The sequence below is a fragment of the Streptomyces sp. NPDC050743 genome (genome assembly GCF_044456925.1).
Taxonomy (GTDB): Bacteria; Actinomycetota; Actinomycetes; order Streptomycetales; family Streptomycetaceae; genus Streptomyces.
Window position 1 is genome coordinate 56,080 of record NZ_JBITGJ010000024.1, and the last position, 55,692, is coordinate 111,771.

The 55,692-nt window shown below is 70.7% G+C and carries 52 protein-coding genes and 2 pseudogenes (1 of these 54 only partly in view); 25 read left to right on the plus strand and 29 right to left on the minus strand.

Features of this window, described 5'->3' with window-relative positions:
* Positions 1-226: 226 nt before the first annotated feature.
* The 4 genes from ACIBJF_RS23310 to ACIBJF_RS23325 form a co-directional block, all read right to left on the minus strand.
* On the minus strand, positions 227-1,450 hold the full coding sequence (locus tag ACIBJF_RS23310; protein WP_399176301.1) for an MFS transporter: 1,224 nt from the start codon (positions 1,448-1,450) through the stop codon (positions 227-229).
* A gap of 107 nt (positions 1,451-1,557) precedes the next feature.
* Positions 1,558-2,607: an endonuclease/exonuclease/phosphatase family protein gene (locus ACIBJF_RS23315; protein ID WP_399176303.1), complete on the minus strand. Its 1,050-nt coding sequence runs from the start codon at positions 2,605-2,607 to the stop codon at positions 1,558-1,560.
* 187 nt (positions 2,608-2,794) lie between these two features.
* Positions 2,795-3,424, minus strand: a complete 630-nt coding sequence (locus ACIBJF_RS23320; RefSeq protein ID WP_399176305.1) for a TetR/AcrR family transcriptional regulator — start codon at positions 3,422-3,424, stop codon at positions 2,795-2,797.
* 95 nt (positions 3,425-3,519) lie between these two features.
* A complete protein-coding gene (locus tag ACIBJF_RS23325) occupies positions 3,520-5,106 on the minus strand; it encodes an MFS transporter (protein WP_399176306.1) in 1,587 nt (528 codons plus the stop codon).
* Between the two features lie 197 nt (positions 5,107-5,303).
* Here ACIBJF_RS23325 and panB point away from each other — a divergent pair, with 197 nt between their 5' ends.
* From panB to ACIBJF_RS23340, 3 genes are all read left to right on the plus strand, one after another.
* A complete protein-coding gene (gene panB, locus ACIBJF_RS23330; protein WP_351798344.1) occupies positions 5,304-6,170 on the plus strand; it encodes a 3-methyl-2-oxobutanoate hydroxymethyltransferase in 867 nt (288 codons plus the stop codon).
* Positions 6,171-6,717: 547 nt separating this feature from the next.
* A complete protein-coding gene (locus ACIBJF_RS23335; protein ID WP_399176307.1) occupies positions 6,718-7,743 on the plus strand; it encodes an ATP-binding cassette domain-containing protein in 1,026 nt (341 codons plus the stop codon).
* On the plus strand, positions 7,740-8,612 hold the full coding sequence (locus ACIBJF_RS23340; RefSeq protein ID WP_399176309.1) for an ABC transporter permease: 873 nt from the start codon (positions 7,740-7,742) through the stop codon (positions 8,610-8,612). Before ACIBJF_RS23335 ends, ACIBJF_RS23340 begins: the two co-directional genes overlap by 4 nt.
* Positions 8,613-8,638: 26 nt before the next feature.
* Here ACIBJF_RS23340 and ACIBJF_RS23345 read toward each other — a convergent pair whose 3' ends face one another.
* The gene (locus ACIBJF_RS23345; protein WP_399176405.1) at positions 8,639-11,902 is read right to left on the minus strand and encodes a BTAD domain-containing putative transcriptional regulator; all 3,264 of its coding nucleotides are present in this window, start codon (positions 11,900-11,902) and stop codon (positions 8,639-8,641) included.
* A 14-nt stretch (positions 11,903-11,916) separates the two neighbouring features.
* Positions 11,917-12,402: a DUF6578 domain-containing protein gene (locus ACIBJF_RS23350; protein ID WP_399176311.1), complete on the minus strand. Its 486-nt coding sequence runs from the start codon at positions 12,400-12,402 to the stop codon at positions 11,917-11,919.
* 116 nt (positions 12,403-12,518) lie between these two features.
* Between ACIBJF_RS23350 and ACIBJF_RS23355 the strand changes: the two genes are divergently transcribed.
* A complete protein-coding gene (locus tag ACIBJF_RS23355) occupies positions 12,519-13,289 on the plus strand; it encodes a site-2 protease family protein (protein WP_399176312.1) in 771 nt (256 codons plus the stop codon).
* Here the strand turns inward: ACIBJF_RS23355 and ACIBJF_RS23360 are convergent.
* Genes ACIBJF_RS23360 through ACIBJF_RS23370 form a run of 3 tightly spaced genes read right to left on the minus strand, consistent with a single transcriptional unit; the run spans position 13,286 to position 15,355 of the window.
* Positions 13,286-13,528 (minus strand): hypothetical protein, encoded by a 243-nt coding sequence (locus ACIBJF_RS23360; protein WP_399176315.1) that lies wholly within the window; start codon positions 13,526-13,528, stop codon positions 13,286-13,288. The two genes, ACIBJF_RS23355 and ACIBJF_RS23360, sit on opposite strands and share 4 nt — an antisense overlap.
* A 4-nt stretch (positions 13,529-13,532) precedes the next feature.
* Positions 13,533-14,246, minus strand: a complete 714-nt coding sequence (npdG, locus tag ACIBJF_RS23365; RefSeq protein ID WP_399176316.1) for an NADPH-dependent F420 reductase — start codon at positions 14,244-14,246, stop codon at positions 13,533-13,535.
* Positions 14,247-14,281: 35 nt separating this feature from the next.
* Positions 14,282-15,355, minus strand: coding sequence for an exo-alpha-sialidase (locus ACIBJF_RS23370; RefSeq protein WP_399176317.1), 1,074 nt, complete (start codon positions 15,353-15,355; stop codon positions 14,282-14,284).
* 145 nt (positions 15,356-15,500) lie between these two features.
* Between ACIBJF_RS23370 and ACIBJF_RS23375 the strand changes: the two genes are divergently transcribed.
* Positions 15,501-16,100 (plus strand): hypothetical protein, encoded by a 600-nt coding sequence (locus ACIBJF_RS23375; protein WP_399176319.1) that lies wholly within the window; start codon positions 15,501-15,503, stop codon positions 16,098-16,100.
* A gap of 541 nt (positions 16,101-16,641) precedes the next feature.
* On the plus strand, positions 16,642-17,919 hold the full coding sequence (locus ACIBJF_RS23380) for an MFS transporter (RefSeq protein ID WP_399176321.1): 1,278 nt from the start codon (positions 16,642-16,644) through the stop codon (positions 17,917-17,919).
* Here the strand turns inward: ACIBJF_RS23380 and ACIBJF_RS23385 are convergent, their stop codons facing one another.
* Positions 17,920-18,153 (minus strand): hypothetical protein, encoded by a 234-nt coding sequence (locus tag ACIBJF_RS23385; protein WP_351798326.1) that lies wholly within the window; start codon positions 18,151-18,153, stop codon positions 17,920-17,922.
* A gap of 58 nt (positions 18,154-18,211) precedes the next feature.
* On the opposite strand from ACIBJF_RS23385, the gene map reads away from it, so the two are divergent.
* Positions 18,212-19,069 (plus strand): type I methionyl aminopeptidase, encoded by an 858-nt coding sequence (gene map / locus ACIBJF_RS23390; protein ID WP_399176323.1) that lies wholly within the window; start codon positions 18,212-18,214, stop codon positions 19,067-19,069.
* Between the two features lie 107 nt (positions 19,070-19,176).
* Positions 19,177-19,824: a heme oxygenase (biliverdin-producing) gene (locus tag ACIBJF_RS23395; RefSeq protein ID WP_399176325.1), complete on the plus strand. Its 648-nt coding sequence runs from the start codon at positions 19,177-19,179 to the stop codon at positions 19,822-19,824.
* 7 nt (positions 19,825-19,831) lie between these two features.
* Here ACIBJF_RS23395 and ACIBJF_RS23400 read toward each other — a convergent pair whose 3' ends face one another.
* Genes ACIBJF_RS23400 through ACIBJF_RS23415 form a run of 4 tightly spaced genes read right to left on the minus strand, consistent with a single transcriptional unit; the run spans position 19,832 to position 21,881 of the window.
* Entirely contained in the window at positions 19,832-20,476 is a 645-nt protein-coding gene (locus tag ACIBJF_RS23400) for a PhzF family phenazine biosynthesis protein (protein WP_399176326.1), read from the minus strand.
* Positions 20,469-21,350 carry a hypothetical protein gene (locus tag ACIBJF_RS23405; RefSeq protein WP_399176328.1) on the minus strand — a complete coding sequence of 294 codons (882 nt, stop codon included), beginning with the start codon at positions 21,348-21,350 and terminating at the stop codon, positions 20,469-20,471. Before ACIBJF_RS23405 ends, ACIBJF_RS23400 begins: the two co-directional genes overlap by 8 nt.
* Before the next feature lie 28 nt (positions 21,351-21,378).
* Complete coding sequence (locus ACIBJF_RS23410; RefSeq protein WP_399176330.1) at positions 21,379-21,624, minus strand: type II toxin-antitoxin system RelE/ParE family toxin; 246 nt, start codon at positions 21,622-21,624, stop codon at positions 21,379-21,381.
* Positions 21,621-21,881, minus strand: a complete 261-nt coding sequence (locus tag ACIBJF_RS23415; protein ID WP_399176331.1) for a type II toxin-antitoxin system Phd/YefM family antitoxin — start codon at positions 21,879-21,881, stop codon at positions 21,621-21,623. Before ACIBJF_RS23415 ends, ACIBJF_RS23410 begins: the two co-directional genes overlap by 4 nt.
* Before the next feature lie 177 nt (positions 21,882-22,058).
* Between ACIBJF_RS23415 and efeO the strand changes: the two genes are divergently transcribed.
* The 4 genes from efeO to ACIBJF_RS23435 are packed head-to-tail and all read left to right on the plus strand — an operon-like array spanning position 22,059 to position 26,288.
* Positions 22,059-23,195: an iron uptake system protein EfeO gene (gene efeO, locus ACIBJF_RS23420; RefSeq protein ID WP_399176333.1), complete on the plus strand. Its 1,137-nt coding sequence runs from the start codon at positions 22,059-22,061 to the stop codon at positions 23,193-23,195.
* A 2-nt stretch (positions 23,196-23,197) separates the two neighbouring features.
* Positions 23,198-24,460, plus strand: a complete 1,263-nt coding sequence (gene efeB, locus ACIBJF_RS23425) for an iron uptake transporter deferrochelatase/peroxidase subunit (protein WP_399176334.1) — start codon at positions 23,198-23,200, stop codon at positions 24,458-24,460.
* Between the two features lie 3 nt (positions 24,461-24,463).
* Entirely contained in the window at positions 24,464-25,336 is an 873-nt protein-coding gene (gene efeU, locus ACIBJF_RS23430; RefSeq protein WP_399176336.1) for an iron uptake transporter permease EfeU, read from the plus strand.
* Positions 25,296-26,288: a hypothetical protein gene (locus ACIBJF_RS23435; protein ID WP_399176338.1), complete on the plus strand. Its 993-nt coding sequence runs from the start codon at positions 25,296-25,298 to the stop codon at positions 26,286-26,288. The genes efeU and ACIBJF_RS23435 overlap by 41 nt, the downstream gene beginning before the upstream one ends.
* Positions 26,289-26,317: 29 nt before the next feature.
* On the opposite strand, the gene ACIBJF_RS23440 is transcribed toward ACIBJF_RS23435, so the two are convergent.
* The 5 genes from ACIBJF_RS23440 to ACIBJF_RS23460 form a co-directional block, all read right to left on the minus strand.
* Positions 26,318-27,043: a bifunctional DNA primase/polymerase gene (locus ACIBJF_RS23440; protein ID WP_399176339.1), complete on the minus strand. Its 726-nt coding sequence runs from the start codon at positions 27,041-27,043 to the stop codon at positions 26,318-26,320.
* A gap of 114 nt (positions 27,044-27,157) precedes the next feature.
* On the minus strand, positions 27,158-27,772 hold the full coding sequence (locus ACIBJF_RS23445) for a TetR/AcrR family transcriptional regulator (RefSeq protein ID WP_399176341.1): 615 nt from the start codon (positions 27,770-27,772) through the stop codon (positions 27,158-27,160).
* 26 nt (positions 27,773-27,798) lie between these two features.
* Complete coding sequence (locus ACIBJF_RS23450) at positions 27,799-28,806, minus strand: small ribosomal subunit Rsm22 family protein (protein WP_399176343.1); 1,008 nt, start codon at positions 28,804-28,806, stop codon at positions 27,799-27,801.
* Between the two features lie 73 nt (positions 28,807-28,879).
* Positions 28,880-30,061: a serine hydrolase domain-containing protein gene (locus tag ACIBJF_RS23455; protein ID WP_399176344.1), complete on the minus strand. Its 1,182-nt coding sequence runs from the start codon at positions 30,059-30,061 to the stop codon at positions 28,880-28,882.
* The gene (locus tag ACIBJF_RS23460) at positions 30,001-31,305 is read right to left on the minus strand and encodes a multidrug effflux MFS transporter (RefSeq protein ID WP_399176346.1); all 1,305 of its coding nucleotides are present in this window, start codon (positions 31,303-31,305) and stop codon (positions 30,001-30,003) included. Before ACIBJF_RS23460 ends, ACIBJF_RS23455 begins: the two co-directional genes overlap by 61 nt.
* 133 nt (positions 31,306-31,438) lie before the next feature.
* Here ACIBJF_RS23460 and ACIBJF_RS23465 point away from each other — a divergent pair, with 133 nt between their 5' ends.
* A complete protein-coding gene (locus tag ACIBJF_RS23465; protein ID WP_399176348.1) occupies positions 31,439-32,452 on the plus strand; it encodes a Gfo/Idh/MocA family protein in 1,014 nt (337 codons plus the stop codon).
* A gap of 96 nt (positions 32,453-32,548) precedes the next feature.
* Complete coding sequence (locus tag ACIBJF_RS23470) at positions 32,549-33,307, plus strand: SDR family oxidoreductase (RefSeq protein WP_399176350.1); 759 nt, start codon at positions 32,549-32,551, stop codon at positions 33,305-33,307.
* A gap of 219 nt (positions 33,308-33,526) precedes the next feature.
* Here the strand turns inward: ACIBJF_RS23470 and ACIBJF_RS23475 are convergent, their stop codons facing one another.
* A complete protein-coding gene (locus tag ACIBJF_RS23475) occupies positions 33,527-34,825 on the minus strand; it encodes a D-alanyl-D-alanine carboxypeptidase family protein (RefSeq protein ID WP_399176352.1) in 1,299 nt (432 codons plus the stop codon).
* A 161-nt stretch (positions 34,826-34,986) separates the two neighbouring features.
* On the opposite strand from ACIBJF_RS23475, the gene ACIBJF_RS23480 reads away from it, so the two are divergent.
* Together ACIBJF_RS23480 and ACIBJF_RS23485 are read left to right on the plus strand one after the other, a co-directional pair.
* Positions 34,987-36,438 carry an ABC transporter permease gene (locus tag ACIBJF_RS23480; RefSeq protein ID WP_399176354.1) on the plus strand — a complete coding sequence of 484 codons (1,452 nt, stop codon included), beginning with the start codon at positions 34,987-34,989 and terminating at the stop codon, positions 36,436-36,438.
* Between the two features lie 99 nt (positions 36,439-36,537).
* Positions 36,538-37,281, plus strand: coding sequence for an ABC transporter ATP-binding protein (locus ACIBJF_RS23485; protein ID WP_399176356.1), 744 nt, complete (start codon positions 36,538-36,540; stop codon positions 37,279-37,281).
* A 22-nt stretch (positions 37,282-37,303) separates the two neighbouring features.
* Here ACIBJF_RS23485 and ACIBJF_RS23490 read toward each other — a convergent pair whose 3' ends face one another.
* The gene (locus ACIBJF_RS23490) at positions 37,304-38,287 is read right to left on the minus strand and encodes an aldo/keto reductase (protein ID WP_399176358.1); all 984 of its coding nucleotides are present in this window, start codon (positions 38,285-38,287) and stop codon (positions 37,304-37,306) included.
* 53 nt (positions 38,288-38,340) lie between these two features.
* Complete coding sequence (locus tag ACIBJF_RS23495; RefSeq protein WP_365716204.1) at positions 38,341-38,667, minus strand: nuclear transport factor 2 family protein; 327 nt, start codon at positions 38,665-38,667, stop codon at positions 38,341-38,343.
* A gap of 148 nt (positions 38,668-38,815) precedes the next feature.
* Here ACIBJF_RS23495 and ACIBJF_RS23500 point away from each other — a divergent pair, with 148 nt between their 5' ends.
* Both ACIBJF_RS23500 and ACIBJF_RS23505 read left to right on the plus strand, forming a co-directional pair.
* The gene (locus ACIBJF_RS23500; RefSeq protein ID WP_399176360.1) at positions 38,816-39,361 is read left to right on the plus strand and encodes a DoxX family protein; all 546 of its coding nucleotides are present in this window, start codon (positions 38,816-38,818) and stop codon (positions 39,359-39,361) included.
* A gap of 41 nt (positions 39,362-39,402) precedes the next feature.
* Positions 39,403-39,756, plus strand: coding sequence for a MazG-like family protein (locus ACIBJF_RS23505; protein ID WP_399176362.1), 354 nt, complete (start codon positions 39,403-39,405; stop codon positions 39,754-39,756).
* A 58-nt stretch (positions 39,757-39,814) separates the two neighbouring features.
* On the opposite strand, the pseudogene ACIBJF_RS23510 reads toward ACIBJF_RS23505, so the two are convergent.
* A pseudogene (locus ACIBJF_RS23510) lies at positions 39,815-40,048 on the minus strand (response regulator transcription factor); the annotation flags it as partial.
* Positions 40,049-40,397: 349 nt separating this feature from the next.
* Positions 40,398-41,198 (minus strand): recombinase family protein, encoded by an 801-nt coding sequence (locus ACIBJF_RS23515; RefSeq protein WP_399176364.1) that lies wholly within the window; start codon positions 41,196-41,198, stop codon positions 40,398-40,400.
* Positions 41,199-41,873: 675 nt separating this feature from the next.
* Here ACIBJF_RS23515 and ACIBJF_RS23520 point away from each other — a divergent pair.
* On the plus strand, positions 41,874-42,446 hold the full coding sequence (locus ACIBJF_RS23520; RefSeq protein ID WP_399176365.1) for a TetR/AcrR family transcriptional regulator: 573 nt from the start codon (positions 41,874-41,876) through the stop codon (positions 42,444-42,446).
* A gap of 231 nt (positions 42,447-42,677) precedes the next feature.
* Here ACIBJF_RS23520 and ACIBJF_RS23525 read toward each other — a convergent pair.
* The 3 genes and pseudogenes from ACIBJF_RS23525 to ACIBJF_RS23535 form a co-directional block, all read right to left on the minus strand.
* Positions 42,678-43,232: pseudogene (locus ACIBJF_RS23525) on the minus strand (4'-phosphopantetheinyl transferase family protein); the annotation flags it as partial.
* 3 nt (positions 43,233-43,235) lie between these two features.
* Positions 43,236-43,961 (minus strand): hypothetical protein, encoded by a 726-nt coding sequence (locus ACIBJF_RS23530; protein ID WP_399176366.1) that lies wholly within the window; start codon positions 43,959-43,961, stop codon positions 43,236-43,238.
* Between the two features lie 455 nt (positions 43,962-44,416).
* Positions 44,417-44,890 carry a DUF2867 domain-containing protein gene (locus ACIBJF_RS23535; RefSeq protein ID WP_399176368.1) on the minus strand — a complete coding sequence of 158 codons (474 nt, stop codon included), beginning with the start codon at positions 44,888-44,890 and terminating at the stop codon, positions 44,417-44,419.
* A 915-nt stretch (positions 44,891-45,805) separates the two neighbouring features.
* On the opposite strand from ACIBJF_RS23535, the gene ACIBJF_RS23540 reads away from it, so the two are divergent.
* From ACIBJF_RS23540 to ACIBJF_RS23560, 5 genes are all read left to right on the plus strand, one after another.
* Positions 45,806-47,134 (plus strand): MarR family transcriptional regulator, encoded by a 1,329-nt coding sequence (locus ACIBJF_RS23540; RefSeq protein ID WP_399176370.1) that lies wholly within the window; start codon positions 45,806-45,808, stop codon positions 47,132-47,134.
* Positions 47,131-47,700 (plus strand): helix-turn-helix domain-containing protein, encoded by a 570-nt coding sequence (locus ACIBJF_RS23545; protein WP_399176372.1) that lies wholly within the window; start codon positions 47,131-47,133, stop codon positions 47,698-47,700. Before ACIBJF_RS23540 ends, ACIBJF_RS23545 begins: the two co-directional genes overlap by 4 nt.
* Positions 47,701-47,894: 194 nt before the next feature.
* On the plus strand, positions 47,895-48,608 hold the full coding sequence (locus ACIBJF_RS23550) for a ParA family protein (protein ID WP_399176374.1): 714 nt from the start codon (positions 47,895-47,897) through the stop codon (positions 48,606-48,608).
* A gap of 8 nt (positions 48,609-48,616) precedes the next feature.
* Positions 48,617-49,465 (plus strand): hypothetical protein, encoded by an 849-nt coding sequence (locus tag ACIBJF_RS23555; RefSeq protein WP_399176375.1) that lies wholly within the window; start codon positions 48,617-48,619, stop codon positions 49,463-49,465.
* Positions 49,466-49,590: 125 nt separating this feature from the next.
* Entirely contained in the window at positions 49,591-49,902 is a 312-nt protein-coding gene (locus ACIBJF_RS23560; RefSeq protein WP_399176377.1) for a hypothetical protein, read from the plus strand.
* A gap of 63 nt (positions 49,903-49,965) precedes the next feature.
* On the opposite strand, the gene ACIBJF_RS23565 is transcribed toward ACIBJF_RS23560, so the two are convergent.
* Both ACIBJF_RS23565 and ACIBJF_RS23570 read right to left on the minus strand, forming a co-directional pair.
* Entirely contained in the window at positions 49,966-51,306 is a 1,341-nt protein-coding gene (locus tag ACIBJF_RS23565; protein WP_399176379.1) for a hypothetical protein, read from the minus strand.
* 87 nt (positions 51,307-51,393) lie between these two features.
* Complete coding sequence (locus ACIBJF_RS23570) at positions 51,394-54,486, minus strand: hypothetical protein (RefSeq protein WP_399176381.1); 3,093 nt, start codon at positions 54,484-54,486, stop codon at positions 51,394-51,396.
* Positions 54,487-54,825: 339 nt separating this feature from the next.
* On the opposite strand from ACIBJF_RS23570, the gene ACIBJF_RS23575 reads away from it, so the two are divergent.
* A protein-coding gene (locus tag ACIBJF_RS23575; RefSeq protein WP_399176382.1) for an ImmA/IrrE family metallo-endopeptidase crosses the window boundary here: on the plus strand, positions 54,826-55,692 show its 5' portion. The gene runs 252 nt beyond the window's last position; only the first 867 of its 1,119 coding nucleotides appear in the window; its start codon is at positions 54,826-54,828; its stop codon lies off the right edge, out of view.

Consider the following 55,692-nt stretch of genomic DNA (forward strand, 5'->3'; position numbering starts at 1 on the left):
GCTGAGCAGTGGGGGCGTGGGGTCCTGGTGACCTCACGCCCCCTTTGCGTTGCGCCCACCTCGCCGCGGGGCCGCCCCCTTCTTCGGACGGGCCTCATCCGTTCGCAGGAGGGGAGTGACTGGCGGATTTGTTCCACCCCCGACCGCCTCTCGGCCGACCGAGTCGGGTGCACGGGTGGGCCGGTGGGCAAAGGACCCGGGGATCCAGGGGGCAGCGCCCCCTGGTTCAGTGGTGCAGCACCCCCGGCTCCTCCGGCATGTGGGAGGCGACCAGCCTCTCCCGCCCCACCGACGGAGTCCCCCGGCGGCGGTCCACCCCGTACGCCACGCCGGCCACGCCCAGACCCAGCACCGCCAGCATCGCGCCGGCCAGCGCCGGGGACGTCGTACCGAAGCCCGCCGCCAGTGCCAGGCCGCCGATCCAGGCGCCGCCGGCGTTGGCCAGGTTGAAGGCCGCCTGGTTGGCGGAGGAGGCCAGGGAGGGGGCCGCCGATGCCTTCTCCATCACCATCAGCTGCAGCGGCGAACCCGTGATGAAGGCCGCCATGCCCAGCAGGGTCACCGCGAGCGCCGCGCTCCACTCCGCCCGCATCAGCACCGGGAACAGCAGCAGCACGGCACCCAGTGACGCCAGGCCGCCGAACAGGGTGCCCCGCAGCGAGTGGTCCGCCAGGCGGCCGCCCCACAGGTTGCCCGCCGTGGCGCCCACGCCGAACAGGGCCAGGAGCAGCGTCACGTTGCCCTCCGCGAACCCGGCCGACCGCGTCAGCATCGGGGTCACGTAGCTGTAGGCCGCGAAGAGCGCGCCGAAGCCCGCCACCGTCGTACCCAGAGCCAGCCAGACCGGCAGGGACCTCAGCGCGGCCAACTCGCCGCGCAGGCCCGCCGACGAGGCGGCCTGCCCCCGGTCGTGCGGGATCAGCAGCGCCAGCGAGGCGATCGCCGCGAGGCCGATCGCGCTCACGCCCAGGAAGGTGGCCCGCCAGCCCAGGTGCTGGCCCATCAGCGTGGCCGCCGGTACGCCCGCGATGTTGGCGACGGTCAGGCCGAGGAACATCAGCGAGACCGAGCGCGCCTTGCGCTCCGGCGGGACCATCGTCGTGGCGACGACCGCTCCCACGCCGAAGAAGGCGCCGTGCGGCAGACCGCTGAGGAAGCGGGCGGCCAGCAGGGAGTCGTTGCCGGGGGCGAGCGCCGAGAGCGCGTTGCCCGCGACGAACAGCGCCATCAGGGCGATCAGCACCGTGCGGCGGGACATGCGGGCCGTGAGCGCGGCCAGCAGCGGGGCGCCGATCACCACGCCCAGCGCGTACGCCGAGACCAGGTGCCCGGCGGCGGGGATCGAGATGTGCAGGTCGTCCGCGACGTCGGGCAGCAGGCCCATCATCACGAACTCGGTCGTACCTATACCGAAAGCGCCGACGGCCAGAGCGAGCAGGGCCAGGGGCATGAAGGGCCTGTGCCTTTCGAAGTCAGAGAGGAGAAAGGGAGAGCGGTTCCGTCACAGCATATGTTCAGCTGCGGAACAAAGCCTCTCAGGCCCAGTATTCCAAGGGGTTACGACGACGTGTCCGGCTTCACACGGGCAGCCACCGGCAGGTGGTCGCTGCCGGTGCGCGGCAGCGTCCAGGAGCTCTCCGGCTCCACGCCCCTGACCATGATCTGGTCGATCCGTGCCATCGGGAACGCCGCCGGCCAGCTGAACCCGAAGCCGCTGCCCGCCGCACCCTGCGTGGAACGCATCTGGGAGGTGACGGCGTTGAGGGAACGGTCGTTCATCGTGCCGTTCAGGTCGCCGAGCAGCACCACCCGCTTCAGCGGCTCGTCGGCGATGGCCTCGCCGAGCGCGTTGGCGCTCTTGTCGCGCTCCCGGGCGGTGAACCCGGCCTTCACCTTCACCCGCACCGAGGGCATGTGGGCGACGTACACCGCGACGGGGCCGTGCGGGGTGGTGACGGTGGCCCGCATCGCGCGCTTCCAGCCGAGCTTGATGTCCACCGCCCGCACATCGCTCATCGGGTACTTGCTCCACAGGCCGACCGTGCCCTCGACGCCGTGGTACCGGTACGTCGGCGCGAGCGCCTTCTCGTAGGTCGACACGGCCGCCTGCGGGACCTCCTCCAGGGCGAGGATGTCGGCGCCGGAGGCGGCCACCTCGCGGGCGGTCGCGGCGGGGTCGGGGTTCTCGGCGTTGACGTTGTGGGTCGCCACCATCAGGTCGCCGCCCGGGCCCGTCTTGTCGGTGAGCAGCCCGCCGAAGAGGTTCAGCCACACGATCGCCGGGAGGAGTACGGCGATCAGCGCGGTCGCCGACCTCCGCAGCAGCCCGAGGCCCAGCAGCACCGGGATGGCGAGCCCCAGCCACGGCAGAAACGTCTCGGTGAGGCTGCCGAGGTTGCCCACCCGGTTCGGGATGTGCGAATGCAGCAGCATCACCAGGGCGAGCAGGAGGGCGAGGACCGCGAGGACGACGCCCCGGCGCCAGACGCCCGGATCGCCGCGCCAGCCGGCAAGGAGGCGGTGCACCAGGCGCCGAAGCCGGGATCCCGGTCGCTCGGGCCCCGAGCCGCCGTTGTCCGTCTCCGTCATGTACGCCTGCTGCGCCATACCGTCTGCCTCACTGCCTGCCGTGCACACCGTCGTTCCCCCGTGTTCTTCCGACCCTAGGGGATGATCGGCTCCGCTCCCGCCGTCCCATGACGGCCGTACGGAAGACGATGACGAAGGAAGCGGGATAGGGAGTTCCGTTACCCCCGGGACACCAGGGGTTTGTGACGAAACGCGCATATAAGTGCTACGAGGCTGTCGAGCTGACGGGCCGTAGGCCTTCCAGGACCGTGTCGACGATCTGCTCCGCCAGGTCCTCGGGCAGGTCGCCCTCGGGGCGCAGGACGGTGCGCACGAGCATGGGGCCGACGAACAGGTCGTTGGCCAGGTCCAGGTCGACGTCGGGACGCAGTTCGCCGTTCTCCCGGCCTCGGCGCAGCACCTCCATCCCGAGTTCGCGGCGGGGCGCGATGACGATGGCGTGGTACGCGGACCAGATCTTCGGGCTGTGCTTCATCTGCGCGTAGACGTTGTGCAGGATCGCCGAGGAGCGGTGGACGAGTCCGCGTTGGCGCAGGGACTCCAGCAGCACGACGAGGTCGTCGCGCAGGGAGGTACCGGGGAGTTCGGGGTCGGGGGGTTCGGCGGCGCGTACGACGTCGACGAACAGCTCCTCCTTGCCGCTCCAGCGGCGGTAGATGGTGGCCTTGCCGACCCCGGCCGTGCGCGCGACGCGCTCGATGGAGAGTTCGGCGAGCGGTACGCCGTCCTCCAGGAGCTTCATCACGCCTTCCAGAATGGCGCGTTCCACGGCCTCGCTGCGGGGGCGTCCCCGCACGGGCCCGTCCGGTCGCGGCCGGCTCTCGGCAAGGCTCACGTCGTCCGTCCTCTCACTGTGCTGCGGGAATTGTCCCGCAGCCGCCTCCTTCCCCCGTGGAACCTCGATGGGAACCCCTGGTCCGCCGGTCCGCGTCAGTCCGCGGCCGCGACCAACTCCGTCTCCTGCTCGCCCGCTTGCGCGGCCGGCGGCTTGCCGGGCAGGAACAGGGCCGTCACCACGGCGCCGACCAGCGCGACACCGACTCCGCACAGGGCGGTGACGTGCATGGCGTGCAGGAACGCGTCGTCGGCCGGGGTGACCAGGGCCTTGCCCCGCGGGCCCAGCTTGCCGGCGATGCCGAGGGTGGCCTCGATGGACTCGGCCGCCTTGTCGCGCAGGGCGGGCGGCAGCATGCCGAGCTTGCCCTCGATGCCGTTGCGGTAGGACGTGGCGAGCACCGAGCCGAGTACGGCGATGCCGAGCGCGCCGCCGACCTGGCGGAAGGTGTTGCTGAGCGCGGAGGCGGAGCCGGCCTTCTCGCGCGGCAGCGCCTGCATGATGACGACCGACGTCGGCGTCATGATGTGCGCCATGCCGGTGCCCATGAGGAAGAAGACGACCTCGAGGATCCAGATCGGGGTGTCGGCCTCGAACGTGGCGAACGCGGCCAGTGTCGCCGCGATCAGCACCAGTCCGGCGGTGGTGGTGGCCTTGTTGCCGAACCGGTCGACCAGCAGCCGGGCGCGCGGCGCGAAGATCAGCTGGGCGCAGGCGAGCGGCAGCATCAGCACACCGGACTCCAGCGGCGAGTAACCGCGCACGCTCTGGGTGTAGAAGACACCGAAGAACGTGACGCCCATCAGCGCGAAGAAGACCAGCGCGATGGCGCTCATGGCGGCCGAGAAGACCTTGTTCTTGAAGTAGGTGACGTCGAGCGACGGGTGGTCGCTGCGCTTTTCGAAGACGACGAAGCCGGCCAGGACGACGAGACCGGCGATGATGGTCGCCAGCACCTTGGCGTCGGTGAAGTCGGCGAGTTCGCCGCCCTTGATGATGCCGTAGACCAGCAGGACCAGGCCGACGACGGACAGGACGACGCCGACCGGGTCGAGGCGGCCGGGCTTGGGGTCACGGGAGTCGGGCACCAGCCAGGTCATCAGGACCAGCGCGACGATCACGATCGGCACGTTGATGAAGAAGACCGAGCCCCACCAGAAGTGGTCGAGGAGCGCGCCGCCGGTGATCGGCCCGATGGCGATGGCGAGGCCGACGCCGCCCGCCCAGATGCCGATGGCCTTGGGCTGCTCCTCGCGCTCGAAGACGTTCATCAGGACGGCGAGGGTGGCGGGCATGACGAAGGCGGCGCCGAGGGCCATCAGCGCGCGGAAGGCGATCAGCTGGCCCGGCGAGCCGGACTCGGCGGCCAGGGCGGAGCCGATGCCGAACACGGCGATGCCGCCGAGCAGCACCTTCTTGCGGCCGAGGCGGTCACCGATGAGGCCCGCGGTGAACAGCAGGCCGGCGAAGACGAGGGTGTAGGCGTTGATCGCCCACTCGATCTGCCCCTGGGAGGCGCCGAGGCCGGTCGGCGCGGGGCTGGAGATGGTCTTGATGGCGACGTTCAGGATCGAGTTGTCGAGCACCACGATCAGCAGGCTCAGCATGAGCACGCCGAGGATCGCCCAGCGGCGCCGGTGCACCGCTTCCGGTATCCGGGAGGCAGGGACAGGACTTGTCATGTGTTCGACCCTACGACCATTTCGATACGGAACGGTCTCGTATCTTAGTTCTTTACCAAGGCCTTACACAGCTGGGTCTCGGCCACGGTTGTGGATCACAGGCGGTTCCCCTGGCCCTGGCTGGCACGAGGTGCCACCATGGAGACGATCCGGGGACGCCGTCAGGGCGCCTCGAGATGACTGAAGGAGCCGTTGCCATGACGCAGCTTTCGGCTGCCCAGAACAAGCCCTCCGACGGCAGCAAGGCGCTGTACGGGGGGAAGGGCACCCGCCGCATCACCGTTCGCGACATCGCCCTCGCCAAGGAGCGGGGTGAGAAGTGGCCCATGCTCACCGCCTACGACGCGATGACCGCGTCCGTCTTCGACGAGGCCGGGATCCCGGTGATCCTCGTCGGCGACTCGGCGGGCAACTGCCACCTCGGGTACGAGACGACCGTGCCCGTCACCCTCGACGAGATGACCATGCTGTCGGCGGCCGTGGTACGCGGCACGCAGCGCGCCCTGATCGTCGGCGACCTCCCCTTCGGCTCCTACCAGGAGGGCCCGGTGCAGGCGCTGCGCTCGGCGACCCGGCTGGTGAAGGACGCCGGGGTGGGCGCGGTCAAGCTGGAGGGCGGCGAGCGCTCGCACGAACAGATCCGGCTGCTGGTGGAGTCCGGCATCCCGGTCATGGCGCACATCGGGCTGACCCCGCAGTCCGTCAACGCGATGGGCTACCGCGTGCAGGGACGCGGCGAGGAGGCGGCGCAGCAGCTGCTGCGGGACGCGAAGGCGGTGCAGGACGCCGGCGCGTTCGCCGTGGTCCTGGAGCTGGTTCCGGCGGAGCTGGCGGCCGAGGTGACGCGGGTGCTGCACATCCCCACGGTGGGGATCGGCGCCGGGCCCGAGACGGACGCGCAGGTCCTGGTCTGGACCGACATGCTCGGGCTGACCTCCGGCCGGGTGCCGAAGTTCGTCAAGAAGTACGCCAACCTGCGTGAGGTCATGGGCGACGCGGTGAAGTCGTTCGCCGAGGACGTCGTCTCCGGGGCGTTCCCGCTGGAGGAGCACTCCGTCCACTGAGCCATTGCGGCAACACCCGGGCAGCCCGCCGATCTTCCCCCGTCGGCGGGCTGTCCCCGTTGTGCGCCCGAACCGGCGCCGCTCCCCCGGTTCGGCCGGTCGGGGTGGTCGACGGCCAGGCGCAGTCCGATGGTGGCGCCCATGCCGCGGCCGGGCATCGGCGCCGGCTCGTCGGTGACCTGTGCCGGGAGGCGGTGGACGTCGTCGGCGTGCGTCCGATCGAGGGTGGCCGGACCGGACCGATGATCGCGCCCCGGTGGTCGGCGTCCGGCCAGTCGTCCCGGGGGCACCACCGGCCGCCGTCCCGGTGATTTCGGCCGGGAAGATCCGCATGCCGCCGACCGGATGTCGCCGGGAACGCCCGCGACGGCCGCTGTCGTGTCGAGGACCCGGGGCCGGCCCGCCCGGCGGACGGCGTCACGGACAAGGGATGACGAGGGGTGCCGACGGCCGGCCGACGGATGTGCCGACGGGCTGTCGGTGCGCCGCAGGCGGCTGTCGGTGGCCTGTCGGTGGTTTGTCGGCAGCCCCTGGCACCGTCTTCCCCATGACGCGAATCCATGAGAACCCCGTCGGCGCAAGCCACGCAGTGACGGTACGGGGACTGGTCAAGCACTACGGCGAGACCAAGGCGCTGGACGGTGTCGACCTGGACGTCCGCGAGGGCACCGTGATGGGTGTGCTCGGTCCGAACGGCGCCGGCAAGACCACCCTCGTGCGGATCCTGTCCACCCTGATCACCCCGGACGCCGGCCAGGCCACCGTGGCCGGGTACGACGTCGTACGGCAGCCCCGGCAGTTGCGCCGGGTCATCGGGCTCACCGGGCAGTACGCCTCCGTCGACGAGAAGCTCCCCGGCTGGGAGAACCTGTACATGATCGGCCGGCTGCTGGACCTGCCCCGCAAGGACGCCCGCGCCCGCGCCGACGAGCTGCTGGAGCGGTTCTCCCTGACGGAGGCGGCCAGGCGGCCCGCGAGCACGTACTCCGGCGGCATGCGGCGGCGGCTCGACCTCGCCGCCTCGATGATCGGCCGGCCGGCCGTCCTCTACCTCGACGAGCCGACCACCGGACTCGACCCCCGTACCCGCAACGAGGTGTGGGACGAGGTGAAGGCGATGGTCGGCGACGGCGTCACCGTGCTGCTGACCACCCAGTACATGGAGGAGGCCGAGCAGCTCGCCTCCGAGCTGACCGTGGTCGACCGAGGCAAGGTCATCGCCACGGGAGGGATCGAGGAGCTGAAGGCCCGCGTCGGCGGGCGCACCCTCCGGGTCCGGCCCGTCGACCCGCTGCAGCTGCGCCCGCTCGCCACCATGCTGGACGAGCTCGGCATCACCGGGCTCGCGACCACCACCGTGGACACCGAGTCCGGGGCCCTGCTGGTGCCGATCCTCAGCGACGAGCAGCTGACCGCCGTGGTCGGCGCGGTCACCGCGCGCGGCATCACGATCTCCGCCATCACCACCGAACTGCCCAGCCTGGACGAGGTGTTCCTGTCCCTCACCGGCCACCGCGCCGGTGCCCCGCAGGACACCACGCCCGCCGAATCCCGCGAGGAGGTCGCCGTATGAGCTCCCACCCGTCGCCCACCACCACCCTGAACGAGGCGCTTCGCGCCGCCCCTACGATCACCGCCACCGTCGCCGTCGCCCACGCCGACGTCCGGATCCCGCTGCGCGGGCATCTGCGGCACACCGGCGCGCTCATCCGCCGCAATCTGCTCTGGATCCGCCAGGACCCGGAGTCGATGTTCGACGCGCTGCTGATGCCGGTCGTCTTCACCCTGCTGTTCGTGTACGTCTTCGGCGGATCCATCGGGCAGGCGCTCGGCGGCGGCCAGGGCCAGTACGTGCAGTACGTCATCCCGGGCATGATCGCGATGATGAGCATGACGCTGTCCCAGGGCGTCGGCACCGGGTTCAGCCAGGACTTCAACAGCGGGGTCATGGACCGGTTCCGGTCGCTGCCGATCGGGCGCGGGTCGGTGCTGTTCGCGAAGATCGCCGTCGAGCTGGCCCGGATGCTGTTCGCCACGGCCGTGCTGATGGTCGTCGCCGTGCTGGTCGGCTTCCACATCACCCACTGGGCCGGCCTGTTCGCGGCGGTGGGTCTGTCCGCGCTGTTCGCCTCCTCGATCATGTGGGTGTTCCTCACCCTGGGCGTGATCCTGAAGAACGCGCAGTCCGTGCAGGCGATGGGCTTCCTGGTGCTGTTCCCGCTGCAGTTCGGCTCGTCGATCTTCGCGCCGACCAAGTCGATGCCGGGCTGGCTGCAGAGCTTCACCGACTACAACCCGCTGTCCACGCTCGCGGACGCGGCCCGCGGCCTGATGATCGGCCGCCCGGTCGCACACGACCTGTGGGTGACCGTGGCCTGGTCGGTGGCGATCACGGCGGTCATGGGACCGGTCGCGATCCACAAGTTCCGCACGAAGAGCTGACGTCCGCCCGCTCCGAGCGGGACGGCTCAGACCAGGGCGGTGGCCTCCGCGAGGGAGAGGCCACCGCCCTCGGCGTACGCGGCCCGGTAGGCGGGTTCGTCCAGGGCCTCCCGGATCCGGCTCTCGGCCATGTCATGGCACCGGCGCTCGACACCGGAGAGGATGTGCCCGGACGGCAGCAGGGCGTGGGCGGCACCCAGGCAGCGGGCGGCGTCGACGGACCGACCGCCGCCGTCGACGCGGGCGAGGCCCATCGCCGCGGTGTAGAGGCAGATGGAGTCCAGATGCGGGGCGACCGCCTTGGACAGCGGGTCCTGAGCGAGCTCCAGCGCCCGCCGGACCCCGTCCAGCGCGTCCTCGGCACGGCCGTCGAGGGCGTCCAGCCAGGCCTCCTGAGTGAGGATCATGGCGTCGAAGACGACGAAGTGCGCGATCCTGAACTCCTCGCGCAGCGCCCGCAGTTGTTCACGCGCCTCGCCGGTACGGCCGGTCAGGCCGAGCCAGCAGGAGAGGAACAGCCGGGCGGCGGGCATGGCCTCGTTGAGGGAGCCGTCCTTGCTCGCGATGACGCCCCTGAGCAGTGCCTCGCCGCGCTCGATGTCCCCCGCCTCCATGAGCACGCTGCCGAGACGGGCGCGGAGGATGGCCATCTGGCCGCGCGCGCCGATGCGTTCGGCGTGTTCGATGGCCGCCCGGTAGTCGGCGGCGGCCTCCTCGTGGGCGCCCTGGCGTTCATGGGCCTCGCCACGGGCGGACAGCGCCTCGGCGGTGCCCCAGGCGTCACCGAGGCGGTGGAAGATCTCCAGGGCCTCCTCGGCGTCCCGGGTGGCGTTGCCGGCCCAGGCGGCCCGGTTGGCGAGGAGGTTGGCGCGCAGTTGCAGGGCGCCGGCCAGCTCCCACTCGAAGCCGGGGGTCTCCCGGCAGGTCCGCACGCTGGCGTCGACGACCTCCCGCATCCGTGTCACACCGCCGCCAGCCAGGATCACCGCGTAGAACCACACCATGCCGGGCGCACGGCAGGTCTGCGGCAGCCCCGGTCGGTAGACCCGGGTGATGGCGCGGAGCTTGGCCTGGGCGTCGGGGGTCTGCCAGGCCTCCAGCTCGTGGTCCATGCAGGCGAGGTGGGCGAGGTGGACGCCGCGCCGGGCCTCGGCGAGGACCTCGCCGGTGTACGGGGGCGGGGCGTCGGTGCAGCGCTGCCACACCGGCTGCGCGGGCCGGACGGGTTCGGTGAAGGGGTCGGGACCGAGCGCCATGACCTCCCGGCACCAGTTGCGGGTCTCGATGCGCAGGTCCCGCATCTGCCAGAACCACACCAGGGACAGCACCAGGCACAGCCCCTCCTGCTCGTCGCCGGCCGCGACGGCGTGCCGCAGGGCGGTGCGCAGGTTCTCGTACTCCAGCTGGAACCGGTCGATGGCGGTGGGCTGTTCGGGGCCGCGCAGCAACGGGTCGGTGGTGCGGGCGAGTTCGCGGTAGTACGTCAGATGGGCGCGCTCGGCCTCGCCGCGGCGCCCGGTCTCGTCGAGCCGTTCGCCGGCGTACTCGGCGACGGTCTCCAGGAGCCGGTAGCGCATCCCGCCCTCCGCCGAAGGGGCGGCCACCACCAGGGACTTGTCGACCAGGGAGCCGAGCGCGTCCAGGGCGACGGGCCCGCACACGGCCTCGGCGGCGGCCAGGTCGCAGCCGCCCGCGAAGACGGACAGCCGGGCGAGGACGTCCCGCTCGTCGGCGTCCAGCAGCTCCCAGGACCAGTCCACGACGGCCCGCAGGGTCTGCTGGCGGGGCAGGACGGTGCGGCTGCCGGAGGTGAGCAGCCGGAAACGGTCGTCGAGGCGGTCCGCTATCTGGCGTGGGGTCAGCATCCGCAGCCGGGCCGCCGCCAGCTCGATCGCGAGCGGGAGTCCGTCGAGCCGCCGGCAGATCTCCGCGCAGGCCTCGGGATCGTCCTGGACGAGGAATCCGGGCCGGGCCGCCGCCCCCCGGTCGGCGAGCAGCCGCAGCGCGACCGGCTCCGGCAGCGGCTCCACCGGGCGCACCAGCTCCCCCGGCACGCCGAGGGGTTCGCGGCTGGTGGCGAGGACGGTCAGCTGCGGACAGCGGGCCAGCAGGCGCTCGGTGAGGTGGGCGGCGGCCTCGATCACATGCTCGCAGTTGTCCAGGACGATCAGCATCCGGCGCCGGGCGCAGTGCTCCACGATGCGTTCGAGGGGGTCGTCGTACCGCTCGGCGACCGCGCGGATGCTCTCGGCGCCAGCGCCGTGCAGCACGGTGTCGCGGGCGCCGATCGCGGTGAGCACGGCCTGCGGTACGGCCTCGGGGTCGTCCACGGGCGCCAGTTCGGCCAGCCACACCCCGTCCCGGACGGTGTGCCGCACCGCCTCGGCGGCCTCCTGGGACAGCCGGGTCTTCCCGGCGCCGCCCGGACCGAGCAGGGTGACCAGGCGGGCGGCGGCCAGATCGGCGCCGATGGCCTCGATGTCGCTCTCCCGGCCGACGAAGGAGGTGAGCCGGGCGGGCAGATTGCCCACGGCCGCCGGCCCGGGCCGCGGCGCCGGGTGCTGCTCGGTCAGCAGCTCGGTGTGCAGGGCGCGCAGTTCGGGCCCGGGGTCGGAGCCGAGCCGGTCCGCGAGCCGCCGTCGTACGTCCTCGTAGGCGGCGAGTGCCTGGGCCGGGCGGCCGGCGTCGCGCAGGGCGCGCAGCCGCAGCGCCTGGAGCGGCTCGTCCAGCGGATGGTCGTCGCACAGGGCGGTCAGCTCGGGCAGGGACTGCTCGGCGTGCCCGAGGGCGAGCGCGGCGGTGTGCCGGGCGCGCAGCGCGTCCAGGCGGCGGGTCTCCCAGCGGGCCGCCTCGGCGGCGTGGTCGGGCAGGTCGGCGAGGGCCGGGCCGTGCCACAGGGCGAGCGCGTCGTCCAGGACGGCGGCGGCCTTGGCCGGGTCGCCGTCGGCGAGGGCCCGCAGGCCGTCGCCGGTCAGCCGCTCGAAGCGGCTGAGGTCGACGTCGTCGGGCGCGGCGGTGAGCCGGTAGCCGCCCTCGGCGGAGGCGACGGCGTCCGCGCCGAGGGTACGGCGCAGCCGGCCGACCAGCGCCTGGAGCGCCCCGGCGGCGTCGGCGGGCGGGTCGGCGCCCCAGACCTCGTCGACCAGCACGCCCACGGGCACGGTCCGGCCGGCCCGGAGCGCGAGCACACCCAGCAGGGCACGCAGCCGCGCCCCGCCGACCGGGACGGCCGTGCCGTCGGGGCGGAGTACCTGGGTGGTGCCGAGCAGGCGATAGCGCACGGGGTCCATTGTCACCGGAGCGGTCACCGGTGGTCACCGGGTTGCGGCGGCGTGCCGTCGGGGACGTCCAGGGTGACGAGGGCGCCCTGGGTGCGGCGGATGCGGTGCGGGCCCCGGTCCCTGCCCGGTTCCTGGCTCTCGAACCACTTCGGGCAGGTGCCGACGGCCTCGACGCTGTGCGCGCCGGGCACCGGTTCCGTGCTGTACGGGGACGGGAGGAAGATCACTCCGCGGGACTCCGACGGTTCGAGGGCACGGTCGACGCGCTCGAGGGCACGCTGGTCGGTGCGGGCCAGGTACTCCTGGTGCACCAGGTCGATGGCCCGCACCCGGCCGACGGTCTCCTCGTCCGGGCCGCCGTGGTTCTCCACCCACGCCTCGGCGCCGTACCCGTGGCCCTCCCGGACGGCTTCGGCGTCGTAGGCGACCAGCTTCCAGGACACCTCGTCGCCCACCGCGAACGGTGTGCCGCAGCACTCCATCTGCCAGTCTTCGTAGAACACCCTCATCCGTGGCATTCCCCCAGGGTCCAGGAACCGGACGGCGAGTGCGAGACGTTTCCCCCGCGAGGGCGCGGCCGGTACGGTCGCACTCCGCACCGTCCCCACCGCACAGGAGCCCGCCGATGACCATCGCCTCCACCCGCCGCGGCGACCGCCGGGTCAGCCCCGTGTTCGTGGGCATCCTGGCCGTGACGGCGGTGACGGGCTGGGCCACCTGGACGGGCTATGCGGCACGGCCGGGCGTCGCGGTGTTCCTGTTCGTGACGGCGGCCTGGATCGTCTCCCTGTGCCTGCACGAGTACGCGCACGCGCGCACGGCCCTGCACAGCGGCGACATCACGGTCGGCGCGAAGGGCTACCTCACCCTGAACCCGCTGAAGTACACGCACGCGCTGCTGAGCATCGTGCTCCCGGTGCTCTTCGTGATCATGGGCGGGATCGGTCTGCCGGGCGGCGCGGTGTTCATCGAGCGCGGCCGGATCCGGGGCCGCTGGCGGCACAGCCTGATCTCGGCGGCGGGCCCGCTGACGAACGTGCTGTTCGCGGCGGTGTGCACGGCCCCCTTCTGGCTGGACGCCCTGGACGGCATACCGAGCGACTTCCGGTTCGCGCTCGCCTTCCTGGCCCTGCTCCAGGTGACGGCGGCGATCCTGAACTTCCTGCCGGTGCCGGGCCTGGACGGCTACGGCGTGATCGAGCCATGGCTGTCGTACAAGGTCAAGCGCCAGGTGGAGCCGTTCGCGCCGTTCGGCCTGATGTTCGCGTTCGCGCTGCTGTGGGTGCCGTCGATCAACAGCGCGTTCTTCCACATGGTCGACGCGATCCTGCGCGGACTGGGAGTCAGCGAACTGGACACCTCGTACGGCTGGAGCCTCTACCGCTTCTGGGCCTAGGCCGAGCGTCCGCGCTTGACGTAGTACCAGGTCATGTTGGACGTCAGGCCCGCCAGCAGCACCCAGACGATCCCCAGCCAGCTGCCCTGGGCGAAGGAGACGACGGCGGCGGCCACCGCGAGCACGCAGACGACGAGGGTGTAGAGGGCGAGTCGCCGGGTCCGGGTGGGCGGGGGCGGAAGGGGCATGGGAGTCGGCTCCTTGCGGGGGACACTGCTACGCCGAACAGTGTCCCCCATCGGCTCAGACGTCGGTGACGCGGAGCCCGGCGTGAGCCTTGTAGCGGCGGTTGACGGAGATCAGGTTCGCGACCAGCGACTCCACCTGGTGGGCATTGCGCAGCCGCCCGGCGAAGACGCCGCGCATGCCGGGGATGCGCCCGGCGAGGGCCTGCACGATCTCGACGTCGGCCCGCTCCTCGCCCAGCACCATCACATCGGTGTCGATCTGCTCGATCTCCGGGTCCTGGAGCAGGACGGCCGACAGGTGGTGGAAGGCGGCGGCGACCCGGGAGTCCGGCAGCAGGGCGGCGGCCTGCTCGGCGGCGCTGCCCTCCTCGGGCCGGATCGCGTAGGCGCCCTTCTTGTCGAAGCCGAGCGGGTTGACGCAGTCCACGACGAGCTTGCCGGCCAGTTCCTCGCGCAGGGCCTTCAGCGTGTCGCCGTGGCCGTCCCACGGTACGGCGACGATCACGATGTCGCTGCGGCGCGCGGCCTCGGCGTTGTCGGCGCCCTCGACGCCGTGGCCGCATTCCTGGGCGGCGGTCCGGGCGCGGTCGGCGGACCGCGAGCCGATGATCACCTTCTGGCCGGCCCTGGCGAGCCGGTAGGCGAGGCCCTTGCCCTGCGGTCCGGTGCCGCCGAGCACGCCGACGACGTATCCGGAGACGTCGGGCAGGTCCCAGGGGTCCTTGGCGGGGGCCTTGGCAGGGGTCTGTGCACTGTCGGTAGTGGTCATGGGGCGAGCCTACGTCGGTGGCGCTCGCGGCACGCTCAGGTGAGGCGGTGCACGGGCACCCGGCGGAAGGTGACGGTCTCGTAGGCGCTGAAGTCCCCGGTCTCGTAGAGGAGTCCCACCGTGTCCCGGTCGACGCGGACCAGGTCGGAGTAGGCGGCGGGCAACCCGTCGACGGTGAACGCCGTGCGCCAGGTGGTGCCGCCGTCGGTGGAGGCGCGGATCGTCATCAGGGCGCGGAAGGCGGGGTCGGCCGGGCCGGAGTAGAGGAGCAGGTCCGGGTCGCGGAGCTGGAGGACGGAGGCCTCGCAGACGGGTGCCGTCAGCCCGGCCTGCGGCCGGAACGGCTTGACCAGGGTCTTCCCGCCGTCCGTGGAGTGGGCGTCGGCGCGGTTGCCGGGCGAGGGCGAGTCGTTGCGGGTGTTGAAGTAGACGCGCCCGTCGGGGAGTTCGGCGGCGGTGGTCTCGTTGACGTTGATGTAGCCGTCGGTGTTCTCGTCGACGTACCCGAGGTGCCAGGACTCTCCCCGGTCGTCGCTGAGCAGACAGTGGCCGCTGTTGTACTGCGGCTCGGCGCCGGTGTCGGTGCCGGTGGGCGGCACGGTGTGGTTGGCGGGGACGAGGACGCGGCCGGTGCTCAGCTGGAGGGCGTGGCCGGGGGTGGTGGCGTACCAGCGCCAGCCGCGCTTCTTCACCTGCGCGGTGATCTCCCGGGGCGCGGACCAGGTCGCCCCGTCGTCGTCGCTGTGCCGCACCCACACCCGCCGCCCGTCGGCGTCCGAGACCTGGCCGCGCAGGATGGCGGCCTCGGTGGCGCCGGCGGCGGCCCGGATGTGCACGAGCAGGACGCGGCCGGTGTCGAGGACGACGGGGGCGGGGTTGCCGGCGAGGTCCTTGCCGTTGCTCGCGGCGACCTGGAGCGGTCCCCAGGTGCGGCCGCCGTCCGTGGACCGCCTGAGCACGATGTCGATGCGCCCGTGGTCGGCGGCGGAGGCGACACGGCCCTCGCAGAAGGCGAGCAGCGTGCCGGCTCGGGTGGCGACGACGGCCGGGATCCGGAAACTGGCGTAGCCCTCGTGTCCGGCGCGGAAGGGGACGGTGACCTCGGTCATCGGGCGGCTCCTCGGGAGGAGAGGGGAACGGGGACCGGTCCGTACGGAGACGTGTTCGCACGGTGACCGGTGAATGTCCCCGGAGCGGGCGAATTCCGGGTGAACTCCGCGTCACGAGTGACCGGTTGCGGCAGGATGCGGGCGCATGGACGCCGTACGGGTCGCGCTGCTGCGGGAAGTGCTCGCCGGGACCGAGTGGCTGGGGGCCACCCGGAGGTTCGCGGGGGTGCTGCGCGGGTCGGTGGTGGCACATGGGGGCGGGCTGCTGCTGGTGGGCACGCCGGAGTACGAGCCGTGGCATCTGGCGGCGCATCTGGTGGACGAGGCCGCGTGGTCCGGCACGCCCGAGCTGGCGCCGACCCTGGTACGGCACCACGCGCGCCCCTGCGACCCGCCCCACCTGGCGGTGGGGCCGGGCCGGATCGAGGCGGCGCGACGCGGTGAGACCCTGCTGGTCGTGGCCCCCGAGGAGCCCGCGCCCCTGCTGGAGCGCGTGCACGACGCCCGCCGGGCTGGGGTGACGGTGCTGGCGCTCGGCGCGGACGACGGCGACCTTGCCGCACTGGCCCACGACACGCTGCCCGTACCGGAGGCGGCGGAGTTGGACCTGGACACCGTCCAGCACCTGGTCAGCGCGGCGGCGGGCGAGAACGGCGGTGTCTCTCCGAGGGTTCGGCGGGGTTTCCGGGACCGCCTGTCGAGGCTGGCGGAGATCCTGACGGCCCCGCCACCCGCCTCCTGGTGACCTCCGCCCACGCACCGCCCGTCCCGGTCGGCTGGAAAGCGGGCCGCACAGGGGGGCGGCCGAGGCGAGTCTTCCGGCTCGACACCCTTTCAGCCGCCCCAGCCGGGCGGGCGGGTGAGAGCCGGAGTCCGGGACGGAGCCGCGGGAGCGCGGGGGCGCGGGGAGAAACGGCACGGTCCCGGGTTTTTCGCGCGACAGCGAAGACTTCTCGGGGCGCCCTCCCAGCCGGCCGAGACGCGCGGGCAGGTGGGCAACGCCGACGGCCATGGGCCGACCGGGGTGCGGGTGCCGCAGACACCGGGCACTTCGTGAACCCGCCGCACGGTCGGCCGAGCCGGTTCGGGCGCCCTCCTAGGCTGGCCGACACGCGGGGGCGGGTGGGCGACGCCGACGGCCATGGGCCGACCGGGGTGCGGGTGCCGCAGACGCAGGGCACTTCGCGAGCCCGGCCGGTTCGGGTGCCCTCCCAGCCGGCCGGGACGCGTAGGTGGGCAAGGAAAATCGGTTGCTGCGGTACCGTCGGCGGTCGAGCATGCGTCGGGTGGCCCGTGCTCTTCTCCCCGACCTCGCCCCCTGGAAAGCCTCCGCGGATTTTCGCCGGCTCTGGAAGTCGGGGCTGATCAGCAACTTCGGCAGCTTCCTCACCTTCGTCGCGCTCCCGGTCCAGCTGAAGGACCTCACCGGATCCGCGGCGGCGGTGGGCGCGATCGGCGCCGTGGAGCTGCTGCCGCTCATCGTGTGCGGTCTGTACGGCGGCGCCCTCGCCGACGCGCTCGACAAGCGCAAGCTCATCGTGTGGACGGAAGGCGGGCAGGGCGTGCTGAGCGCCCTCCTGCTGCTCAACGCCCTGCTCCCGCACCCGGCGGTCTGGCCGCTGTACGCCGTCGCCGCCCTCTCCTCCGCTCTGGTGTCCGTCCAGCGCCCGGCGCTCGACTCCCTGTGGCCCCGGATCGTCGCCCACGACGACATGCCTGCCGCGGCCTCCCTGAACTCCCTGCGCTGGACCGTCGGCGGTGTCGCGGGCCCGGCCCTGGCCGGCGTGGTCGTCGCCTACGCGGGCCTCGGCTGGGCGTACGCCGCCGACCTGCTGACCTTCGCCGTCTCGCTGGCGTACATCGCGCGGATCGCCCCCTCCCCCGCCTCCCACGAGGCGTCGAAACCCTCGCTGCACGCCGTCCTGGAAGGCGCCCGCTACGCCTGGAGCCGTAAGGAACTCCTCGGCACCTACGTCGTCGACCTCGCGGCGATGTTCCTGGCCATGCCGCTCGCGGTGCTGCCGTTCCTCGCCGACGAGCTGCACGCCGACTGGGCGCTGGGCCTGATGTACGCCGCCGTCCCCGCCGGGGCGATGCTGGTGAGCCTGACCAGCGGCTGGGCCTCCCGGGTCCACCGGCACGGCCTGATGGTGGTGCTGTCGGCCACGGGCTGGGGCCTCGCGGTCGCGGCGGCCGGTATCTGCGGGAACGTGTGGCTGGTGCTGCTGTTCCTGACCGTCGGCGGTGGCTTCGACATGGTCAGCGGGATCTTCCGGGCCGCCATGTGGAACCAGACGATCCCGGACGAGCTGCGCGGCCGGCTCGCCGGGATCGAGCTGCTGTCCTACTCGGTCGGCCCGCAGCTCGGCCAGGTGCGGGCCGGCGGCATGGCCGCGTGGGCGGGCGTACGGACCTCCGTCGTCTCCGGCGGGCTGGCGTGCGCGGGCGCCATGGGACTGCTCGCGCTGTGCCTGCCGGGACTCATGACGTACGACGCCCGCACCAACGAGCACGCGGTGCGGATGCGCGAGCGCCGCACCGCCGCCGTACCCACGGAGGTGTGATCACTCCTCGTCGGTGCTCCCGCCGGCCGGCGCGTCGTGCCAGCGCGGGTCGTTCTCCCACTGGAGGTTGCGCTCGGCGGCGGTCTCCATCGCGTGCCGGGCCTCCTCCGGGGAGGCGTACGGACCGAAGCGGTCCTTGCCCGGGCACTCCGGGCCCTCCTCGACCTTCTTGTGCTCCAGGCAGTAGTACCACTCGCCCGGCTTGCCGACGGTGCGCTTCTTGAACAGGGCCATGAACAGCTCCTCTCGCCAACGACATGTTCCCCCATGCCGACTGGATAGACTCGCTGTCATGTCTGGCCAGTCGCTGCTCGTACCGGGGGAGCTGTCCCCCACCCGTTCGGTCCCCGGAAACATCCGCCGCCCCGAGTACGTCGGCAAGCCCGCGCCGGCGCCGTACACCGGTCCGGAGGTGCAGAGCCCGGAGATCATCGAGGCGATGCGGATCGCCGGCCGTATCGCCGCGCAGGCGATGGAGGAGGCCGCGAAGATCATCGCGCCCGGGGTCACCACGGACCAGCTGGACAAGGTCGCCCACGAGTACATGTGCGACCACGGCGCCTACCCCTCCACGCTCGGCTACCGCGGCTTCCCGAAGTCCCTGTGCACCTCCGTCAACGAGGTCATCTGCCACGGCATCCCGGACTCCACGGTCCTCAGGGACGGCGACATCGTCAACCTGGACGTGACGGCGTACATCGGCGGGGTGCACGGCGACAACAACGCCACCTACCTGGTCGGGGACGTGGACGAGGGGTCCCGGCTGCTGGTGGAGCGGACCCGGGAGGCCCTGAACCGCGCGATCAAGGCGGTCAGGCCGGGCCGGCAGATCAATGTCATCGGCCGGGTCATCGAGTCCTACGCCAAGCGGTTCGGCTACGGAGTCGTCCGCGACTTCACCGGCCACGGCATCAACTCCTCCTTCCACTCGGGCCTGATCATCCCGCACTACGACAGCCCGCACGCGACGACGGTCATGCAGCCGGGCATGACGTTCACGATCGAGCCGATGCTGACGCTGGGCACCCACGAGTACGACATGTGGGACGACGGCTGGACGGTCGTGACGAAGGACCGCAAACGGACGGCCCAGTTCGAGCACACGCTGGTGGTGACGGAGACCGGCGCGGACATCCTGACCCTGCCCTAGCGCCGCGCTCGCTTCGGCCATGACCGCACGGCCCGCCCTCTGCGAGGGCGGGCTTTCTCTTGTAAAATTTTACCGACATACTGTCGGCAAGATGCGGGGACGGCTTCATGGACACCTTCTCGACCCTCATCCGCACCGCGTCCCACGAGGCACACGGGGAGGCAAAGACGTCGGCCTTCATGAGCGACCTGCTCGGCGGCCGGCTGGGCGTGGCCGCCTACGCGCGCTACACCGAGCAGCTGTGGTTCGTGTACGAGGCGCTGGAGAGCGGCGCCGCACGGCTGGCGGCGGATCCGGTGGCGGGTCCGTTCGTCCGGCCCGAGCTGTTCCGGCTGGCGGCGCTGGAGCGGGACCTGGCGCATCTGCGCGGGCCGGGATGGCGGGCGGGCCTGAGCGCGCTGCCCGCCACGCGGGAGTACGCGGCCCGGGTCCGCGCGTGCGCCGAGCGCTGGCCCGGCGGTTACGTCGCCCACCACTACACCCGCTACCTCGGCGACCTGTCCGGCGGCCAGATCATCCGCGACCGGGCGGAGAAGACCTGGGGGTTCAGGAGGAAGGGCGACGGCGTCCGCTTCTACGTCTTCGAGGGCGTCCCCAACCCGGCCGCGTTCAAGCGGAGTTACCGGCAGCTGCTGGACGGGATACCGGTGGACGACCTGGAGAAGCAGCGGGTCGTCGGGGAGTGCAGGCGGGCCTTCGCCCTGAACACCGCGGTGTTCAGGGCGCTCGGGTACGAGTTCCCGCTGAGCGCCTAGGGGGCGGTCAGCGCTCCAGGAACACCCGGCCCCCCACCTCCACCCACCCCTCCGGCTGCGGCGCGGTCAGGATCTGGGAGCCCTTGCCCTGGGTGATGTTCAGGGCGCGGCCCAGCCGGTCGGTGAGGAGGAGGGCGGCGGCGCCGGTGGCCTCGTCCTCGTCGATGCCGTCGTCGCGGCCGGGGAAGGCGCGGGCGCGGATCCGGCCGGCCGCCTCGTCCTCCCAGGCCCAGGCGTAGATCCACTCCCCCGGCGGTGGCACGTCCAGGGCTTCGACCTCGTCCGCCGTGCCGTACTGGCGCAGGGTGCGCGGCGGCGCCCACTGAGCGCGCGCCTCGATCCAGCTGAACTCGCCGTCCAGGCGGGCGCCGACCACTCCGGCGGGTGTGACCAGTTCGGGGACGTCGAGCAGCCAGGCGGTGCCGACGCAGGGGTGACCGGCGAAGGGCAGCCGCAGGGTGGGCGTGTAGATGTCGATCACGCCGCGCTCGGGGTCGTCCACGAACACGGTCTCGCTGAAGCCGAGTTTGGCCGCGAGCTCCTGCCGGTCGGCTCGCTCGGGCAGCACCGAGCCGTCGCGTACGACACCGAGTTCGTTGCCGTAGCCGCCGTTCGGTCCGCAGAAGACGCGGAGCACGTCGTAGTCAGTCACAGGGGAATTGAAACATCGCGGCAGCCGCGAGCGCGTCCCAGGCGGGGGCGCCGCCGGGGAGGGGCCAGGAGTAGGTGCGCGCCGGCTCGTAGGGCAGCGAGGACAGGGTGTCGGCGTACGCCCGCAGCATGGTCTCCCTCTGCCGCTCGACGCCGGGGGTGGCGGGGCGGGCGGCGAGCCGTACCAGCCGTGACGCATGGGAGTCGGCCACCTCGTCGGCGGTGCGACGCCAATCCTCCTCTTCCGGCACCCGGGTGAGCACCACACACGGCGGGGTCAGCCCCTCCGCGAGCGCCGCCACGGCCCGGTCGTGCCCGTCCAGGAGCAGCCAGCCGTCGAGGGCGGTGACCCACCACAGCAGAACCGGGGCCAGGGTGCCGCCACGGGCGTGCTTGCGACAGGCCTTCACCCGAGGGGCATCCTCGGACGAGAGCGGACGCAGGGGTACGACGCCGTGCCAACCGGCAGCGGACCAGTCGAGGTGGCAGTGGGGCCAGTCGCGGACAAAGTCCTCGCCGTGCCAGACGTACGGCGGGAAGGCGTTGCGCACCCCGAGCAGCCAGCGGGAGTCGTGCAACGGGCCTGCGGGTGCCCGCTCGAGCCATCGCGCATAGGCGTGCACCCAGTTGGCGGCGCTGCGCATCAGCGCCGAGCCGATCGGCGGGAGCGGTGGGCGGTAGCCGTCGTACCGGCTGACGTACACGCCCTGGTTCCACTTCTCGACCCGGCCCAGCAGTACGACGCGCCCGCCCTGCCGCAGCAGCATCCGGCCGCCGTCGGCCGCTTCGAAGCGGAGCGGCGGCGGACCCGGACGCTGCCGCACATCCAGCACCAGGCCACCGGCTCCCCACAGCTCCCTGCGCGCGCTCCCCATGCCGGCCACCCTCCCACCGCCGGCGCTGTCAGCGCACGCGCCCGAGGTGGATCACGGACACGCGGATCTGCCGGTCGCCGACCTCGTACATCACGCGGTAGGGGCCGACGTGGATGCGCAGCAGGTCCGCGCCGCCGAACGCGCCATCGGGCCGCGGGTTGTCGCCGAGACGGTCGCCGGCGCTGAACACCTCCCGCACCCCATGCGGGTCGTCCTTGGCGAAGCGCTCTGCCTGGACGAGGGCCTCGGGCTCCCAGATGACCTCGTACCTCACGCCTCGCCCTCGCCGAACACGCGCCGATAGGCCTCGTCGTGCGGGACACCGGCGTCCTCGGCCCGGGCCTGGCGCGCACGATAGGCCGCGAGCGCCCGCAACTCCTCCAGCTCCAGGGCGTCGGCGGGGCTTATCAGTATCGCGACGGTCTGCCCGTGGTCGGTGATGGCGACCGGTTCGCGGGTGGCGCTGACCGTGCGCGCGATGGCACCCAGGCGGGCACGGGCTTCGACGATCGAGTACGTCAACTCCGTCATGCACACCACCTTACAGAAGTGTGCACCTCTCGCCCATGGAACACCTTTGGCACACAGCGGCGCTCTCGGTCGCATGAACGCTGTTGAGACCTGAATCACGACCCCGAAAGGTATGAGCCAGGTAAGGCTAAGGTAAGTTAGGGCAGCCTCACCAAACGAGATCCGCCAGGAGCCCGCATGCGAGCCGTCCGACTGACCGTCACCGCCGCCACCACGGTGGCCGCTCTGACTGCCCTTACGGCCTGCACCGCGAAGAGCGATGCCAAGGACGGTGACGCCGTCCAGGTCACCGCGGCCGACTCGAAGTGCGACACCTCGGCGAAGTCGGTCCCCGCCGGACAGGTCACGCTGAAGATAGAGAACAAGGGCTCCAAGGCCACCGAGGTCGAGATCCTGTTCCCGGACGACCGGATCGTCTCCGAGAAGGAGAACATCGGCCCGGGCACCAAGTACACGCTGACCGCCGAGGTGAAGGCGGGGTCGTACGAGATCGCCTGCCGTCCGGGCATGAAGGGGCACGGCGTCCGGCAGAAGCTCACCGTGACCGGTGGCGGTACGACGGCGAAGCGGGACCCGAAGCTGGACACGGCAGTCGCCCAGTACCGCAGATACGCCCAGGACCAGGCCGACGAGACGCTGCCGAAGGCCGAGGCCTTCGCCAAGGCCGTCAAGGACGGCGACCTGGACGCCGCGAAGAAGGCCTACGGACTCTCCCGCCTCGGCTGGGAGCGCACCGAGCCGGTCGCCGAGTCCTTCGGTGACATCGACCCGAAGGTCGACGTCCGCGAGGACGGCCTGGAGGACGGCCAGAAGTGGACCGGCTGGCACCGGCTGGAGAAGGCCCTCTGGCAGGACGGGAAGATCGGCGCCGAGGAGAAGGCGCTCGCCGATCAGCTGGTGACCGACCTGAAGGACTGGCAGGAGCGGGTCGGCAAGGCCGAGATCACCCCGACCTCCATGGCCAACGGCGCCAAGGAGCTGCTGGACGAGGTCGCCACCGGCAAGGTCACCGGCGAGGAGGACCGCTACGCGCACACCGACCTGGTCGACTTCAAGGGCAACGTCGAGGGCGCCCAGAAGGCGTACGAGCTGCTGAAGCCGGTCGCCGCCGAGAACGACCCGGCGCTGACCAGGGAACTGGACAAGCAGTTCACCGCGCTCAACGCGCTGCTCGACACCTACCGCTCGGACAAGACGTCGTACGACTTCGTCTCCTACGACAAGGTCACCAAGGAACAGCGCAAGGGGCTGTCGGACGCGGTGAACGCGCTCGCCGAGCCGCTGTCGAAGCTCGCCGCCGCGGTGGTGAAGTAGCCATGACCGAGCACACCGACGGCAGCGGTCCGTCGCGCCGGGCGCTGATCGGCTGGGGCGGTGCCGGGCTCGCGCTCGGCGCCGCCGCGGCCGGCGGGGCCGTGGCGATGGCCAGGACCGGCGACGACCTGGCCTCGGCGGCCGCCGAGGCGGGCGGCGCGGTGGAGTTCCACGGCGCCCACCAGGCCGGCATCGCCACCCCGGTGCAGGACCGGCTGCATTTCGCCGCGTTCGACGTGAAGACCGACGACCGCGAAGAGTTCGTCCGGATGCTCAAGGACTGGACGGCGGCGGCCCGGCGGATGACCGCCGGAAAGCCGGTCGGCGAGGGCGCCTTCGACGGGCTCGCCGAGGCCCCGCCCGACGACACCGGCGAGGCGATGGGGCTGAAGCCGTCCCGGCTGACCCTCACCATCGGCTTCGGGCCGTCGCTCTTCGACCGGTTCGGGCTCGAGGACCGCCGGCCGGAGGCCCTGGTCGACCTGCCCAAGTTCCCCGGCGACAACCTGGAGAAGGCGCGCACCGGCGGCGACCTGTGCATCCAGGCCTGCGCCGACGACCCCCAGGTCGCCGTGCACGCCATCCGCAACCTCGCCCGCATCGGCTTCGGCAAGGTCGCCGTGCGCTGGTCCCAGCTGGGCTTCGGCAAGACCTCCTCGACCACCCCGGACGCGCAGACCCCGCGCAACCTCTTCGGGTTCAAGGACGGCACCCGCAACATCGCGGGCACCGAGACCGACCGGCTGCGGAAGTTCGTGTGGGTCGGCGACGGGGATGCCGGCGACAAGGACGCCTGGATGACCGGCGGGTCGTACCTCGTCGCCCGGCGCATCCGCATGAACATCGAGACCTGGGACCGCACTTCGCTCCAGGAGCAGGAGGACGTGTTCGGGCGGGACAAGCGCGAGGGCGCGCCGGTGGGCAAGGCGAAGGAGCACGACGCGCCGTTCCTGAAGGCGATGAAGCCCGACGCGCATGTGCGCCTCGCGCACCCGGACTCGAACAACGGGATCACCATCCTGCGCCGGGGCTACTCCTTCACCGACGGCACCGACGGCCTCGGCCGGCTGGACGCCGGACTGTTCTTCCTGGCCTACCAGCGGGACGTGCGCGAGGGCTTCATCCCGCTGCAGCGCAAGCTGTCCGCGCACGACGCGCTCAACGAGTACATCCAGCACGTGGGTTCCGCGGTCTTCGCGATACCGCCCGGCGTCCGGGACTCCGGCGACTGGTGGGGCCGCTCGCTGTTCTCCAAGGAGGCCTAGCCCGTGTTCTCCAACTACCTGATCGGCCTGCGCGAGGGGCTCGAGGCGTCACTCGTCGTCTGCATCCTGATCGCCTACCTCGTCAAGACCGGCCGCCGGGACGCGCTGAAGCCGATCTGGATCGGCATCGGCATCGCGATCGCCATCGCGATGGGCTTCGGCTGCGCCCTCGAATTCGGCTCCCAGGAGCTGACGTTCGAGGCGCAGGAGGCGCTCGGCGGCTCCCTCTCGGTCATCGCGGTCGGACTGGTGACCTGGATGGTGTTCTGGATGCGGCGCACCGCCCGGCACCTGAGGTCGGAGCTGCACGGCAGGCTGGACGCGGCCCTCGCCATGGGCACCGGCGCGCTGGTCGCCACCGCCTTCCTCGCCGTCGGCCGGGAGGGCCTGGAGACCGCGCTGTTCGTGTGGGCGTCGGTGCACGCCGCCTCCGACGGCACCCCGCGCCCCCTGATCGGTGTGGCCCTGGGTCTCGCCACCGCCGTCCTGCTCGGCTGGCTGTTCTACCGGGGCGCCCTGCGGATCAACCTGGCCAAGTTCTTCACCTGGACCGGCGGCATGCTGGTCGTGGTCGCGGCGGGCGTGCTGGCGTACGGCTTCCACGACCTGCAGGAGGCGGACTGGCTGCCCGGCCTGACCCACCTGGCCTTCGACATCAGCGACACCATTCCGCCGGACAGCTGGTACGGGACGTTGCTGAAGGGCGTGTTCAACTTCCAGCCCGACCCGACCGTCCTGCAGATCACGGTGTGGCTGCTGTACCTGGTCCCGACGCTCGCGATCTTCCTCGCCCCGGTAGGGTTCGCCTCCGGAAAGGGGAAGGTGAAGGGATCCGATGAGCAGGGATCGCAGCCCGCGCAGGCTCCGCAGGCGTGACCGGAACGCACTCATAGCGGCCTCGCTGACCGCTTTGTCGTTGACGGCGAGCGGATGCGTGGTGGTGCACGGGGAGCGCGAGGTGCTCCCCTCCGCCACCCGCGCCGAGGCCGCCAAGGCGCTCACCGCGTTCACGACCGCGTACAACAAGGCCGACAAGGCCTACGACAACTCCCTCGACGCGCCCTATCTCACCGGCCCGTTCGGCGACATCACCGCCGCCCGGCTGAAGGCGGGGCAGGCCAACAGCCCATCCGGCAACCCGGACCACGTGCCGCTGAAGCTGTCGGACGTGAAGATCACGATCCCCGAGAAGGCCGGCTGGCCGCGCTGGTTCGTCGCCGACGCCCAGGCCAACAAGACCGGCACGGCGCGCTGGCTGATGGTGTTCACCCGGGGCGACCTCGGCGAGCGCTGGCGGGTGGCGTATGTCACCCTCGTGGCGCCCGGCGCCGTACCGCAGTTCAAGACGGACAAGGACGGCTGGGCCGAGGCGGTACCGGCCGGCTCCCGGCAACTCGCCGTCGCGCCCGGGAAGCTGAGCCAGGAGTACGCGACGTACCTGAACAAGGGCGGCCAGACCTTCGCCGACGGCAGGTACACCAGCGTCGAGCGTGCCGCCCGGGCCAAGCGGGCCCGTAAGCCGGGCCTGGTCACCCAGTTCATCGACGGTCCGCTGACGAACGGCGGCTACGCGCCGCTGGCGCTGCGTACCGCGGACGGCGGGGCGCTGGTGTTCTTCACCACCCACCACTACGAGAAGCAGACCGCCGCCACCGGCACGACGGTGCCCCCTCAGGGCAAGGACGTCCAGGCGCTGACCAAGGGCGAGGTGAAGCAGTCCCTGACGCTGGAGTTCGTGTCGGGAGAGGTCGCGCTCGACCCGGCGGGCAGCGGCAAGGTGGCGGTGCTGGGGCGGGTGCCGGGCCTCACATCCGCGCAGGGCGAGTAGAACAGCGCGCCCGGGACCCCGCGCAGCGCTCAGTGCCGCAACGGCCAGGCGCCGTGATGACCGGAGTCGGCGTACCGCGCACACGCGTCGGTGAGCGCCTCCAGCAGGCTGAGGGGATCCGGCAGCGCGTGCTCCGGCCCCCGCACCCACCGCACCCGCTGGTCGTCACCGGGCAGCCGGGCGGGCGGCACCAGCACGTACGACCCCCGGCAGTGCCAGCGCAGCCCCGGGTGCTCGTCCATGGTCTCGGGGTGGCAGTCCAGCTCGCACGGCCACCACTCGTCCTCGTCCTCGGGGGTGCCGCGGGTGAGGGTGAAGAACAGCATGCGGCCGTCGTCGCTCTCGGCGACGGGCCCGACCTCGACACCGGAGCCGAGCAGCCGCTCCAGGGCCTCCCGGCCGGCTTCCAGGGGAACGTCGAGCACGTCGTGCACCATGCCGGTCGCGGTGATGAAGTTGGCCTGCGGCTGGTCCCGGGCCCAGCGTTCGATCTGCGCGCGGTCGGTCGTGGACTGCGTCTGCCAGGCGAACGACACCGGGTGCCGGGCGGGGGTGGGACAGCCGACGCGGTCGCAGGAGCAGCGGTAGCCGGGGGCGGGGTGCGCGGCGGGGGCGAGCGGCAGGCCCGCCGCGGCGGCGGCCAGCAGCACGGTCTCGCGGCCCCCGTCGTCGGCGGCCTCCTTCGGGCGGCGTCCAAGCAGCCACTGGGAGAGTTTGCCCTGCCGGCCGGACCGGCCGCCGAACGTCGCGCTCATCTATCCCCTCGCCTCGCTGGTGTGCGGACAGTGTGCCCTATCGTCCCATCTTCGTGCGCTTCGGGGTGGCTGCCGAGGGCAGGAAGCCGACCGGGACGGGGGCGGGCGGGCCGATCAACGCGGTGTGATTCCGTGCAGTGCGTAGTCGACCAGGGTGTCCGTGTAGTCGTACGTAATCGGCCCGGTCCGCTGCAGCCACCTCTGTGCGAGGGGTGAGACGAACAGTTCCAGGGCGATACGGGGATCGACGTCACGCCGTACCGCCCCGCTGTCCTGTGCGGCGCGCAACCGGTCCGCGTACAGCCGGAGCTGTGGTTGCAGCAGCCTCTCGACGAACTCCCGCCCGACTTGCTCGTTGAGCAGCCCCTCCGCGGCCAGCGCCCTCGCCGGCACCTCGAAGAGCGGTTCGAGGAGCTCGTCCACCGTGGCCCGCAGCACCGCCTTGAGGTCGGCGGCGAGATCCCCGGTGTCCGGGACGGCGTACGGCTCCTGCCCCGCCGCCCGGGCCGTCCGCTCGCCGAGGTCGAGGAACGCCTCCAGCAGGACGTCCGCCTTGGAGGACCACCAGCGGTAGATCGTCTGCTTGCCGACGCCGGCGCGCGCGGCGATCCCCTCGACGGTGGTCCTCGGGTAGCCGACCTCGCCGACGAGGGCGAGGGCGGCGGCGTAGATCGCTCTGCGGGACTTGTCGCTGCGACGGGTGGCGTCGGGGGCGGGCTGCTTGACCATGGCCCGACGCTAACAAGCCGCGCCGACTACGCGGACGGCTCCTCGGGGGAACCCTCCGGCGGCCACGGGTCTCCCCACTCGGCGTCCCGGGCCGCCTTGTACAGGGGGCCGTGGCGTTTGGTGACCGTCGTACGGGCCAGCCGTTCCTCGATCTCGCACAGGTCCAGGAGCACCTGGCCCTTGCGGATCTGCGGGCGCCGGATCACCCGGGAGGGGGCCGGCGCGGCGGGCAGGCGGGTGGCGGCGACGTAGGAGAACTTCTCGTCCTCGTACGGCAGGGTGCCGCCCTTGACCCGGCGGTGCAGCGAGGAGCGGCTGACCCGGGCGGCGAAGTGGCACCAGTCCGTGCCGGGCTCTATGGGGCAGGCGGCGCTGTGCGGGCAGGGGGCGACGACGTGCAGCCCGGCGCGGATCAGGCGGTCGCGGGCCTCGATGACGCGGGCGTAGCCGGCCGGGGTACCGGCCTCCACGATCACCACGGCCTGCGCGGCGGCCGCGGCGGCGTCGACGAGGGCGGCGCGGTCGGCCTCGGAAAGCTCGTTGAGGACGTACGACACCGTGACGAGGTCGGTGTCGTCCAGGCTGAGGTCGGCGCCGATCCGGGCGCGCTGCCAGCGGGCGCCCCGCAGGGCCGGGTTGGCGGCGGCGATCTCCCGGCCCAGGGCGAGCGCGGGCTCGGCCCAGTCCAGCACGGTGACGCCGCGCTCGCCGGGCCAGGTCGCGGTGACGGCCCAGGTCGCGGCGCCGGTGCCGCCGCCGACGTCGACATGGCTGCCGGGCGTCCAGTCGGGGACGGTCGCCGCGAACGCCTCCAGCGCCGCGTGGACCGCTTCGAAGGTGGCGGGCATGCGGTAGGCGGCGTACGCGGCGACGTCGGCGCGGTCGCGGAGGATCGGGGCGTGCGTCGGGGTGTCGCCCCGGTAGCTGGCGATGAGCCTGTCGACGGCGCCGGCGGCCTGGGTGGGCGGGAGTCCGTCGAGCAGGTCGGCGAGGCTTCGGCGGAGGGCTTCGGCCGGTGGCACTGGGGCGTTCACCCGGAGATTCTATGGCGCCCGGTGTGCGGGCCGGCCCTGCCGGGGTCCGGCTCGGCCGGCTGGGAGCCGCGGGTCAGACCACCGCCCTCGCCAGGCGGGTCGCCAGTCTCGCCCTCGGCCCGCTGTCCGCCGGTCTGCGCCGCGGATGCACCGTGTTGGCCAGCAGGATCAGGAACGTGTCGGTCCTCGGGTCGAGGACGAGCGACGTGCCTGTGAAGCCCGTGTGGCCCGCCGCTCCGTGGCCCGCGAGTTCGCCCATGAACCACGGCTGGTCGACGGCGAAGCCCAGCCCCGGCGGGGTGAGCAGGAGCTCGACGAAGTCGGGGCCGAGGATGCGGCCCGGGCCGTAGGAGCCGCCGGCGAGCAGGGCGCGGCAGAAGACGGCCAGGTCGCGGGCGGTGGAGAAGAGCCCGGCGTGCCCGGCCACACCGCCCAGCGCCCAGGCGTTCTCGTCGTGGACCACGCCCCGCAGCATCCCCCGGTGCGCCTTGGCCCAGGGCCGGCGTTGGTCCTCGGTGGCGGCGGCGCCGGGGCAGGGCCCGAAGCGGGTCGCCGTCATGCCGAGCGGCCGGGTGATGCCGTCCCGGACGAGGATGTCGAGGGTCCGGCCGGTGATGCGCTCCAGCACGGACTGGAGCAGCAGCATGTTCAGGTCGGAGTAGAGGTACCGGCCGGGCTCGCCGGTGGGGGCCTCGGCGCGCAGCAGGGCCAGGCGGGAGGCGTCGTCGGGGCAGTCGTACAGCGGCAGCTCGGGGCGCAGCCCGGAGGTGTGGGTGAGCAGCTGCCGGACGGTGATGCCGTGCGCGGCGGCGGCGTGGAAGTCGGGCAGGTAGTCGCCGACCCGGGCGTCCATGCCGAGGGTGCCGCGCTCGATCTGCTGCACGGCGGCGACCGAGGTGAACAGCTTGGTGAGGGAGGCCAGGTCGAAGGGCGTGTCGAGGGTGGCCGGGACTCGGGCGGCGGGCGGCAGTTCGACACCGTTGTCGGTCTCGCGGTCGTAGCCGGAGTAGCGGACGGCCCAGCCCGCGGCCTCGGCCACGGCGATCACGGGCCCGCGGCCGGCCAGCACGACGGCGCCGGCCGCCCAGGGGCGGTCTCCGCCGGTGAGGGCGTGCACCTCGCCGACCAGGTGCCCGAGTTCCACGGGGTCCAGCCCGGCCCGTTCCGGTGTGTCGGCGCGCAGTCTCGGTGCGCTCAGTTCTCGTCTCCCTCCGACCCCGCACGTGTGTTCCCACGTGTGCTCCAGGGACGGCACATTCCCATGAAGCAGGCCGCCGCGACCAGTGCTCCCGCCAGTTGGACCACCGCCATGGGTACGGCGGTGTGCTCTCCGGCGACGCCGACGAGCGGTGAGGCGACCGCGCCGACGAGGAAGGAGGAGGTGCCGAGCAGGGCGGAGGCGGAGCCGGCGGCGTGCCGGGTGCGCAGCAGGGCGAGGGACTGGGCGTTGGGGAGGGTGATGCCCATGGCGGACATCAGGATGAAGAGCGCGGCGGCGATCGGCGGCAGACCGACCTGGCCGAGGGCGCCGGTGGACATCAGCAGCAGGGCGGTCGCGGCGAGCACGATCACCGCGAGGCCCAAGGCCAGCACCTTCTCCAGGGCGACCCGGCCGACCAGCAGCTTGCCGTTGACCTGCCCGGCGGCCACGAGGCCGACCGAGTTGAGACCGAACAGCAGGCTGAAGGTCTGCGGGGAGGCGCCGTAGATCTCCTGGATGACGAACGGGGAGGCGGATATGTACGCGAACAGCGCGGCGAAGGCGAAGCCGCCGGCCAGCATGTAGCCGGTGAAGGGCAGGTCGGCGAGCAGGCCGCGCATCGCGCGCAGGGCCGCCTGGACTCCCCCGTCATGCCGTTCCGCCGGCGGCAGGGTCTCCGGCAGCCGCAGCCAGACGAGGGCGGCCAGCAGCACGCCGACGACCGTGAGGACGACGAAGACGCCCCGCCAGTCCGTCACCCGCAGGATCTGCCCGCCGATCAGGGGCGCGACGATCGGCGCGACCCCGGAGATCAGCATCAGGGTGGAGAAGAAGCGGGCCATGGCCACGCCGTCGTACAGGTCGCGTACGACGGCCCGGGCGATGACGATGCCGGCGGCGCCCGCGAGGCCCTGGGCCAGCCGGAAGGCGACCAGCGTCTCGACGTTCGGCGCGAGCGCGCACAGGGCGGTGGCGAGGAGGTAGACGGCGAGGCCGGCGAGCAGGGGACGGCGGCGGCCCCAGCGGTCGCTCATCGGGCCGACGACCAGCTGCCCGAGGGCCATGCCCAGCAGGCAGGCGGTGAGGGTGAGCTGGACGGTGGCGGCGGGCGCGTGCAGGGAGCGGGTGACCTCCGGCAGGGACGGGAGGTACATGTCCATCGCGAGCGGGGGTGTCGCGGTGAGGCCGCCGAGCACGAGCGTCACGAGCAGGCCGGTGCGGCGGCCGGCGGCTGATGTCCGGGCCGGGGTGGACGAGTGGTGGGTGTCCGGTGTCTGTGCCGCCGCGTGCTCGGGCATCTGTCCCCTCCCCTTGGTGAAACGGCCGCCTGCCGGGAATCCCCTTGGCATCGGCCGTCTGCCGAGAACGACCGGCACCTATGCTCTCAGCTCGTACACACTGCCAGGGCACATGTGACCGAGGGGCGGGGCGATGGAGGAGCGGAAGGTGCGCTGGGGGATCCTGGCGACGGGCGGGATCGCGGCGGCGTTCGCGGCGGACCTGGTGGATCTCCCGGACGCGGAGATCGCCGCGGTGGCCTCGCGGCGCCGGGAGTCGGCACAGGCGTTCGCGGAGCGGTTCGGGGCGGAGCGGGCGTACGGCGACTGGGAGTCGCTGGCCGCGGACCCGGACATCGATGTCGTGTACGTCGCCACTCCGCACTCGGCGCACCGCGCGGCGGCCGGGCTGTGCCTGGAGGCGGGACGGAACGTGCTGTGCGAGAAGCCGTTCACGCTGAACCTGCGCGAGACGGAGGAACTCGTCGCGCTGGCGCGGGAGCACGACCGCTTCCTGATGGAGGCGATGTGGATGTACTGCAACCCGCTCGTCCGGCGGCTGAAGGCGCTGGTGGACGACGGGGCGATCGGCGAAGTGCGCACCGTGCAGGCCGACTTCGGGCTCGCCGGTCCCTTCCCGCCGGCGCACCGGCTGCGGGATCCGGCGCTGGGCGGCGGGGCGCTGCTGGACCTCGGGGTCTACCCGGTGTCGTTCGCGCAGTTGCTGCTGGGTGAGCCTGACGCGGTCGCGGGGAGCGCGCTGCTGTCGCCGGAGGGCGTCGACCTCCAGACGGGCGCGGTGCTGTCCTGGGAGAGCGGGGCGATGGCCGCGCTGCACTGCTCGATCGTCGGCGGCACGGGCGGCACGGCCTCGGTGACCGGTTCGCGGGGCCGGATCGACGTGCCGTCCGGCTTCTTCCACCCGGAGCGGTTCGTGCTGCACCGCGACGGCAGTGAGCCGGAGGAGTTCGCCGCCGGCCCGGCCGACGGGCCGCGCACCACCCTGCGCCACGAGGCGGCCGAGGTCATGCGGGCGCTGCGCGCGGGCGAGAAGGAGTCGCCGCTGGTGCCACTGGAGGGTTCGCTGGCGGTGATGCGGACGCTGGACGCGGTGCGGGAGCGGATCGGGGTGCGGTATCCGGGAGACGCGGTCGCGGTGACGGTGTGAGCCGGTATCCCGGGTGGCGGTGACCGTCAGCCTCGGACAACCGTATGGCGGACATGGCATTCCGCATGGCGGACTTGCCGCCTACGCTGCGGTGCCATGACTGACAGGCATTCGAAGATCGCGGTGGTGACCGGCGCCGGCTCCGGCATCGGGCGGGCCGTCGCCGTGGAACTGTTGCGGGCCGGCTGGTCGGTGGCGCTGGCCGGCCGGCGCACCGAGACGCTGGCGGAGACGGCGGCACTGGCCCCGGAGGGCGCCTCCGTCGCCGTACGCACCGACGTGTCCCGGCCCGAGGACGTGGACGCGCTGTTCGCGGCGACGGTGGACCGGTTCGGGCGGGTGGACCTGCTGTTCAACAACGCGGGGACCTTCGGGCCGGGCGGGGTGCCGGTCGAGGAACTGCCGTACGACGCCTGGCGGCACGTGGTGGACACCAACCTCAACGGCGCGTTCCTGTGCGCCCAGGCCGCGTACCGGCGGATGAAGGAGCAGGATCCGCAGGGCGGCCGGATCATCAACAACGGGTCCGTTTCCGCCCATACGCCCCGTCCGCTCTCGGTCGCCTACACCGCGACCAAGCACGCGCTGACCGGCCTGACCAAGTCGCTGTCCCTGGACGGGCGGCCGTACCGCATCGCCGTCGGGCAGATCGACATCGGCAACGCGGCGACCGATATGACGGCCCGGATGCAGACCGGCGCGCTGCAGGCGAACGGCGAGATGGCCCCGGAGCCGGTGATGGACGTGGCCGATGTGGCGCGGACCGTGCGGCACATGGCCGAGCTGCCGCTGGAGGCGAACGTGCAGTTCGCGACGGTGCTGGCGACGGCGATGCCGTACATCGGGCGGGGTTGACCCCTATACCACAAACGGAATTCGGACATCCGCGGTATTGCGGCCCGTCGGGCCCATGTGCTCAACTCTCCTTCACGAGAGCTTCACAGTTGGAGCAAGTGGATTCCGCGGCCAACACCGAGGGGGAGGCGGCGGCCGTTCCACCGGGCCGGAGTTGGGGGTGGACCTCGCGACGGGACGCAAGGTACACGCCGGTCGGTGGAACGGCCGCCGCACTGTTCAGCGGCGGTGCCGGCCGCCGGGCTCCGTGTTCCCCGCCGCCCCATCGGACCCCTGGCCCCTCTCGGCCCTCTCGGCCCCCGAGGATGTCTCAGCCCCCTCGGCCGTCGTGGCCGCAGCGACCGCCCTGCGCCGCCGCCTGACCACCACCGCCCCCGCCGCCGCCAGCAGCAGCGCCGTACCCGCCGCGCCTTCCACCAGCCGGCCGGCGGACGGTCCGTGGGAGCCCGGCTCCGACGCGCCGACCGCCGCCTGCGCCGCCTTTCCGTCCGCCGGTGACGGACTCGCCTTCGCCCCGCCCTCGCTGAGCGGATCGACCAGGGTGCCCACGGCACGCGCCGAACGCCCGCGTCCGAAGCCCCAGTCGAGCAGCGCCGCGGTCTGCTCGTAGACGGCGTTGCTGCCGGTGGCCGGGTGCATCACGGTGACGAGCAGGGTGCGTCCGCCCCGCGTGGCCGCGCCGGTGAAGGTGTTGCCGGCGTGGCTGGTGTAGCCGTTCTTGACGCCGATCAGGCCGTCGTACGTCTTCAGTCCCCACGCCCCGGTCAGCAGGCGGTCGGTGTTCTGGATCTGGAAGGTCTTCTTGCCGCCCGCCGGGAAGTCGGCGGTCCGCGTGCCGCAGTAGCCGCGGAAGTCGGCGTCCTTCAGGCCGTGGCGGGCGAACAGCGTGAGGTCGTACGCCGAGGAGATCTGGCCCGGGTGGTCGAAGCCGTCGGGGCTGACCACATGGGTGTCCAGGGCCTGGAGGTCCTCCGCCTTGGCCTGCATCTCGGCGACGGTCCTGGCGATGCCGCCGTTCATATGGGCGAGCACGTGCACGGCGTCGTTGCCGGAGCGCAGGAACACGCCCTGCCACAGCTGCTCGACGGTGTAGGTGATGCCGGGCTTGATGCCGACCAGGCTGGAGCCGAACGGGACGTCGGTGACGTCGGAGTCCTTGACGGTGTACCGCTGGGTGCGGTCGAACTTCTTCAGGACGGTGTCCGCGAACAGCATCTTCAGCGTGGACGCGGGCGCGAGCCGCCGGTGCGCGTTGAACGAGGCGAGCACCTCGCCGCTCGCGCAGTCGGCGATCAGCCAGGAGCGGGCGGTGAGCTTCTCGGGCAGTCCGGAGGCACCGCGCACCTGGACGCCGGTACGGGCCAGTTGCTCGCCGCCTATCACCGTCGCGGCGGAGGCCTGAGTGGTCGCGGACAGGGGAAGGGCGGCGGCCGTCAGTCCGAGGACGGCACGCCGGCTGAGCCGGGAACATTCGCGCACCCGGGGACGGTACACCGCGCCCAGCAGCGGATTCCGCACTGCGGGCCCTCCATCGCCGTGGAATTTGCCACGTTATGAAAATCCGATGAGTTAGCCGGTTTTCTCAGGCCTTACACATCCTTCACCAAGGGCCGCTCAAAGGTTCCTCCCTAGCTTGTGGCCGCGCCCACAGCGGGCGCCAAGAACCTTCGAGGAACGGGATGTTTGGCATCTATCTCAAGCGCGAGCTGAGCCGCCGCAAGAAGGCCGCTCTGGTCATCGCGATGGGTCTGGCGCTCGGTATCGCGCTGGTCATCACCGTCAACTCGGTGTCGGCCGGCATGACGCAGGCGCAGGACAAGGTCCTGAAATCGCTCTACGGCCTCGGCACCGACATGACCGTCACCAAGGCCCAGTCGGCGCCGAAGGCGGGCAGCTCACAGGGACCCAGGTTCCAGTTCGACGCGAAGTCGAGCGGCAAGACCAGCCAGAGCTCGGACCGGGTGATGACGCAGGGTGGTCAGGCCCTGAAGTCCTCACTGGTCCAGTGGGTCGCCGCGCAGAAGGGCGTGGCCTCGGCGGTCGGCGCCCTGTCCTTGAACGTCACCAAGGTCGACGGCTCCTTCACCCAGGGCAAGGCCCAGTCGTCCGGCAGCGGCGGACAGCAGGGCGGTCCCGGTGGAAGCGGCGGTGGCCAGCCGCAGGTGCAGGGCGGTGGCGCCAACTTCAACGTCAACAGCTACTCGGTCGCCGGCGTCGACGTCACGAACCAGGCCCTCGGCCCGCTGGCCACGATGAAGATCACCTCCGGGAAGACCTTCACCTCGGCGCAGACCGACGCGAAGGTCGCGGTGGTGAGCACGTCGTACGCCAAGGAGAAGAAGTACAAGGCCGGCTCGACCTTCAAGATCTCCGGCACCAAGTACACCGTCATCGGCATCGCCACCCCGGACAGCAGCGAGTCCACCACCGACGTCTACCTGCCGCTGAAGCAGGCCCAGTCGCTCGGTGACGCCAAGAACAAGGTCACCACGATCTACGTCAAGGCGACCGACTCGAAGCAGATCGCGAGCGTGAAGAAGACCATCCAGAGCAACATCTCCGGTACGACGGTCACCACCTCCTCCGACCTCGCCTCCACGGTCTCCGGCTCGCTGTCCACCGCCTCCAACCTCGCGACCAGCGTCGGCAAGTGGCTGTCCATCGCCGTGCTCGCCGCCGCGTTCCTGGTGGCCGCGCTGCTCACCTCCTCGGCCGTCTCCCGGCGCGTGCGCGAGTTCGGCACGCTGAAGGCGCTCGGCTGGCCGAGCCGCAGGGTGACCCGGCAGGTGGTCGGCGAGTCCGTCGTCAACGGCCTGATCGGCGGCCTCGGCATCGCCCTGGGCCTCGCGGCGGCCTACGCCGTCACCGCGATCAGCCCGAAGCTCACCGCGCAGCTCGGCAGCACGGGCGGCGGGATGGGCGGCGGTCCGGGCGGCGGGCCCGGCGGTGGCGGTCCCGGGCAGCAGGCGGCGAAGAACACCGTGGAGATCGCGCTCTCCGCGCCCGTGTCCGTGACGACCATCGCGCTCGCCGTCGGCCTCGCGGTCGCCGGCGGTCTGATCGCCGGTGCGATGGGCGGCTGGCGCGCGTCCCGGATGCGCCCGGCGGACGCCCTGCGCAGCGTCTCGTAACGCGCGCCGGGACACCCCTCGAACCGGGGTGCCGCCTCCGACATTCCCCCCGGGGAGGCGGCACCCCACCCCCTACCTTGCGGACCTTGTGGAGAACCCATGTACAGACTCACCGGCGTCACCAAGCGCTACACGCGCGGCAGGCAGACGGTGGAGGCGCTGCGCGGCATCGACCTCACCATCGCCGACGGCGACCAGCTGGTCATCCAGGGCCCGACGGGCGGCGGCAAGTCCACCCTGCTGCAGATGGTCGGCGGCCTGGACCGCCCGTCCTCCGGCAGCGTGGAACTGGACGGCGTCGACCTGGCGACCATCGGCGAGGCCCGGCTGACCCGGCTGCGCGCCGAGAAGATCGGCATCATCTTCCAGGCGTTCAACCTGATCCCGACGCTCACCGCGCAGGAGAACGTCGAGACCGCCCTGGTCCCGCTCGGCGTGAAGCCCGCCGAGCGCCGGGAACGGGCGGCCGAGGCCCTGCGCTCGGTCGGCCTCGGCGAACGCCTGTCCCACGTCCCCTCGGAGATGTCCGGCGGCCAGCAGCAGCGCGTCGCGATCGCCCGCGCGCTGGTGAAGAACCCCAAGGTGCTGCTCGCCGACGAACCCACCGGCAACCTCGACGAGGGCACCCGTGACGACATCATGGCCCTGCTGGAGGGCCTGTGGCGGGAGCACGGCCTGACCTTCGTCCTGGTCACCCACGACTCCTCCATCGCCTGCCGCGCCCCGCGCCTGGCCACGATCGAGGCCGGGCAGATCACGCTGACCGAGCAGCCGTACGCGCAGGAGGAGGGGTACGCCCAGCAGCCGTACGCGCCACAGCCGTACGGTGGTCACGGCTACTGATCTGCTCCGGCGGGCGGGCCGCTCACCTTCCGAGGATCTGGTCGATCTGGGCCAGCTGACCGGCGGTGAGCGGCCCCTTCGCCATCGCGCCCGCGTTCTGCTCGGCCTGCGCGACCGAGCGGAAGCCCGGGATCGGCACGGTGCGCGGGCTGCGGGCCCACAGCCAGGCGAGGGCGCCCTGAGCGAGGGTGCGGCCGCCGCTGGTGAGGACGTCGCGCAGGGCGTCGATCCGGCTCAGCCAGTCCGCGTCGGCCCCGGTCCCGTCACCGTCGTACCCCTGCATCCAGGCCGGCGGCCGGCTCCGGATGTCCCCGGCCTCCAGCGGCCCGCTCCGCCTCCCGGCGAGCAACCCCATGGCCAGCGGACTGCGGTTGATGCTCGCGAGGTCCATGCGCTCGCACAGTTCGAGGAGTCGCGGCGCGTCCTGGAGCACGTTGAGGGCATGCTGTACGGCCGTGCAGTGCGGCCCCTCGGCGAAGACGGCGGCACGGTCGGGGTCGTCGGTGCTCCAGGCGTAGGCGCGGATGAGCCCTTCCCCGACCAACTCCTCGCACAGGTCGCGGAGTTCGGTACCCCGCGCCGGATCGGCGTCGGACAGATGGAACTGGTACAGATCGATGTGGTCGGTGCCGAGGCGGCGCAGGGAGGCGGTGAGAGCGCGGCGGGCGTGCTCCGGGGTGTCGTCGGCGCCGGTGAGGGTGCGGGTCTCCGGGTCGAAGACGTTGCCCCACTTGGTGGCGAGCACGACGTCGTCGCGCCGCTTGCCGAGGGCGCGGCCGAGGACGGTCTCGCTGTGGCCGGTGCCGTAGACGTCGGCGGTGTCGAAGAAGGTGACACCGAGATCGAGCGCGCGGTGGACCGCCCGCACGGACTCCTCGTCGTCCACCTTTCCCCACCCGAGCGGCTGTCCGTCGGCGGACTGCCACTCCCCGCCGATGGCCCAGCAGCCGAAGCCGAGTGCGCTGACTTCGATCCCACTGCGTCCCAGAGTTCGTTTCGTCGTCATGCTCAGGGACGGTAGGAGTTGGAGCGCACGCGAAGACAACCCCCTGGAGGCCTTTATGCCTGACCGGTCTCGAAGCGTGAGATCCGCCCGTCGTCCTCCACGGTGAAGGTCCACTTGGTGCGCATCTCGCCCCAGGTGTCGTTGCGGTAGCGGGCGAGGAGGGTGCGTCCGCCGCCGGACTCGTTGTCGACCTCCATGTGGCCGTGGGAGGAGAAGATCTCCCGGTCGATCCACTCGGCGAGGTCACGGTCGGAGCCGTCGTCGGACATGGTGGCGCCGGGGGCGAGCAGCGCCATGAAGCCCTCCCGGTCATGGGAGTTGACGGCGTTCACGAAGGCCCGGACGGCCGCATCGCTGAGCTTGGCTGGCTGAATCGTCATGGCGTCAGAGTCACACCGCCGCCCCGTCCCCGCCACCCGAACGCCATCCACAGCGGGCCGACGGGTGTCGGACCTGCGACGGTGGGAACACGAGCCTCTCCGTGCTCTGCGCCTCTCCGCCTCTCCGCCTCTCCGCCTGGGAGTCACCGTGAGCTGTTTCGACCGACGTGATCTGGGTCTGCTGTTGCTCCGGCTGGGGACCGGCGGGGTACTGGCCGCGCACGGCGCGCAGAAGCTGTTCGGCTGGTTCGGCGGGCACGGTCTGGAGGGCACAGGCCAGTTCATGGAGTCCGTCGGCTATGCGCCCGGCAAGGCGAGCGCCACGGCGGCCGGCCTCGCGGAAACCGGCGGCGGCACCCTCCTCGCCCTGGGCCTCGCGACGCCGGCGGCGGGCGCGGCGGCGGCCGGAGCGATGGCCGGGGCGGCGGCGGTCCACCTGCCCAGCGGCTTCTTCGCCCAGGAGGGCGGCTACGAGTACGCGGCAAGCCTGTGCCTCGCCGCGACGGGCCTCGCGGTGACGGGCCCCGGCCGGATCTCCCTCGACCACGCCCTGGGTCATGTCTTCGACCGCGGCTGGATGGTGCCGGTGGCCCTGGGCGTCACGGCGGCGGCGACGGCGGTGGTGATCGGGGCGCGCAACCAGCGGGTGCGGGCGAAGAAGGAGGGGGAGCAGGAGGTGCTGTTCGAGGAGTAGCCGGTACGGCGCGGTGCCGGGGGCGTGGGAAGCTGCCCGGCATGACCGATCAGGACACCGCCCGCACCACCGCCGCCCTCTGGCCGGCCGTCGACGAACTCTGGTCCCGCCTGGAGGCCACCCGTGAGCACGCGGGCCAGGAAGGCGTGCTCCTTCGCGTCCTGAAACTCTCGGAGGAGGTCGGCGAGGTCGCCGAGGCGATCATCGGCACGACCGGCCAGAACCCCCGCAAGGGTGTCACCCACACGTGGGAGGACGTCCAGGCGGAACTGTGCGATGTGGTGATCACGGCACTGGTGGCCCTGCGGACGCTGACCCCCCAGGCGCGGGAGGTGTTCGAGGGGCATCTGGCACGAGTGACGGCACGTCCCCTTCGGCCCGGCGACTCGGCGTGAATCCCCCTCCCCGCACCGCCGCGCCTCACGCCCGCATGACGTAGGGGGGCGGCAGGTGTCATGCCCGCAGGAAGGCGAGGACCGCCAGCACCCTTCGATGGGTCTCGTCCGTCTGGGGCAGGTCCAGCTTGGTGAGGATGCTGCTGATGTGCTTGCCGACGGCCGCCTCGGACACCACCAGCTCGCGGGCGATCGCCCCGTTCGACCTGCCCTCCGCGATCAGGGCCAGGACCTCTCGCTCGCGCGGGGTGAGCCGCTCGAGCGGATCGCGGCGGCGGCGCAGCAAGGAGCGCGGCGCTCTGGCACCACGACTCGATCAGCAACTCAACCGGATAGGCATAGCCGTCGTCCGGCGTTCCGTCCGCGACGTCCCGGTACCAGGGCTCGTTGCACGTCACTGCTTTCGCCGTGCTGATCCTCTCGCCCGGGACCACATCGAGCACCCGGTCGACCAAGAGGATCGGAAACCGGTGCGGAATGAGTTTCTTCACCACCGAGATTCCGTACTGCCGGCTCATCCGTGTTCCTCCCGAAGATTCCCGAGGTGACATTCAGCGCAGCGAAATGTCACCTCTACCCTATGGACGGGCGGCCCGACCGCCGAGTGAAAATGGGGGTTGGCAGCCAGTGAAACAGGTCCGTTACACGTGCAGCTCCGAGCGGAGGGCGGGCACACCGCTTTCCAGTTCGAGCTTGACCCGGAGGGTGCGCGAGGCATCTGCGTAGGTGAGACGCATTCCCAGGGAGCGGAAGAACTCTGCGCGTTCCTCCTCCGAGGCGCTCCGCAGCCCGCGCAGCCGGCGGCCGGCCGCGTCGACGACGGCCAACTGGTGCACACCCGGAACCGGCGCCCCGGACGCACTCAGGGCACGGGACAAACCACGCGCGGTGAGCATCGCGCCCAGCCAGGACAGAAGCGGAGCGACGACCGCCTGCTCCCGTAGATAGACATTGCGTGGGTGTTCCGCCAGGTGATCCGAGGGGATGCGGCAGCGGTAGTAGGACTCCCCGTTGTTCCGGGTGCCCTGCATCAGCCGGTTGCACCTGGCGCAACGCATCATGCCGCGCAGCAGGTAGCGGTTGCCGTCGGTGGCCGCGTGCGACGCGGAAGCGACCCGGCGGGCGGCGAAGATCCGATCCACCTGCTCGAAGGTTTCGGCCGGGATGATGGGAGGGCATCCCATCGCCGTGCCGCCGCCGCTCCCGCAGGCGCTCTCGCCGCCCGTGGCATACCCGGCGTAGCGAGGGTTGACCAGGATCGAGCGCACCGCCCCCTTCGACCACGATGCCGCGCGACGGCCCGGCCCGCTCCGGCCGGCCCCAGGGGTGGGTATCCCGTCCGAGGTCAGCCCCGCCGCGATGTCCTGCAGGCTCTTCTCGGCGAGGTACTCCTCGAAGATCCGTTGCACGACCGTCGCCGCGGTGTCGTCCGGGACGAGCATGCGCCCCGTTCCGTCCGCGGCAGGGACGGTTCGGTATCCGTAGGGTGGACGGCCCCACAGGCGGCGCGAGGTGGAGTGGGGCCGGGGGTGCCGGCCGGTGTTCTCCTTCGCCGACTGGCCATGGCTTCGCTGTTGCGGAACGCAGGCATGGCTTGTGGATGGAACATGCATGATTGTTTCCCCCATGAATGAACAACAGATGCGCCGTTCGCCCACATGCCGAAGGGACACGCCACGACGGGGCGTGCAATACGGTGCACCTGCGTACCGGCACCGGCCACGAAGACCGTGCGGTAAGGACTCGCTCACTTCGCGGAGCTCGAAATCCTCGCGGACCGCGCCATCGACAGCCCTGTGAATTCGACTCCGCAAGCAGTCGCACTTACTGCCCGACGGGCAGACCTAAACCCCCGTTTTTGAGTGCTCGTCGATGCTGTCTCAAACTATGTCAGCCATTCCTGCCGGTTCAAGGAACCGGCCACAAGCTGCATTCACCGTGTCCAGTTCCTGCATCCGGCTGCCGCATTACGGCGGCGACTGTGCAGGCGGCCCCGGATACGACCAGGGCCTGGTGCGACTGCGGGCCACAACGGCAAGCGCTCCCCGGGCGAGCGGGCCGAGCGTCCCGGCATGGGCCCCGGGCGCCGAGCGGCTCCGTACGATACCGTACTGAGCATGGCACGCACGGAAAAGGCGCGGTTCACCGCACAGGACTGGATCGATGCGGCGATCAGCGCGATGGCGGACGGCGGCGCCCGTGCGGTCGCCGTAGAACCGCTGGCCGCCGAACTGGGGGCCAGCAAGGGCAGTTTCTACTGGTTCTTCGCCAACCGCGACGCGCTGGTCAGGGCCGCCCTGCAGCACTGGCGCGACGCGACGACCGACCAGGTGGCCGCGTCACTGGCCGAACTGCCGGATCCCGTCGCCAAGATGTCCGCGCTGCTGGAGTACGTCTTCGACAACCCCTCCCGGGGCATCGAGATCGCGTTGCAGGCCGACACGGCCCGCCCCGAGGTCCGGGAGGTTCTGGCGGAGACGCACCGGCGCCGCCTGGAGATCCTGCGGCACCTGCTCACCGAGACCGGACTGCAGCCGACCGAGGCCGAGTCAACGGCGCTCATGCTCTACGCCGTCTACCTCGGCGTCCTCCATCTTCGACGCACCGACCCGGACCTGGTTCCCCCGGGCGCCGACGGCGGCGACTTCCAGCAGTCGGTCCGGGACAGGTTGCTGCCCACCCCCGAGTGACCAGCGGCCACCGACCTGGCCCAAGCCGAAGGAACGCACCGGCAGGCACGCCCGTCTCCGCGCTTCGGGGCGATCGTCCCGAAGCGCGACGGCGGCCTTGAACCCGTCCGGTACGGCGACATCCAGGATCGCCCAGCCGGACGGCAGGAGCACGTCCTCCGAGCCGGCTGCGCCGGTCGCGTATGCGGCCTCCAATCCCACGTAGTCCGTCCCGACACCACCGGCGATTCCCGAGCCGACACCCTTGAGATAGGCCTCCTTGCGAACCCAGCACCCCAGCAGGGCCGCAGTGCGCTCCGCGGGGGCCAGCATCTGCAGAGCCCGACACTCGGCAGGGTGGAGATACGAGGACAGATCGAATCTGCCGTGTCTCGCCATGGGAGCCTCGACATCCGCGCCGACGGCGGACGACGCGACGGCGAAGAGCACCATGTCGCCCGAGTGCGACATGGAGAAGTGCAACGACGGTTCGCCGGCCAGGGCCGGGCGGCCATGCGGACCGTCGCACAGCGGACACGGTGTGCGGACGAAGCCGACCTGGTCGGGAGCCAGCCCCAGATAAGAACCCAGCAGCACGCGCAGGCCGACGTGGGCCGTGACGTACCGAAGCCGCGGCCGCTCGGCGGTGATCGCGGCAACACGGCGCCGCTCCCCCTCGTCAAGACAGCGGGCACCCGCCGTCGCGGCGGCACTGTTCGCGGGAACGTCGAGAAGCCATGCCTCCACTTCGCCCGAACGCGGCCGGTGGCCGGCGTGGGGCAGCGGTGACGGCGACAAGGGCGGCATCCGTCAGCCTCCCCCAACCGGTCCGACACCACTGACAGCGGGAGGCAGCAGGCCCAACTCCGCGGCCTGAGCCCCGGCTTGGAAGCGTGAACTCACACCGAGCACCCGCATGATCTCCGACACATGCCGCCGATAGGTACGGACCGAAACCGCGAGTTCGCGCGCCGCCGCTTCATCGGTGCAGCCCATGCCGAGACAGCGCAGGACGTCCTGGGTGAAGTCATGATGCATGCGCTTGCTGATCCGCTGGTGGTCCAACAGCGGTACGGCGCGCTGCCATGCCCTCGTGAACAGCTCCTCCAGCGCCTTCAGGACAGCCGAGGCGCGGATCAAGGTGACACTCGACCGCGTCGCTCCCAGTGCACAGGGCACCAAAGCCACCCGGCCGTCGATGATGAGCGCTCCATGGGCGACCGGCCCCGTCAGTCGGACGTCCACGCCTCGATGGCTGGGCATGGTCACGTAGTCCGCCATCCGGTGCCGCTCGGCCACCTCCGGCGAGCACAACACTTGCACCTCGCCCGACCTCGCCACGTCCAGACGCTCGACCACGCTGTTCAGGGCCCGCACGGCGTCGTGGTCCGAGGGGAGCAGCGCCCGTATGGACCGGGTCGCCTGGCCGAGGTGGTACTCGATCACCCTGTGGGCGCCCTCTGAATCAACCAGTTTCACCGGTGCTAAGGCCGCAGAACTTGAACGATGCTCGTATTTCGACAGAACGTCGTCCACCAGGGCTCGCACGTCAAGGAGAGCGCGTTCTATGTCTCCCTGCTCTTCCCTGTCGGCCGCAGAGTGCTCGACTGCGACGTCGATTCGCTTCCTTTCCCCGCTGTGGCCATGCCGCAAAATTTACTCCCCGTTGACTCTTCAAAGGTCCAGGGGGTGGCACATCGCAGTGTTCACCTTTGACTCGGCACCCAGGTAGGTCGCACCCGGATACAGGACGCCTTGTTCTTTTGCAAACACTTCACTAGCCCCCGTTGAGTTCGGTCGAGACCAAACCTCAACATTGACCGTATCGGTCCATTTCTCGACCGTCAAGCATGAATTCACTGAATACTAAACAATACCTATCCGATTCCGCGAACACCCGAGTGAATTCGGTGAATGCTGAACAATGGTCGCCGGTGAGGCGGCCGGCCCTGGGCTGCCTGGCCGCACACGGCGTCCGGATCCGGGTGCATTCATGCGGCCAGGCGACGCAGCATGGACCGGATGATCAAGGGATGCACCACGCGGACAGGCAGGAAGTACAAGCGCCCGAACAGGCTGTGCCGGTGCACCACGGTGGCAACGGAGATTTGGACGGCCCCGTCGCTGCGGGCGACATGGACGGAGGCGCGGAAGTCGAGGTGGCGGTCGTCCACCCCGTAGACGACCTCTCTCCCGGTGCGGAGCAGCTCGGGGAAGGGAACGGCCGCCTCCAGGTCGTTGGTCTTCAAGCCGAGCGTGCCGACCAGCGAGTCGCGCAGAGCCAGGGCGCGCCGGACCCATGAGGGCGGCTGGGCGAAGAACCGATCGGCCCACTCGCCCGCGTCGACGCCGGCATCCGATGGCAGCCGTACGGCGAAGGCGTCGGAGTAGTCGACGCGGGACAGCAGGTTCTGCAGTAAGGAATCCTCAGGTACCGGTACGGAGAGGATCCGAGGGCGGACCATGGCAGCTCCATTCGTGACCGTCTAGAGTTACTCCATACGATACCGTACTGTGCCGCCGGCAGGATTGTGACGGCCCTCGGCGGAAGAGATGTCGGCCGACGACGGCGACGAACGGCGCTCCGGCCGCAGGTCGCTTCTCGGGCCGCGAGCCCCCGGATGATCGCCGTAGACGATCAGGGAAGTGGTGGCACCGGTGCGCCCCGGCCCCGCACATGCGCCAGTGATCCTCGTGCGGACGCTGGAGGCATGGGGGAGGTGGCGGCTCTGTACCAGGAGGGCAACCCGCCGCGACAAGGCCGCAGGTGAGGCAGACGAGTCGGGCTGTACGCCGGGTATTCCTGAGCACCCTTCTGACCTGTGCTTTTGTGAGCCGTATCGGTTGTGACCTGCTAGGTCGGGTTGCAGAGGCGATCGGAGGCAGTCAGAGGAAACCGCTCTGATTCGACCCGGGTTCGACCCGAGCTGCTCGGAGCCAGTCAGAGGCAATCGCCCTCTGTTTGGCCCCGAATCGGCCGAGGTCGGGGCGGTGTCGAGCGGATCAGGACTCCTCTGACGGCACTCCGAGTCGTTCTCGGTCGAGCCGCGATGGGGACGCCTGCCTCTGAGCGGCGCTAGGCATACGAAGGCCTCCAGGACGGCAATCCTGGAGGCTTCGCTTGGCACCGATTGGAGGTCGGTTCCGGACACCACCCGTGGTTTTAGCGGGCCTGGGTGGCGTCCACGTCCTTGCGAGACGACCCCACAGTGCCACACCACACCCACCAGGCAGACCCATCCCAACGACCCCTTCACCCGAGCGAGCGACTGGGGCTTCACGGGCTGTCTCCGGCTGCGGCTGACCTGGTTCTGCTCGGAGACCTCACCGGCCGCTACGCGGCGGGAAGCTACAGCAGGCTCGGCTCCGACCGCCGGAGCGTGGTCCTGCGCGCGGACCGCCAGGGCGCGGCTGAGCACGGTCACCGGATCACTGCGGCCATCGCCTGCCACGTGGCTCGCGTCGGCGGCACCGTCGACCAGCTCACGCAGCTCTTACTGCACCCCGAGCACGAAGGCGGACGGCACACCCGGCACATCGCGCTGCGTTCCGGGCAGGCGCGCGCCCTGGACTACATCCGCCGGGTGTGGGCCAGCGCCTCGGACGCGATCAGCAGCACCACGGCGCTGGGCTCCCGGCACGAGGCGTACGAAGTCCTCGCCGCACTGCGCGACCGGATCGAAACGACACCGTGGCGCGGGGAGCGTGGGCGGACAGCCCTGCGTGTGCTGCGGGCGCACCTGAACTTCGCCGAGATCGCGGGCGGCCCCCTGCACCACGCCAGTGAGCGGCAGACCGCGGAGGAAGCCGGAGTCTCCCGCACGACACTCCGGGTCGTCTACGAGACGGTCCTCCGGCCACGGGGCTGGCTGCGGCGTCTGCGGGTGGGCCATGGCCGGGAGGGCTCGACCTGGTACCTCGGCGAGGGCACCATCCCCGGACACGGCGACCACGCTCTGCTGTCTCGTTTCCGGTCCACTCAGTTCCCCCCCGACCCGGCACTTGAGGAGTGGACCACCCCTGAGACAGCCACGACGGCCGACATCGACTCCACCGTCCTCGGCCATCTCATGGGCCACGACGCCTTCGCCCACCACGCCCTCGGCAGCGCCGCCCTCGTGATCATCAGCGCCCTGCACCAGCACCCCCACCAGACCGCTGCCGAACTCGTCGGTACGTCCTCGGTCTCCCGCGCGACCACCTACCGGACCCTGAAACGCCTCGCCGACCGCGGTCTCGTCCAGCACACCGGAGACACCTGGACCCTTACACCGCGTGCGCTGGAGGGCTTCGGTATCCGCCTCCCGGATGCCGACAACGGCCACACGCCGGCACGGGGCTGGGAGGAGGTCGCCGAGCAACACGGCACCTGGGGCATCGCGGCCCGGAGGAAGGCCCTGCACACGGGGGAGCGGGCGGCCTACCAGGAGGCACTGGACCGATTTGCGGAGCATCGCGGCAGGGCTGTGGTGATCGTCCGCGACGGCCGCCAGGTCCTGGTCCCAGCGCCGCGCCCCGACGAGATCCCGCCCGTGTGGCACGCCCCCGACGGGCGCGTCCTCGACCCGCTCACCGGCCGTCTGGCCGCCGACTGGCGGGTCGCCACCGACGGCCGCCTGATCCTCATCACCCCATCCGACCAGCGCAGTTACGACGAGCTGGCCGCCGCCCATGCCGAAGCCCTCAGCGAATGGGAGTCCGTCGCATGAACCCAGAACGCCCGATCACCTCCGACCCGAGCAAGGAGGTTGCGCCCCAAGCCCTGCGCAAGCAGTACGAGTCAGGCGCCACGGTCGACGAGCTCGTCACCGCCAGCGGCCTGTCGTATGGCACCGTCCTCAACCGGCTGCACGACGCCGGGACCGTCATGCGCACCTCCTGGCAGACCCGCCGGATGCGCCAGGACCCACAAGCCCGCCAGCGACTCGCAGCTCACCTACGCGCCCTCTACGAGCAGCACGGCGCGACCCTCACCGAACTCGCCACGGCTGCGGGAGAGACGAGGCGGAGTGCTCGGCGCCTGCTGATCGAGGCCGGCGGCACCGTGCGCACCACCCAGCAGACCCTGCGGATGCGCGCCGCAGCACGGGCCGCCAAGCGACACAAGCTCGTGCTGTCCCTACGGGCACGGTACGAGGCCGGCGCCTCCGTGCCGGAGCTCGCTGAGGACTGCAACTACTCCGTGGCCACGGTCTACCGGCTCCTGCACCAGGCCCGCACTCCCATGCGGCCCCAGCACCGCCATGGCCCCGCGGACCAGGCGAGGCAGTCATGAGCACCGCGGCCCTCTCCGATGTCCCACGCGGTGCCGTTCGGCTCAGCAACCCGCCCATGGGCCATCCCAGTTTCGGTTGCGCAGCAAGGGCTCCCCCGCCCGTCGCCAGGCAGCCAGGCCCCCAAGCAAGCGTCGACGCCGTCGACAACCCGCCGAGTCAACGCACCTTTCCAGTTTCAGGAGATCAAGCACACGTGAACGAGAACACCCGTCACAAGACCCTGGCCGCGGCCACAGAACACGTCTGGGACGCGTTCGTGATCGTTGTCGGCATGCTCAAGGGCGGCACCGGCAAGACCACCTCCGCCTGGTTCATCGCCCTCTACTACGCCGTCGTCCTCGGCGTCCCGACGCTGCTGCTGGACGCTGACGCCACCAGCCAGTCCGCCTACGACTGGTTCAAGGTCGCCCAGGCCGCCGGCTTCGAGATCCCGGCCAACCTGGTTGTCGAGCGGTACCCGTTCGACGACATCGCCGAGTACATCCGTGAGAAGCGGTCCGAGTTCGGCGCGATCGTGGTCGACGCCGGCGGCGGCAGCTCCCGCATCTTCCACGAGGCTGTTACCGAGGCGAACCTGCTGCTCGTGCCGGTCGCCCCCACCAAGATCGAGCGCCGCAAGCTCGTGGCCACCTTCGACGAGGCCGAGCGCGCCGCCGCCCGCAACGAACGCGACGTCACCGCCCACGTGGTGCTGGTCAAGGCCGACGACCGCACCAGCCTGCCCCGCACCGCGAAGGACAAGCTGCTGGAGCCCGCCGAGGGCGAGGGCATCGGTCCGGAACGCGACGAGCCCTTCCCCCTCGCCGAGACCGTCATCCACTCCTGGGTGCACTACATGGAGGCTTTCGGCGAGGTCCCGACCGAGCTGAGCGAGTACGCCGAACTGATGAAGGAGCTCACGGCATGAGCGAGCGTATGAAGCCCCCGGCACGCCGCGCCGGCCGCACCCTGGGCGGGACCAAGAAGGCGACCCCGCCGCCCCCTCCCCCGGCCGCCGAGCTCACCCCCGAGCAGTACGCTGCCGAACAGGCAACCGCCCAGGGCGAAGGCCGTTCCACTGCAGGCGAGGCGCAGGTTCAGCCCGCTCCTTCCGTCGTTCCCGCCGAGACATCGACACAGGGCCGGACCGAGGCGGTGCCCGAAGTGGCACAGAGCTCCGCCCAGCCGACTGCCGAAGCGCCGAGCGGCCCAGTGCCGGAGCCGGCTGCCAGTCAGCCAACTCACCCGGCCGTCGACGTGCCCGAGGCGGGGACGGAGTCCGCGCCGATGCCGATGGAGCGGCACATGCCGCCTGTGGCCCCGGCTCCCGAGAGTGCAACACCTGCGGTCCAGGTGACGCAGCCGGTCGAACCTCTTGCGCAGCATGGTCCGCCTGCTGTCACGTCCGCGGCTGCTGGTGCGGCTCCGGCCGCCGAGGTGGCCATTCGCCCGGCCGTTCCCCCGGTGGCAGGCGGTACGGCGTTCCCGGTGAGGACCGACGGTCCAGGCTCTCACCAGGAACAGCACGCTCGATCGCAGGACGCTCCCAGCGAGGGCGCTCCGTACGCTCACGGTCCCGGTCGTCCCAAGGACGTTCCCGAGGTCTCCGTCGTTCTCAACCAGCGCATCATCGCGCGGGAGAGCCTCGACTCGTCAGTGCCCGCTGCCCTGAAGCTCAAGAAGCGGATCAAACGCTTCGCGCTCGACAACGAACTCGATCACCTGCCCATCGGCGACATCGTCTCGGTCGCGCTAGACGAGTGGCTCACCACCCGCGGCTTCTGAACCCGGCAGAAAGGCACGGGGCGGCCGTCCTCGCATCGGGGTCCGGCCGCCCCTCCCCCCGACTATTCCAATAGCCCCATAGGCGGATAGCTATCCGCCTAGCCGGACCGACCGGAGCAGCTCTCGTGCCTGATCACTCCCCCTACGCCCGCCGACTGCGTGAAATCGCCGACGCACTCGACGCCGAGTTCCAGCCAACCGACGACGCTCTTAGGCCGCACCCCGACACCCTGAACGTCATCAAAGACCGGCACACCAAACGCGGGCAGCTCAACCACGCCGTCCCTGAAGTTCTTCAGTTCCAACGCCGGATCCGCCGGTGCAACGCCGACACCGACATCCCTCACGGTGACATCGTCGCTCTCGCCCTTGACACCTGGCTCCGTGCAAAGGGCTACCCACCGGACCTCAATCCACCGGGGACAGAAGTCCTCTAACCAGCCGTCTCACAGCGGATGCCACCGGGGCACCGTACGTCACGGTGAGAAAGGACCTGCCAATCACTCCAGGTCCCGTTCTGTCCGCTGCGGGGTGCCCTGGCCAATCTTCATGTCCGCCCCCAGCCGGGCGATGACGCTCGATTCGACATAGGGGTGTTGGCCTTGGTGATAGTCGTCTCGTAGCTGCATTCGTTCGTACCAGTGCCACACAACCAGCTCAAGACTGTGCTCCGCCAGGAAGTTCTGCAGGAAGGTCTTCCTCACCAGAAGCGCACGGCTTTCATCCCCGGGTTCCTCGTAGTGGGTGAACACGGGTGCGCCCGCAGTATCGAGCCAGCCCGGACCTCGCATATCGAAGGTCAATCCCGCGGCCTGTTGGATGAAGGTCGCAGGCAGTAGAACACTGGCGGTATCGCCAATGGAGCAATCGAGAATGCCACCTTCCCAGGTGTACTCCTCGATGGTGGGTACGACGTCGATCTCTTTGCCGCCGATCGATACCCGGCGAAGGGTGTCGTACCGGTGTGGGCAGTTCGGTCCGATACGGCCCACTTCGCCGACATAGCAGCAGTCTGTATGGCCGTGTGAGTCGAGGAGATCACGGGTGTCGTGGCGTGATTCGTCTCGCAGGGCCTTCAGGAGGGCTTCGGCATCACCCGCCTTGACGAGCAGTGTGTGGATAATGCTCTTCTCCTGCTGGCCACGCCATCCCTTATCGGCCATCGGATCGACCTTGTGCACGAAGCTCTCGAGTGCCACCCATTCGTGGCCTTCTCGGTCACGAAGGAACAGGGAGTCGGCGACGGTCGGCTCGGAGGCGGTATCGGCCACGAACCGTCTGATGTCTCCGCGGTATCGGCTGAAGTCGAGGGGGGCTGGTGGCCACTCCTCGAGGCTGATCAGGGGCGGGCTCCACGCCGTTACGCCGTTGCCGCCTTCTTCGTTGAAAGCGTGGTAGTCGATCGGGGGCAGGCTGGGATCGATCTCGCGGTCGCCGATGATCTGGTGCAAGCCCTCATAGGGCTCGCTATCTCCGAAGTGCCGCGATGCCTGATAGTTGTCCGCAACCCGTGCCAGCAGCTCGTGGTAGGCCATCCACTGGTACTTCTTGCCCCAGCGTTCGGCCTTGTGTCCTTCTCTTCCACCGCGCCCACGGCCGATGCGTCGGTCTTCGTCTCCGAACAGCTTGGGTGTCCAGCCGAGACTGAGTGTGCGGCGGAAGATCCAGCGGCACGCAATGTCTGCTGGGTAGTCGTGGTCCACCGGCTGGGGATACACGAACGAGGCGTCCCAGAGCTTTCGCTGCTCTTCGCTCAGCGGATCATCCGCACGGCGCAGAAGGGACTTGAGCCGGCTCAGTGCTTGCTCTTCAGGGTTACGCAACTTGTCGACCAGTGTCACCTTCTGTTCTTCACTGACCGACGCGACGAACTTCTCCCAGCGGCTCTTGATGAACCGCGGCTCCCGGGGCTTCCGTTCGGGATACGCCTACCCGAGGCGGTAGCGCAAGAAGTGATGAATGCCAGGCTGGACGACGTAGCGGGCGAAATCACCCATGCCCATCAGTGAGAGATAGATCGACAAATAGCTCTCGTCAGCCGACTGCCTCTCGCGCCCACCGTACTTGGCCTTGATCCTCGCCTCCGTCGGCGGCGGACCAGGCACCCCCAGCCCGTATGGGCGCCGGGACATATCAAGCGCCGATGCAGGCAGCAGCTGCTGCGCTACGGCCCACCGGACGACACCGCGCGCAGCGTCGAGGAGCAGCTCGTCCGGTCGGACGGGTCGGGTGAAGACCAGGTTATGAACCAGCTCCGCGAGAGATTTTGCCTGACCAGCTTGTTGAGGAGAGCTGCGCTGGAGTGCACCGTAGGCAATCGCGACTACACGTTGGACCACGTAGGGATCGTCGACCGCCCAGAAACGCTCGACGAGTGCGCGCATGACGTCGAGATGCCCACGTAGCAGGTGAACCAGGGCTTTGGTGGTCCAGTCCCGCATGAATCGGTTCGGAGAAGACAGGAGCCAGCACAGAGGGATGCAGGCGAGCTCGACTACCTTGGGGTCGTAGGCGGGATAGGGTCCCGCTGCCGCCCAGCGGGCGAGTCGGGCTGCCGTTCCCGAGGCGTCGGACAGCGCGTGATACATCGCGATACCGAAGTCGCTGTCGACACGCTTGGGCATCTTCCGCTGCAGGAGATACCGATGCAGTGCCTCGCCGTTGAGTCGGTTGTCGGGCTGCGGTGCGAGGGCGAAGAGTACCTCGTAGAGGTCCGAACGACGCAGATAGCGCTGGGCCTCGTTCAGCAGGTCGATCGTCCGCTGAGTGATTGCTTCCGAGGCACGGTACGGCAGGGTCTCCACAAATACCTGATAGAGCCGGCGGGCGCGCCGGTGCCGGTTCCAGGCGTCCCCGTCTTCGTGTCCGTCCGGAGCCTCGGTCATGCTGATACTCAGGAAGTCCAGCAGCTCCACACCGTAGACCTCGGGGAACAGGATGGTCGCTGCGTCGTGGATCCCCCAGCTGCTCACCTCCGTCAGCCACTGTCTGACCGCTGCGTCGTTCAGCGGGTCGTCGGACAGCGCAAGGCGACGTCTCAAGAGCAGGAAGTCAGCGAAGGCCTGGAAGACGATGCGAACGCCTTCTCCAGACCTTCCGCTGCCCAGGTGGAGGCGCTCGCGTGTGAGCACTCCCTCCTCCTGCAGAAGGCCCATGAGCCTGACAGCGTCAATTCGGGGGTCTTCGAGCGACGAGCTGAGTGTTTCATGGGCGCTGGCGGCGCTCATGCTCTCGCGGCCAAGCCGGGACAACTCGTCAAGGAGAGCGTTCAGCGCATGGCGGACATGAGTCTGTGCCGCCTGTAGTTCGTAGCTTGAGGTTGCGTCGGGGCGGAGGCGGCGAGCTACCGTGCGGATCTTTGCGCCGAGGTAACGCTCGAAGATGGCGACGCGGCCTTGGTGGCCGGTTGGAAGCGACTGGGTGTCGGTCTCCGAGAGACTCTCGCAGTACAGGCGGAGGAAGAGCGGCAGCGTGAACTCGGGCGTCAGAAGGGGAATTTTGGGGGCTTCGAGACCATAGTGATCGAAGTAGCGCTGGGTCGCCTCGACTTCCCGCTCGGCGAATCCCGGATGTGTGCGGTGGACGTAGTGTTTGCCCTCGGCGCCCTCCAGCACGAGATCACGGTAGGTGTCACGACAGGACACGACGAGGGCGACGTGCGGATGCCGGGCGACGGCAGCCCGCAGCCTCGGGAGGTGCGTTCGCCAGAAGTCCGCTGGTGTCGTCTCGTTAAGCGCATCGATGAAGATCACGAAGCGGCTACCAGACGTCGCTGCAGCTTCGCCGGCGGCATCCATGGCGCTCAGGAGCACATCGCCGCCGACCGGCTCCAAGCCGAGTTGGTCCGCGACACTCGCCCACAGGTCGCCCCTGCCGAACTGCGCACCGGCCAGGAACACTGCGGGCCGATCAGCGAGCAGAGCACGGTGGGTGGCATCAAGGAGCAGGTGGGTCTTGCCCGACCCTGCCTGCCCTGTCAGAAAGTAGGTACGCCGCCGGAAGGCACGGCCGACCGAAGACTCAAGCCACGAGTGCAGTTCGTTGATCGCTTTGCCCAGCACACCGACGCCGTAGCCTTCGGCGCGTTCCGGAGGATTCTGGTTCCGCTTGGGGTCGTCGCTCGGCAGCTCCCTCCACTCGGCCTTCGCCCGACGTTCGTAGTCCCTGGCAGCTTCAATGGCTTCAGCAGCGGCCGACAGCTGATCTGTGAGGTGCAGGAGGGTAGTTGGAGGATCCCCAGCTTGTGCTGCGATGGCGCTCGCGGTCGACTTCAGGGCTGCTGCCGTGTCATGGATGGCTTGATAGGCGAAGGCGCCAGGGTCGTCCTCATCCTTGACCAGGACGTGTAGATCGTTTACGCCGGTGATGACGTCGCAGCGCAGACGATTGAAATGAGTGAGGACCGCCTGATCGAAGCCGAGCGCGATGAGGTCTTCCTGGATGGGAATGTCGACCTGCAGGTCGGGCCGGTACTTCTCGCCGGCAGCGTCGGCCTGCTCCTTGTAGCGCCGCTCCAGCCAGTCACGCCCGAGCGCGACGTGATGCCACCAGAACCAGCGCCGACCGCGGTGCTCAGGCTTGGACAGCTCGTCCAGCAGGTCACTCTCCTGCACCAGCTCGAACTGAATCCTGTCGGCACCGGAGATCGTTTTCTTCCAAGTTGCGACCTTTGCCTCGTACTTCTGTCGCTGAGACTTGCGCTCCCCGCCACGCGTTCCGGTGGCCAGGTTCCAGGAGATCGCGAACGTCAGCTTGCGGAGTTCCGGTCGCTCCTTGGCTACGCGCTTCACCGAATCCGTCATGGCGGTCAGCAGCGGATCGATGCCCTCCACATGCTTGGCCTGCCAGCCCCACTCCGTGCCGTCCGGCAGGGTGGCGCACCACTCCACACCGCCGTCAGGGTTGCCGGTTCGGATGGCCTCAGTACCTGTTGGCACGCGGTTCTTGAGCAGTTGATACGACAGCTCTTCGAATGCCCGACTCTGCTCGCCGTTCCAGGCACGTAGCGTCCTGAAGCTCAATCCGTCTCCACCCCTCGTGGCCCCTTCCGGCTTGTAGACCCAGACGCGATCGCCCCTACGCCCGTCGGGGCCGATGCCAAGTCACGGGACTGGCGGAGCAGGTGAGGAGCCATGGTAGGCCCGGCGCTGGTTGCAGCCGCTCGGCTTCGCCACTGAGCCATGACCACATGTCTGGCCTCAAGTACACAGGGGCCGAGCCCGATCGCCAGGCGATCTTTGCACCGGAAGCAGGGATGCACATCATGCACGGAATATTTTGAGGTATGTTTCTGCGTATACTACGTTGAGTTGTATAGTGCTGCACGCTGGAGAGCCTGACCGCGGGAGGTGGGTGTCGTCGTGGATGACGTCGTCGACTTGGTGGCGCAGCCCGCCATGTTGACACTGGCCCGTGAGTCGCGTGGCTGGACGCAGGCTGACCTGGCACGGGAGATGACGGGCCGCGCGGCCAACGAAACGGTGTCGCAGGGGTATGTCAGCCGAGCCGAAGCCGGGCGCCTGGCAGTAAGGGGCGAGCGACTCGCCCTGTTCGCCGCAGCTCTCAGGTACACACCCGAGATGCTATGCCGCACCACTGACAACGGCGGGGTTGGCGTCGGGCTCGTTCACCACCGCAAGCGCGCCTCCTTGGGCGCACTGGCACTGCGACGCGTCCACGCGACTCTGGCAGTTACACGCCTCCAGGTGGAAGCCCTGACGGCCGCGAGCCACGACGACGAAAAACATACGTTCAGGCATATAACGGTCGACGACTTTGATACGCCGGCCGATGCCGCGGAGACGCTGCGGTTGGAGTGGGGACTCCCGTCTGGACCCGTCCCGAATGTGGTAGAGGTGCTCGAAGCCGCCGGCGCACTGCTCGTGGCCCGCGATCTCCAAACTCGTGAGCTGGATGCCGTGAGCCAGTGGCCGCACGGTGAACGCCCGCTCGTTCTGCTCAACTCGACTGCCTCTGCGGACCGTTATCGTTTCAGCCTGGCGCACGAACTCGGGCACATCGTGATGCACACTGAGCCTGGGGACGGACGCCTGCAGGAACAGCAAGCCGATGAATTCGCAGCCGAATTCCTCATGCCGCACGAGAGCATCGTGGCCGAACTTCGGCCGCGCGTGGACTTGGCGCGACTGATGGAACTGAAGCGTCGGTGGAGGGTCTCAATGGCAGCACTCGCCCGCCGAGCCAAAACACTCGGCGTCCTCACCGAG

Excerpts from the sequence above, each read along its gene's own strand:
- ACIBJF_RS23310 (WP_399176301.1), bottom strand. The coding sequence starts at position 1,450 with ATGCCCCTGGCCCTGCTCGCTCTGGCCGTCGGCGCTTTCGGTATAGGT.
- ACIBJF_RS23315 (WP_399176303.1), bottom strand. The coding sequence starts at position 2,607 with ATGGCGCAGCAGGCGTACATGACGGAGACGGACAACGGCGGCTCGGGG.
- ACIBJF_RS23325 (WP_399176306.1), bottom strand. The coding sequence starts at position 5,106 with ATGACAAGTCCTGTCCCTGCCTCCCGGATACCGGAAGCGGTGCACCGG.
- panB (WP_351798344.1), top strand. The coding sequence starts at position 5,304 with ATGACGCAGCTTTCGGCTGCCCAGAACAAGCCCTCCGACGGCAGCAAG.
- ACIBJF_RS23335 (WP_399176307.1), top strand. The coding sequence starts at position 6,718 with ATGACGCGAATCCATGAGAACCCCGTCGGCGCAAGCCACGCAGTGACG.
- ACIBJF_RS23340 (WP_399176309.1), top strand. The coding sequence starts at position 7,740 with ATGAGCTCCCACCCGTCGCCCACCACCACCCTGAACGAGGCGCTTCGC.
- ACIBJF_RS23345 (WP_399176405.1), bottom strand. The coding sequence starts at position 11,902 with ATGGACCCCGTGCGCTATCGCCTGCTCGGCACCACCCAGGTACTCCGC.
- ACIBJF_RS23350 (WP_399176311.1), bottom strand. The coding sequence starts at position 12,402 with ATGAGGGTGTTCTACGAAGACTGGCAGATGGAGTGCTGCGGCACACCG.
- ACIBJF_RS23355 (WP_399176312.1), top strand. The coding sequence starts at position 12,519 with ATGACCATCGCCTCCACCCGCCGCGGCGACCGCCGGGTCAGCCCCGTG.
- ACIBJF_RS23360 (WP_399176315.1), bottom strand. The coding sequence starts at position 13,528 with ATGGGGGACACTGTTCGGCGTAGCAGTGTCCCCCGCAAGGAGCCGACT.
- npdG (WP_399176316.1), bottom strand. The coding sequence starts at position 14,246 with ATGACCACTACCGACAGTGCACAGACCCCTGCCAAGGCCCCCGCCAAG.
- ACIBJF_RS23370 (WP_399176317.1), bottom strand. The coding sequence starts at position 15,355 with ATGACCGAGGTCACCGTCCCCTTCCGCGCCGGACACGAGGGCTACGCC.
- ACIBJF_RS23375 (WP_399176319.1), top strand. The coding sequence starts at position 15,501 with ATGGACGCCGTACGGGTCGCGCTGCTGCGGGAAGTGCTCGCCGGGACC.
- ACIBJF_RS23385 (WP_351798326.1), bottom strand. The coding sequence starts at position 18,153 with ATGGCCCTGTTCAAGAAGCGCACCGTCGGCAAGCCGGGCGAGTGGTAC.
- map (WP_399176323.1), top strand. The coding sequence starts at position 18,212 with ATGTCTGGCCAGTCGCTGCTCGTACCGGGGGAGCTGTCCCCCACCCGT.
- ACIBJF_RS23395 (WP_399176325.1), top strand. The coding sequence starts at position 19,177 with ATGGACACCTTCTCGACCCTCATCCGCACCGCGTCCCACGAGGCACAC.
- ACIBJF_RS23405 (WP_399176328.1), bottom strand. The coding sequence starts at position 21,350 with ATGGGGAGCGCGCGCAGGGAGCTGTGGGGAGCCGGTGGCCTGGTGCTG.
- ACIBJF_RS23415 (WP_399176331.1), bottom strand. The coding sequence starts at position 21,881 with ATGACGGAGTTGACGTACTCGATCGTCGAAGCCCGTGCCCGCCTGGGT.
- efeO (WP_399176333.1), top strand. The coding sequence starts at position 22,059 with ATGCGAGCCGTCCGACTGACCGTCACCGCCGCCACCACGGTGGCCGCT.
- efeB (WP_399176334.1), top strand. The coding sequence starts at position 23,198 with ATGACCGAGCACACCGACGGCAGCGGTCCGTCGCGCCGGGCGCTGATC.
- ACIBJF_RS23435 (WP_399176338.1), top strand. The coding sequence starts at position 25,296 with ATGAGCAGGGATCGCAGCCCGCGCAGGCTCCGCAGGCGTGACCGGAAC.
- ACIBJF_RS23440 (WP_399176339.1), bottom strand. The coding sequence starts at position 27,043 with ATGAGCGCGACGTTCGGCGGCCGGTCCGGCCGGCAGGGCAAACTCTCC.
- ACIBJF_RS23445 (WP_399176341.1), bottom strand. The coding sequence starts at position 27,772 with ATGGTCAAGCAGCCCGCCCCCGACGCCACCCGTCGCAGCGACAAGTCC.
- ACIBJF_RS23460 (WP_399176346.1), bottom strand. The coding sequence starts at position 31,305 with ATGCCCGAGCACGCGGCGGCACAGACACCGGACACCCACCACTCGTCC.
- ACIBJF_RS23465 (WP_399176348.1), top strand. The coding sequence starts at position 31,439 with ATGGAGGAGCGGAAGGTGCGCTGGGGGATCCTGGCGACGGGCGGGATC.
- ACIBJF_RS23470 (WP_399176350.1), top strand. The coding sequence starts at position 32,549 with ATGACTGACAGGCATTCGAAGATCGCGGTGGTGACCGGCGCCGGCTCC.
- ACIBJF_RS23480 (WP_399176354.1), top strand. The coding sequence starts at position 34,987 with ATGTTTGGCATCTATCTCAAGCGCGAGCTGAGCCGCCGCAAGAAGGCC.
- ACIBJF_RS23485 (WP_399176356.1), top strand. The coding sequence starts at position 36,538 with ATGTACAGACTCACCGGCGTCACCAAGCGCTACACGCGCGGCAGGCAG.
- ACIBJF_RS23490 (WP_399176358.1), bottom strand. The coding sequence starts at position 38,287 with ATGACGACGAAACGAACTCTGGGACGCAGTGGGATCGAAGTCAGCGCA.
- ACIBJF_RS23495 (WP_365716204.1), bottom strand. The coding sequence starts at position 38,667 with ATGACGATTCAGCCAGCCAAGCTCAGCGATGCGGCCGTCCGGGCCTTC.
- ACIBJF_RS23505 (WP_399176362.1), top strand. The coding sequence starts at position 39,403 with ATGACCGATCAGGACACCGCCCGCACCACCGCCGCCCTCTGGCCGGCC.
- ACIBJF_RS23515 (WP_399176364.1), bottom strand. The coding sequence starts at position 41,198 with ATGCTCGTCCCGGACGACACCGCGGCGACGGTCGTGCAACGGATCTTC.
- ACIBJF_RS23520 (WP_399176365.1), top strand. The coding sequence starts at position 41,874 with ATGGCACGCACGGAAAAGGCGCGGTTCACCGCACAGGACTGGATCGAT.
- ACIBJF_RS23535 (WP_399176368.1), bottom strand. The coding sequence starts at position 44,890 with ATGGTCCGCCCTCGGATCCTCTCCGTACCGGTACCTGAGGATTCCTTA.
- ACIBJF_RS23545 (WP_399176372.1), top strand. The coding sequence starts at position 47,131 with ATGAACCCAGAACGCCCGATCACCTCCGACCCGAGCAAGGAGGTTGCG.
- ACIBJF_RS23555 (WP_399176375.1), top strand. The coding sequence starts at position 48,617 with ATGAAGCCCCCGGCACGCCGCGCCGGCCGCACCCTGGGCGGGACCAAG.